The 57671-nt window shown below is 40.9% G+C and carries 49 protein-coding genes, 2 pseudogenes and 1 other annotated feature (1 of these 52 running past the window's edge); of the genes and pseudogenes, 37 read left to right on the top strand and 14 right to left on the bottom strand.

Annotated features, from left to right (window positions below; translation table 11 throughout):
* The 6 genes from ACFX4X_RS14820 to ACFX4X_RS14795 form a co-directional block, all read left to right on the top strand.
* On the top strand, positions 1 to 752 hold the 3' portion of the coding sequence (locus ACFX4X_RS14820; RefSeq protein ID WP_377384496.1) for an ABC transporter permease. It extends 205 nt beyond the left edge of the window; the window shows 752 of its 957 coding nt (coding positions 206-957); its start codon lies off the left edge, out of view; it ends in the stop codon at positions 750 to 752.
* Between the two features lie 295 nt (positions 753 to 1047).
* Positions 1048 to 1200 (top strand): hypothetical protein, encoded by a 153-nt coding sequence (locus ACFX4X_RS14815; RefSeq protein WP_185148005.1) that lies wholly within the window; start codon positions 1048 to 1050, stop codon positions 1198 to 1200.
* Between the two features lie 158 nt (positions 1201 to 1358).
* A complete protein-coding gene (locus tag ACFX4X_RS14810; protein ID WP_377384494.1) occupies positions 1359 to 1901 on the top strand; it encodes a hypothetical protein in 543 nt (180 codons plus the stop codon).
* A gap of 425 nt (positions 1902 to 2326) precedes the next feature.
* Entirely contained in the window at positions 2327 to 2557 is a 231-nt protein-coding gene (locus tag ACFX4X_RS14805) for a DUF2500 domain-containing protein (RefSeq protein ID WP_377384492.1), read from the top strand.
* A gap of 97 nt (positions 2558 to 2654) precedes the next feature.
* Positions 2655 to 2858 (top strand): zinc ribbon domain-containing protein, encoded by a 204-nt coding sequence (locus tag ACFX4X_RS14800; RefSeq protein WP_377384490.1) that lies wholly within the window; start codon positions 2655 to 2657, stop codon positions 2856 to 2858.
* A 153-nt stretch (positions 2859 to 3011) separates the two neighbouring features.
* The gene (locus ACFX4X_RS14795; RefSeq protein WP_318685601.1) at positions 3012 to 3908 is read left to right on the top strand and encodes a DMT family transporter; all 897 of its coding nucleotides are present in this window, start codon (positions 3012 to 3014) and stop codon (positions 3906 to 3908) included.
* Between the two features lie 31 nt (positions 3909 to 3939).
* On the opposite strand, the gene ACFX4X_RS14790 is transcribed toward ACFX4X_RS14795, so the two are convergent.
* A complete protein-coding gene (locus tag ACFX4X_RS14790) occupies positions 3940 to 5349 on the bottom strand; it encodes a LysM peptidoglycan-binding domain-containing protein (protein ID WP_377384488.1) in 1410 nt (469 codons plus the stop codon).
* Between the two features lie 504 nt (positions 5350 to 5853).
* The gene (locus ACFX4X_RS14785) at positions 5854 to 6270 is read right to left on the bottom strand and encodes a hypothetical protein (RefSeq protein ID WP_377384486.1); all 417 of its coding nucleotides are present in this window, start codon (positions 6268 to 6270) and stop codon (positions 5854 to 5856) included.
* A 371-nt stretch (positions 6271 to 6641) separates the two neighbouring features.
* Between ACFX4X_RS14785 and desA the strand changes: the two genes are divergently transcribed.
* From desA to argS, 3 genes are all read left to right on the top strand, one after another.
* Positions 6642 to 7673, top strand: coding sequence for a Delta(5) desaturase DesA (gene desA / locus ACFX4X_RS14780; protein ID WP_377384484.1), 1032 nt, complete (start codon positions 6642 to 6644; stop codon positions 7671 to 7673).
* 92 nt (positions 7674 to 7765) lie between these two features.
* Positions 7766 to 8311 carry a response regulator gene (locus ACFX4X_RS14775; protein WP_377384482.1) on the top strand — a complete coding sequence of 182 codons (546 nt, stop codon included), beginning with the start codon at positions 7766 to 7768 and terminating at the stop codon, positions 8309 to 8311.
* 97 nt (positions 8312 to 8408) lie between these two features.
* Positions 8409 to 8627 (top strand) — a binding site (T-box leader).
* 35 nt (positions 8628 to 8662) lie between these two features.
* Positions 8663 to 10342, top strand: coding sequence for an arginine--tRNA ligase (gene argS, locus ACFX4X_RS14770; protein ID WP_377384480.1), 1680 nt, complete (start codon positions 8663 to 8665; stop codon positions 10340 to 10342).
* A gap of 110 nt (positions 10343 to 10452) precedes the next feature.
* Here the strand turns inward: argS and ACFX4X_RS14765 are convergent, their stop codons facing one another.
* The 3 genes and pseudogenes from ACFX4X_RS14765 to ACFX4X_RS14755 form a co-directional block, all read right to left on the bottom strand.
* Positions 10453 to 10830 carry an SET domain-containing protein gene (locus tag ACFX4X_RS14765; protein ID WP_309487235.1) on the bottom strand — a complete coding sequence of 126 codons (378 nt, stop codon included), beginning with the start codon at positions 10828 to 10830 and terminating at the stop codon, positions 10453 to 10455.
* Positions 10831 to 10902: 72 nt separating this feature from the next.
* Positions 10903 to 11973, bottom strand: a pseudogene (locus tag ACFX4X_RS14760) (CotH kinase family protein); the annotation flags it as partial.
* A 257-nt stretch (positions 11974 to 12230) separates the two neighbouring features.
* Positions 12231 to 12362: a hypothetical protein gene (locus ACFX4X_RS14755; RefSeq protein WP_377384478.1), complete on the bottom strand. Its 132-nt coding sequence runs from the start codon at positions 12360 to 12362 to the stop codon at positions 12231 to 12233.
* 134 nt (positions 12363 to 12496) lie between these two features.
* On the opposite strand from ACFX4X_RS14755, the gene ACFX4X_RS14750 reads away from it, so the two are divergent.
* Positions 12497 to 12709 (top strand): hypothetical protein, encoded by a 213-nt coding sequence (locus ACFX4X_RS14750; protein ID WP_377384476.1) that lies wholly within the window; start codon positions 12497 to 12499, stop codon positions 12707 to 12709.
* A 283-nt stretch (positions 12710 to 12992) separates the two neighbouring features.
* Here ACFX4X_RS14750 and ACFX4X_RS14745 read toward each other — a convergent pair whose 3' ends face one another.
* Positions 12993 to 14174: an NAD(P)/FAD-dependent oxidoreductase gene (locus ACFX4X_RS14745; protein WP_061462493.1), complete on the bottom strand. Its 1182-nt coding sequence runs from the start codon at positions 14172 to 14174 to the stop codon at positions 12993 to 12995.
* 39 nt (positions 14175 to 14213) lie between these two features.
* The gene (locus ACFX4X_RS14740; protein ID WP_125160534.1) at positions 14214 to 14645 is read right to left on the bottom strand and encodes a helical membrane plugin domain-containing protein; all 432 of its coding nucleotides are present in this window, start codon (positions 14643 to 14645) and stop codon (positions 14214 to 14216) included.
* 334 nt (positions 14646 to 14979) lie between these two features.
* Between ACFX4X_RS14740 and ACFX4X_RS14735 the strand changes: the two genes are divergently transcribed.
* The 3 genes from ACFX4X_RS14735 to ACFX4X_RS14725 all read left to right on the top strand — a co-directional run bounded on the left by ACFX4X_RS14735 (position 14980) and on the right by ACFX4X_RS14725 (position 19676).
* The gene (locus ACFX4X_RS14735) at positions 14980 to 15150 is read left to right on the top strand and encodes a hypothetical protein (protein ID WP_377384473.1); all 171 of its coding nucleotides are present in this window, start codon (positions 14980 to 14982) and stop codon (positions 15148 to 15150) included.
* Positions 15151 to 15638: 488 nt separating this feature from the next.
* A complete protein-coding gene (locus ACFX4X_RS14730) occupies positions 15639 to 17678 on the top strand; it encodes a hydantoinase/oxoprolinase family protein (protein ID WP_377384472.1) in 2040 nt (679 codons plus the stop codon).
* Between the two features lie 15 nt (positions 17679 to 17693).
* On the top strand, positions 17694 to 19676 hold the full coding sequence (locus ACFX4X_RS14725) for a hydantoinase B/oxoprolinase family protein (protein WP_377384470.1): 1983 nt from the start codon (positions 17694 to 17696) through the stop codon (positions 19674 to 19676).
* Between the two features lie 263 nt (positions 19677 to 19939).
* Here the strand turns inward: ACFX4X_RS14725 and ACFX4X_RS14720 are convergent, their stop codons facing one another.
* Positions 19940 to 20524, bottom strand: a complete 585-nt coding sequence (locus tag ACFX4X_RS14720; protein WP_377384468.1) for a DJ-1/PfpI family protein — start codon at positions 20522 to 20524, stop codon at positions 19940 to 19942.
* Positions 20525 to 20673: 149 nt separating this feature from the next.
* Between ACFX4X_RS14720 and ACFX4X_RS14715 the strand changes: the two genes are divergently transcribed.
* The 7 genes from ACFX4X_RS14715 to ACFX4X_RS14685 all read left to right on the top strand — a co-directional run bounded on the left by ACFX4X_RS14715 (position 20674) and on the right by ACFX4X_RS14685 (position 30064).
* Positions 20674 to 21105, top strand: a complete 432-nt coding sequence (locus ACFX4X_RS14715) for an Lrp/AsnC family transcriptional regulator (RefSeq protein ID WP_377384466.1) — start codon at positions 20674 to 20676, stop codon at positions 21103 to 21105.
* Positions 21106 to 21236: 131 nt separating this feature from the next.
* Positions 21237 to 22067: an STAS domain-containing protein gene (locus tag ACFX4X_RS14710; RefSeq protein WP_317777563.1), complete on the top strand. Its 831-nt coding sequence runs from the start codon at positions 21237 to 21239 to the stop codon at positions 22065 to 22067.
* 805 nt (positions 22068 to 22872) lie between these two features.
* On the top strand, positions 22873 to 23562 hold the full coding sequence (locus tag ACFX4X_RS14705) for a WxL domain-containing protein (protein ID WP_377384464.1): 690 nt from the start codon (positions 22873 to 22875) through the stop codon (positions 23560 to 23562).
* A 25-nt stretch (positions 23563 to 23587) separates the two neighbouring features.
* On the top strand, positions 23588 to 24283 hold the full coding sequence (locus ACFX4X_RS14700; RefSeq protein WP_284469688.1) for a WxL domain-containing protein: 696 nt from the start codon (positions 23588 to 23590) through the stop codon (positions 24281 to 24283).
* A gap of 92 nt (positions 24284 to 24375) precedes the next feature.
* Complete coding sequence (locus ACFX4X_RS14695) at positions 24376 to 25401, top strand: WxLIP family cell surface protein (protein WP_377384462.1); 1026 nt, start codon at positions 24376 to 24378, stop codon at positions 25399 to 25401.
* Positions 25388 to 27730 (top strand): L-type lectin-domain containing protein, encoded by a 2343-nt coding sequence (locus ACFX4X_RS14690; RefSeq protein WP_377384460.1) that lies wholly within the window; start codon positions 25388 to 25390, stop codon positions 27728 to 27730. The genes ACFX4X_RS14695 and ACFX4X_RS14690 overlap by 14 nt, the downstream gene beginning before the upstream one ends.
* 831 nt (positions 27731 to 28561) lie before the next feature.
* The gene (locus ACFX4X_RS14685; protein ID WP_377384458.1) at positions 28562 to 30064 is read left to right on the top strand and encodes a BglG family transcription antiterminator; all 1503 of its coding nucleotides are present in this window, start codon (positions 28562 to 28564) and stop codon (positions 30062 to 30064) included.
* A 116-nt stretch (positions 30065 to 30180) separates the two neighbouring features.
* Here the strand turns inward: ACFX4X_RS14685 and ACFX4X_RS14680 are convergent, their stop codons facing one another.
* A complete protein-coding gene (locus ACFX4X_RS14680) occupies positions 30181 to 30390 on the bottom strand; it encodes a hypothetical protein (protein WP_377384456.1) in 210 nt (69 codons plus the stop codon).
* Positions 30391 to 30791: 401 nt separating this feature from the next.
* Between ACFX4X_RS14680 and ACFX4X_RS14675 the strand changes: the two genes are divergently transcribed.
* Positions 30792 to 30938: a hypothetical protein gene (locus ACFX4X_RS14675; RefSeq protein WP_100298038.1), complete on the top strand. Its 147-nt coding sequence runs from the start codon at positions 30792 to 30794 to the stop codon at positions 30936 to 30938.
* A 115-nt stretch (positions 30939 to 31053) separates the two neighbouring features.
* Positions 31054 to 32019: a quinone oxidoreductase family protein gene (locus ACFX4X_RS14670; protein ID WP_377384454.1), complete on the top strand. Its 966-nt coding sequence runs from the start codon at positions 31054 to 31056 to the stop codon at positions 32017 to 32019.
* Positions 32020 to 32628: 609 nt separating this feature from the next.
* Here ACFX4X_RS14670 and ACFX4X_RS14665 read toward each other — a convergent pair.
* Entirely contained in the window at positions 32629 to 34020 is a 1392-nt protein-coding gene (locus tag ACFX4X_RS14665; protein WP_377384452.1) for a hypothetical protein, read from the bottom strand.
* Between the two features lie 239 nt (positions 34021 to 34259).
* On the opposite strand from ACFX4X_RS14665, the gene ACFX4X_RS14660 reads away from it, so the two are divergent.
* Positions 34260 to 36020: a hypothetical protein gene (locus ACFX4X_RS14660; protein ID WP_377384450.1), complete on the top strand. Its 1761-nt coding sequence runs from the start codon at positions 34260 to 34262 to the stop codon at positions 36018 to 36020.
* Between the two features lie 85 nt (positions 36021 to 36105).
* Here the strand turns inward: ACFX4X_RS14660 and ACFX4X_RS14655 are convergent, their stop codons facing one another.
* A complete protein-coding gene (locus ACFX4X_RS14655) occupies positions 36106 to 36798 on the bottom strand; it encodes an FHA domain-containing protein (RefSeq protein WP_377384448.1) in 693 nt (230 codons plus the stop codon).
* A gap of 472 nt (positions 36799 to 37270) precedes the next feature.
* Positions 37271 to 37474, bottom strand: coding sequence for a hypothetical protein (locus ACFX4X_RS14650; RefSeq protein WP_284469710.1), 204 nt, complete (start codon positions 37472 to 37474; stop codon positions 37271 to 37273).
* Positions 37475 to 37643: 169 nt separating this feature from the next.
* On the opposite strand from ACFX4X_RS14650, the gene ACFX4X_RS14645 reads away from it, so the two are divergent.
* Positions 37644 to 39101: a protein adenylyltransferase SelO gene (locus tag ACFX4X_RS14645; RefSeq protein ID WP_377384447.1), complete on the top strand. Its 1458-nt coding sequence runs from the start codon at positions 37644 to 37646 to the stop codon at positions 39099 to 39101.
* 81 nt (positions 39102 to 39182) lie between these two features.
* Here ACFX4X_RS14645 and ACFX4X_RS14640 read toward each other — a convergent pair whose 3' ends face one another.
* A complete protein-coding gene (locus tag ACFX4X_RS14640; RefSeq protein WP_089364216.1) occupies positions 39183 to 39611 on the bottom strand; it encodes a MarR family winged helix-turn-helix transcriptional regulator in 429 nt (142 codons plus the stop codon).
* Positions 39612 to 39733: 122 nt separating this feature from the next.
* Here ACFX4X_RS14640 and ACFX4X_RS14635 point away from each other — a divergent pair, with 122 nt between their 5' ends.
* The 10 genes from ACFX4X_RS14635 (at position 39734) to ACFX4X_RS14590 (ending at position 52253) form a co-directional block, all read left to right on the top strand.
* Complete coding sequence (locus ACFX4X_RS14635; RefSeq protein ID WP_061464905.1) at positions 39734 to 40321, top strand: NAD(P)H-dependent oxidoreductase; 588 nt, start codon at positions 39734 to 39736, stop codon at positions 40319 to 40321.
* A gap of 49 nt (positions 40322 to 40370) precedes the next feature.
* Entirely contained in the window at positions 40371 to 40568 is a 198-nt protein-coding gene (locus tag ACFX4X_RS14630; RefSeq protein ID WP_377384445.1) for a hypothetical protein, read from the top strand.
* 634 nt (positions 40569 to 41202) lie between these two features.
* Complete coding sequence (locus ACFX4X_RS14625) at positions 41203 to 42498, top strand: uracil/xanthine transporter (RefSeq protein ID WP_377384443.1); 1296 nt, start codon at positions 41203 to 41205, stop codon at positions 42496 to 42498.
* Between the two features lie 371 nt (positions 42499 to 42869).
* A complete protein-coding gene (locus ACFX4X_RS14620) occupies positions 42870 to 43133 on the top strand; it encodes a hypothetical protein (protein ID WP_377384508.1) in 264 nt (87 codons plus the stop codon).
* Between the two features lie 148 nt (positions 43134 to 43281).
* Positions 43282 to 45231: a putative thiazole-containing bacteriocin maturation protein gene (locus ACFX4X_RS14615; protein ID WP_377384441.1), complete on the top strand. Its 1950-nt coding sequence runs from the start codon at positions 43282 to 43284 to the stop codon at positions 45229 to 45231.
* Positions 45228 to 47171 (top strand): TOMM precursor leader peptide-binding protein, encoded by a 1944-nt coding sequence (locus tag ACFX4X_RS14610; RefSeq protein WP_377384439.1) that lies wholly within the window; start codon positions 45228 to 45230, stop codon positions 47169 to 47171. Before ACFX4X_RS14615 ends, ACFX4X_RS14610 begins: the two co-directional genes overlap by 4 nt.
* 23 nt (positions 47172 to 47194) lie before the next feature.
* On the top strand, positions 47195 to 48766 hold the full coding sequence (locus tag ACFX4X_RS14605) for a SagB family peptide dehydrogenase (RefSeq protein WP_377384437.1): 1572 nt from the start codon (positions 47195 to 47197) through the stop codon (positions 48764 to 48766).
* A 246-nt stretch (positions 48767 to 49012) separates the two neighbouring features.
* Positions 49013 to 50443, top strand: coding sequence for a MocR-like pyridoxine biosynthesis transcription factor PdxR (pdxR, locus tag ACFX4X_RS14600; RefSeq protein ID WP_377384435.1), 1431 nt, complete (start codon positions 49013 to 49015; stop codon positions 50441 to 50443).
* 638 nt (positions 50444 to 51081) lie between these two features.
* Positions 51082 to 51276: a hypothetical protein gene (locus tag ACFX4X_RS14595; protein WP_061464872.1), complete on the top strand. Its 195-nt coding sequence runs from the start codon at positions 51082 to 51084 to the stop codon at positions 51274 to 51276.
* A 527-nt stretch (positions 51277 to 51803) separates the two neighbouring features.
* Positions 51804 to 52253, top strand: coding sequence for a YfmQ family protein (locus tag ACFX4X_RS14590; RefSeq protein ID WP_377384433.1), 450 nt, complete (start codon positions 51804 to 51806; stop codon positions 52251 to 52253).
* Positions 52254 to 52527: 274 nt separating this feature from the next.
* On the opposite strand, the gene ACFX4X_RS14585 is transcribed toward ACFX4X_RS14590, so the two are convergent.
* Entirely contained in the window at positions 52528 to 53136 is a 609-nt protein-coding gene (locus ACFX4X_RS14585; protein WP_377384431.1) for a MurR/RpiR family transcriptional regulator, read from the bottom strand.
* 55 nt (positions 53137 to 53191) lie between these two features.
* Here ACFX4X_RS14585 and ACFX4X_RS14580 point away from each other — a divergent pair.
* The 3 genes and pseudogenes from ACFX4X_RS14580 to ACFX4X_RS14570 form a co-directional block, all read left to right on the top strand.
* Positions 53192 to 53583, top strand: a pseudogene (locus ACFX4X_RS14580) (ABC transporter permease); the annotation flags it as partial.
* 15 nt (positions 53584 to 53598) lie between these two features.
* Positions 53599 to 54663 carry an ABC transporter ATP-binding protein gene (locus ACFX4X_RS14575; RefSeq protein ID WP_377384429.1) on the top strand — a complete coding sequence of 355 codons (1065 nt, stop codon included), beginning with the start codon at positions 53599 to 53601 and terminating at the stop codon, positions 54661 to 54663.
* Between the two features lie 970 nt (positions 54664 to 55633).
* Positions 55634 to 57538, top strand: a complete 1905-nt coding sequence (locus ACFX4X_RS14570) for an endonuclease MutS2 (protein WP_377384427.1) — start codon at positions 55634 to 55636, stop codon at positions 57536 to 57538.
* The last annotated feature ends 133 nt before the right edge of the window (positions 57539 to 57671 follow it).

Genomic DNA, 57671 nt, shown 5'->3' with positions numbered 1-57671 from the left:
ACGATGAAAAAGCCGAAATCATGGCTGACATTGATCTAAATAAGCAACTTTTAGCTGATAATATAAACCCTGACTTAAACACGAATTGGACATATATGGCGGAATGGACTACAGCATTAACGTCATTTGTCACTTTATTCGTCGTTATTGTTTGCAGCTCGCTAGTTTCCTCGGAGTTTTCGGATGGTACCATTAAACAACTGTTGATCAGGCCTTATAAACGTTGGAAGATTCTACTTTCCAAATATATTACTTCCCTGTTATTTGCAGCGTTATTACTTGCGAGCCTGCTTATATTCAGTTATCTAATCGGAATCATATTCTTTGGCAATGGTTCGTATTCAGACAAAATAATGGATCCTGGATCTTTCGGTGAATTCAGTACGGTGGTAGTCGGAGAATATTTCGTGGACATGATCGTTTACTGGATACCAGGATTCTTGGTCATCACGACCATCGCTTTCATGTTAAGCACATTATTTAAAAACCAAGCACTTGCAGTAGGTATATCCATTTTCATCCTATTTGCCTCTTCGACATTAAATATGGTCATTCAATCATTCATCGGTAAATACGAGTGGTTAAAATTCGTCTTATTCCCCCACCTTGATTTAAGGGGCTATATTTCCGGAACCATGGAAATGTTTGATGGAGCTACACTTGGATTTTCAATGAGTGTACTTGGCATCTATTATCTTATCTTTTTAGCGCTAACTTTCTTCTTCTTCCAGAAAAAAGATATCACTAATTAAATAGAGGGAACGACCGAAATCAGTGGCTGATTTCGGTTTTTCTTATTGAAGCCGCCGAGAGAAAAATACAATAAATTAAATTTTTTATTTGGTAATAATGATAAAATCCCCTTCAAGATAGAGGTTGCTGCGGCAGCCTTTTTATCATGGGCAAAAAAACGCAGGTATTCGAATCTACTTTATTTACTCGACTTTCTTTCAATGAATCATCAATTTAGTAATAGAATGAAACTTTTATCCAATTTTATCCGTATAAGATAGTATAAGGATATTTTAATTGACCAAGGGGTGCAAAATGAATAAAAAAAAGGTTCTGTTAATTGGACTTATAGGATTCATTTTATTTCTAATAGGTATTTACATATCACAATGGACGGTTTTTGGCGTAGCGATCGGGATAGGCGGAGGATACATAATGGGAATCAGTTCCGTCCTGTTTGCTAGTTAGTAGCTCCATTTGAGTATTACGGCAGGGACGATCATTAAAAATGAACAATTCGTCCTGCGCGCCAACAATTCGTCCTATTCAGGTCAGGTTAAAGTTTAATAAGGAAATCGGTATAGCCAATATTTTCATTTCCGATATGGATGGAGTAGATTTTAGAGATGGGAAAAATGCAGTATAAACGTAATTTAGTAATTGTACTTATTATTATTGGAACAACATTAGGTTTCTATGTGTACTCGGCATTCTCTGAGAAATTGACAAAATCAACGGACTTGTCTGATGAGTCTATCGGGGGATATAAAGTCTGGGATAACATATCGAGTCCAGAATTTATTAGAGAATATGGAGAACCCATCGATCAAGACAATAACAATGCATATGATTATTATTATTGGAAAGGCGGGTTAAAAACGGCCACTATCAATTCGGACGAGGATAAAGGGAAAATAATGCGGTTAATCATTTCAAGTGCGGATGACGATCTATTTGAAAGTTCCCTTCAAACAGGCAAAGGTATTAAATTAGGAAGTAAGAAAGCGGACGTTCTTTTGAAGTATGGGGATCATTATTATAAAAGTTATGAACAGGGAGCTGATATTATCGGCTACATTGACCATAAACGGAATATTACTTTAGAATTTTGGTGTGTTCAAGGTGGAAGGGTTGCAGAAATACGATTAGATGATTCAGATGTTATTTAATGCTTTTTTTACCGGGAAGGAATGATTAGAATCTTATCGTTATCTAATCTATTATTTTCAAATACTTTTCCTACTTTAAAATCTATTGAAAATAAAAAAGGGAGCCAATCCAAAAGAGAGAGTTATAAAAAGGTCCCATTTTATTGAACTGCACCTCCAATTTTTTAGATGGTGGAAATATAGATTGATCAGAGGGGAGTAAAGGGGAAGAAAATTTAAATTAATTCACCATTTTTTTGAATGTGAACTGAAACTTATTTCCATTTTATCCGTATATTATGTCATCGGGGCGGAGAGGAATATCAAAGGTACGATGTTGGTGGAAGCGGGGTTTGGATTTTCACAGGTGCTCCGGTATTTATAGGAATTATTTTTGTTATCATTTTTATAATGATCATAGTTAATATATTCTCTGGTCTTAGTCAATGGAGAAGAACGAGAAATCTCCTCGTTTATCTGTTCCTGCAATGGTGAAAGACAAACGAACAAATACTATTAGGAATGGTCATTCATACGGTCACAATAACAATCTCCACTCGCAAAGCTCCTCTACGACTTATTATGTTACATTTGAATTTGAGAGTGGCGATCGATCAGAATTCCATATTTCAGGAAAGAATTTGGTATTCTTGCAGAAGGGGATGTCGGCACTTTAACCTTTCAAGGAACAAGATATATTGATTTTACTGGGAAGAATTGTTAATAAATTAGTTACTTAAAATGAATCTAGGATAGATTAGGGGATGAAGGATCATGAATGAAAAGGGATGTATGAAATGCGGAAGCAATGATGCTGCCAAGAAGGACGTAGCAATGACTGGAACAGGATTGTCAAAAATGTTAGATGTCCAGAATAATCAATTTACGGTTGTGTATTGCAAGAATTGCGGTTATTCGGAGTTTTATAATAAGCAATCATCTGTAGGCAGTAATCTGCTGGATCTATTCCTGGGGTGATAAGCTGCACAAAAGAATCCCCTTTTTCATGAAAAGGGGATTCTTGTTTTTTCTTCATTTATGCATGAAGTTCTTTCAGCCCATTACCGGTTGGATTACTTTTTAGTATAAGCTATATGTAAAATAATGTGTGATTTCATAAGGAGAAATTAAATGAATAAAATAGCACTTCTTCAACTGTCTTTAGCCATGACGATCTTTGGATCTGTCGGTTTCTTTTCAGGACTATCAGGACTTCCTGCATTGGAACTGGTTTTTGTTCGCTGCATTTGTGCTGCCATATTCTTATGTGCAGCATGGATGATTACAGGACATTTCAAGAACGAAATATGGAATGGTAGAGAGATAATGCTCATCATTTTCTGCGCGGTGGCCAACTTGTTAAACTGGATATTCCTCTTTAAATCTTTCGAACTGATATCGGTGACAATTGCCATTTCGCTTTATCATTTAGCGCCGATCATTGTACTCATTATCGGGAGCTTCATCTTCAGGGAGAAAATGAGTTTATTTTCCATCCTGGCCATTTCACTTTGCTTCATTGGCACATTATTCATTATGGGAACAGATGGATTTCGATCATCAACCCCTGAATGGGAAGGGATTATTTATGGGGTCATTGCTGCATTTTTCTATGCGGCAACCATGCTTTTAGGAAAGAGCATTTCAAAGACAAGTGTATACGCGACCACTTTTCTGCAAATGTTCATTGGATTTCTATTACTGATTCCTTTTGTCGATTTTTCAGTCTACACAACGCTAAAATCTTCCGAATGGTTTTATACTGTACTTACCGGCATCATCCATACAGGCGTCGTGTATCTTCTGTTTTTTAATAGTATCCGCCATTTGCCTACAAATGTAGTATCTTTCATGATTTTTGTCGATCCGGCAGTGGCCATCCTTTTGGATATTCTGTTTTCAGGATTTCAACCGGACAGGATTCAAATCTTGGGTATTTCATTGATATTTATTGGGGTGCTCTATTCACTTAAGACGACAAGACCGACTGAAAAGGATGTCATGCAGAAAAGGCCGCACACAATGTGAGGCCTTTTTCCTTTATGGTTTTTCTATCAATCTATTGATTAAAATGATATACATCCCAAATGTCAGGGGTTTCTGATCCAAGGTACCAAGCAGATACACCGCCTAGGTGATTTTGTTTTACCAGGTCAATACGGAGCTTCATCGATTTTTTATCTTCTATCCATATTTGATGCTTTTCCCCTTTGGAAGTATACTCCACGTAATTTTGTTGAGTCTTTTTATCCCATACCTTTTTAAGTTTATGAGATGAAATGATTTTGTTGACTTCAGCCATGGTAAGGTCATGGCTTTTCACTTTTTTGGTCGATAAATCGGTTACCCATTCTCTCGTATAAAATGGTACAGCCAATATGATCTTATGGGCAGGTACTTCTTTCATTAAAAGCTTAGTTCCTTCTTTTATCCAAGGTAACGAGGAAACGGACCCGGCTACTGGGCTCCCTCCCCAATGCTCGTCATAACCCATTATGATTATGTAGTCTGCTATTTTGCCAAGAGCTTTCCTATCCAGACTTTTTGACCAAAAAGGGTCTTCATTTTCTCGGGTGACATCCACAGATACTTTAATTCCATGCGGTTTTAGTACCTTTTTCAGTTCGCCTATGAAAAGTACAAAGTCCTTCTTGTTTTTTGGATCGATGTTTTCAAAATCTACATTTATTCCATCACTTTTAGTTTTAACAAGTGAATCACATAAAGCTGAAACCAATTTCTGGCGTTTTTTTGTATTGCCTAGTACAGAACCGGTTAAAACAGGGTCAAATTGATTTCCGATAAGCTGCCAAACTTGCTTTCCTTGCTTATGGGCGTTTTGGACGAACTTTGCATCCGCAGAAACGGAAACGAAATTACCGGAATTCGTCAGCGTATAGGAACGAGGAGAAACTACATTTAAATTAGGTTGTTTAATTTGTTGGGTGTAGTTTTCTTTCGATTCATTATGCGTCCAGCCCATGACGACAGGTTTTTGCGCCTTTTTTTGAAGCTGGGATGTCTTTATCCATCCCTTTTTACCATCAAGCAATTGAACCTGGTAGTAATAATCAGGAATCTTCAATTTTTGGCCAACATTAATTGTATCTGCATGTAAGTTATTTAATTTCGTCAAATCACTGGTGGTTACCTTATATTTAGAAGAAATCTTCCACAATGTATCTCCTGATACTACCTTATGGATCTTATATTTCTGGGGAATCTTCAGGCTTTGGCCAACAGTAATTTCGGAAGAAGTTAATTTGTTTTCTTTTTGTAGCTCACTTACTGAAACTCCATATTGATTTGCTACTTTCCATAATGTGTTTCCAGTCTTTACTTTATGAATAATAGGGCCCGCGGAATCCCCAACGGCAGAGGAAATGACGGGAAACTCCTCGCCCTTTTTTAAGGTCTTTAATAGAGTAGAACCTAATTTAGGAGAACTAAAAACTTTTGTATTGTCCACTTTAACAGAACCTATGTATTGGGTTTTACTTGATGAACTACCACTGGTAGGAAAGAGACACATACAAAGAAGGTTTAACATAATAAAACATCCAAAGAATTTTTTCACGATTATTTTATTCCCCTTTGTAAAATTTAACTTTACTAGTTTACTATGGAGAATAGCAATAAAATAGAGGTACATTGTGGAAAAGTCTAGAAAATAGGGAATCATCTAAACAGGAATACGATTCTGCTGTTGTGGCCCCACACTATGGTAGGTCGAATTATTCTGTTGTAGGACGAATAATTTTGATGAAGGTCGGAATATTTGCATGTTGAATGACTTATTTGCGTGTGGGACGGAATATTCCTCCATTTCGACAAATTATGATCTTTATTTATTTTTAAAGGGAGAGTAACTGGAATTAATCTCCACTGCGCAATCTGCTACGACTAATGGTTAGGTTTAATGCTGATAGTTCATCTAGAAATAGGACTATAAAATTGGTAGTCCTATTTGTGTTCATTGTTTTCTTTTTAGTAAAAATCTTGGAGATGGAAGGGCTTCTTGTTCAGCTTCAAAATAAGCGAGTTTATTTGGTATGCAGGATATGATTGAGGGCATCCCCATTCCAACAGCTTTTTCTAAGGCGGTTAATAAGGGGAGCTCCTTACCATCAATATCTTCAGCCCAGGATATTACATAACAAGAATCTTCAGCACCATTCTGTTTTAGTAACTTAGCTATATCTACTGGATCTGAATTCGGTTTCGGAATCTCAATGATGTATTCTTCACGAAGAGTTGTTCTGTAAGAATGACAAAGGCGACTTAAGGCATCCTTGCGTTTCTTGGCTGAAGACAATTCGAACAGAATTCTATCTTGGAGCCTTTTGGTGAAAAATGATTTTACAATTGTTTTCTCCATTTCCTTATCCAAACTAATTCCCCTTTACAGTTTTTCAACTGGTAGTCTAAGCCTATCATAAGTGGCTTTGATAATTAACATCTCTCTAAAATCCCTCGAGATTTACGACAGTTTATTATACGTTTGTCGTTTTTAAGCTTTCTATGATAAGAAAAAAATTCTTCCAAATGGAGATTAATTTGTTGGAACTATACCATCCTATTCGTATGAACAGGGTTAGCCGGTTTTGCCTTTCTCCATTTTTTTTGGTAGGGTTTTCCTTCGAAAATATCTTGTACATGACATTTGTCATCTTCTAGTCATGACACCTGGTACTAATAAAATCAGGTTGATTTCTTTATAATAAGAAATAACGAAAAAATAAAGGGAAGTGCAATTGATTAATGACCATACAAAATACTAAAAACTTGAGAAAACAAATTGCTCCTTTTGAACAATCAACGACAAAAGAAAGTATATGGCAGATCATCAATACGTTAGGGCCGTTCATTATTTTATGGTACCTGGCATATATAAGTCTTTCGGTTTCTTACTGGTTAACGTTAATTCCAGCTGTGTTGGCTGCTGGCTTCTTGACAAGAATTTTCATAATTTTTCATGATTGTACGCATCATTCATTTTTTAAAAGCCGCCGTGCGAATAGAATAGTCGGGACAGTCATGGGTGTTTTGACTGTATTCCCTTTTGATCAATGGGGGCATGAGCATTCTGTGCATCACGCAACAAGTGGCAATTTAGATAAGCGGGGTACAGGGGATATTTGGACCCTTACGGTGGATGAATATTTGGCTGCGCCGCTTAGACTTCGTTTTGCCTATCGTTTTTATCGTAATCCATTGGTAATGTTTGGGATAGGTCCGATTTATGTTTTCCTTCTTAAAAATAGATTTAACCGGAAAGGTGCTAGAAAGAAGGAAAAAATGAACACCTATTTGACGAATGTATTAATCGTTGGTTTAGTGGCATTGCTTTGCCTTGCAGTAGGCTGGCAGTCATTTCTTTTAGTACAAGGTTCCATTTTCTTAATATCAGGTTCAGTGGGCATTTGGCTGTTTTACGTCCAGCACACATTTGAGGACTCTTATTTTGAAGAAAATGAGGAGTGGGAATATGTATTGGCAGCAGTGGAAGGAAGTTCTTTTTATAAGCTACCAAAACTGATGCAGTTCCTTACTGGTAATATCGGTTACCATCATGTTCACCATTTAAGTCCTAGGGTACCTAACTATAAACTGGAAAATGCACATAATAATACAGAGCCTTTAAAGAACGTACCAACGATTACTCTTGCTACAAGCTTACAGTCGCTCCGTTTCCGCTTGTGGGATGAGAAAAACAAGAATTTTGTTGGCTTTAAAGACATAAAACATTTAACGAAAAAAAGTGTTTCCGCTCAAGTGAAATCTGAATTGTAACGTTCATGAATCATTCCAGACTCCCTTAATAATCCTTGGATTTTGGGGAGTCTTTTCTTCATATAACGACTCAATAAAGGAGAGAACTTAAAATGATCCGAATTGTCATTGCAGAGAATCAGCAAATGCTGTTAGAGGCAATTAGTTCTCTACTCAATCTTGAAGAAGATATAGAAATTGCCGGGCAAGCCAGTAATGGAGAAGAAGCGATTACTCTTGTGCACCAATTAAAGCCGGATGTTTGTATCATGGATATGGAGATGCCTGTAAAGAGCGGGCTTGAGGCAGCTGAAGCTTTAAAGTCATTTGAATGCAAAGTGATTATTTTAACGACATTTCGAAGGACTGGTTATTTTCAACTTGCTTTAAAAGCTAATGTAAGTGGTTATTTATTGAAGGATAACCCGAGTGAAGAGTTAGCCTCCTCGATTCGCAGCGTAATGGATGGCAAGCGAATATACTCCCCTGAACTTATGGATGAGTCTTCCAATAATAATGACCAGGAAATGGGTGTGTTAGGCCTGTTAGCCGATGGTCAAACCACACTTGACCCCTCAAATCAGCAAAGCAACACAATTGGGACCGTAAGGAAATACTTTTCGACTATCAAGGATAAAATGAAGTTACCGGCTGGCTAGATGGATTTGGGATAGAGACTTTATGACAGGGTTAGATCAGAAATCCTGTGTTGACACGTTTTTTAAAATTGTGTACGATGGATTAAATCATAATATTGAAAATTCTGTGATAAAGAGAGTAGTTCATTTTGAAATGGAAAGCGAGTTAGGGATGGTGTGAGCCTAATGCAGGACGGATGAATGAAACGCACTTTGGAGAAATTTCTTGAAACGTCCAGTAGAGAACATCGGGGAGTCACCTCGTTAACAATGGAAAGTGGTCACAAATTGTGGCAACTAGAGTGGTACCACGGGAAACTATGCTCTCGTCTCTTATTTAGAGACGGGGGCTTTTTTGTTTAGGAGGGAAAAATGACGATGAATAAACCAATTGCAGCCTTAATTTCAACTGCTTTGAACAATGAAATGCCAACAAGTGAAATAGAAAAATTAATGGAAAAGCCTAAATTGATGGAGTTAGGTGATGTCGCCTTTCCATGCTTTACTCTTGCAAAAAAGTTGAAAAAGTCACCTCAAGTGATTGCGTCTGAAATAGCTGAACAATTAAACAGTAAGTTGATCCAAGAAGTGAACGTAGTGGGTGGTTATCTGAACATCTTCGTCAATCAACAGATTGTGACGGAAACTGTGTTGCAAACCATATTAAGTGAAAAGGATAAGTATGGCGGAAAGCAGCCTGTACAGGGAAATGTCGTGATTGATTATTCATCCCCGAATATTGCCAAGCCTTTTTCCATGGGGCACTTACGCTCAACGGTCATAGGAAATGCACTGGCTAACATTGCTGAAAAAAATGGCTACAATGCCGTGCGTATTAATCATCTAGGGGATTGGGGCACGCAATTCGGCAAATTGATTGTCGCGTATAAGCTGTGGGGAGACAAGGAGGCAATCGAAGCTTCCCCGATTCAGGAATTATTGAAAATCTATGTGAAGTTCCATGAAATGGCTGAAACGGATGAATCGTTGAATGAACAAGCACGCGCTAGCTTCAAGTCGCTTGAAGATGGGGACGAGGAGGCACTGGCACTATGGAAATGGTTCAGGGATGCCTCTCTAAAAGAATTCGATACGATTTATGATTTATTGGGCATCCGTTTTGATTCCTATGCTGGCGAAGCGTTTTACAATGACAAAATGGATGTTGTTGTCGAGGAACTAAAAGAAAAAGGCCTGCTTACCCTATCCGAAGGTGCCTATGTCGTGCAATTGGAAGATATGCCGCCTTGTTTGATTACGAAAACGGATGGTGCGACACTTTATGCCACGCGTGATTTAGCCGCGGCATTGTATCGTAAAGAAAAGTATGAGGCGAAGAAAACATTTTATGTTGTAGGAAATGAACAATCCCTGCACTTTAAACAACTCTTTAACGTCATTGGAAAAATGGGGTACGATTGGTCAAATGACTTACAGCACGTAGCATTTGGCATGATGTTAAAAGACGGTAAGAAAATGTCGACACGTAAAGGGAAAGTCGTGCTGCTTGCGGATGTTTTGGCAGAGGCAATCGAAACGGCGAAGCGCAATATTGAAGAAAAAAATCAAGCGCTTGAACAGAAAGAACTGGTTGCAAGACAGGTCGGTGTCGGAGCGGTAATCTTTAATGATTTAAAAAATAATCGGATGAATGATATTGACTTTTCATTAGAGCAAATGATGAATTTTGAGGGAGAAACGGGTCCATATGTACAGTACACATTTGCGCGTATTTCATCATTGCTGGAAAAAGGTGAATTTAAAGAACAGGTTATCCATTTTGACGCTTTAGGAGAATATGCTTGGTCAGTCATCCAACTGCTTGAGCAGTACCCGATCATTGTCCAAAAATCATTTGAACAAGCCGATCCATCACAAATCGCGAGATTCAGCTTGCATTTATCGCGTGCATTCAATAAGTATTATGCACATACGAAAATCTTAGTTGAAGATGAATGGAAACAAATGAAGCTCTCATTCGCTTTTTCCGTGGCAGTTGCATTAAAGGATGCGCTAAGTTTATTGGGAATTTCAGCGCCGAATAAAATGTAAAGTTAAAGAGTCCTTGCATTAGCGAAGAAAACTGAATAAAAAAAGAATCCATTTTGATCAATTTTCCTTCAAAATGGATTCTTTCAAAATAAAATGGAAGCAAAAAACGCCTACTCGATGACATCGAACCATAACGGGGATTTATCATCAGGTTCACCATTGTAATTGATCGTGATTTCCTCGCCAGCCTTTATATCTTTATGTGCATAAAAGTCTATCGTTAAATCTTCTAAATTATTATCGAATGTCGCATTTGGAGTGTATGAATGATTGAATAGTGAACCATTTCCTAAGGCAATGACAGTTTCATCATCATCTCCCCAATAGAAACAGTGATGAAAGAGTGCGGTTTTCTTTAGATATTTCCATTCATGTTTGGGTGAAATGATGACAGGTGATACCTCAATGAGTTCATCTTTTTTAATATCCCTTGTAGCATATACTCCCCTGCCATACTTCCCCGTATTTTTAATGCAGATTGGTGACACGGAAGCAACTCCCCTTTTTCGGTCCTGTTTGGCTATCAGTTGTGTCGTGGCATTTTTTTCATCTAGGCCACCAAGGTGCTTATTTAAGTAATCACTGCGTTTGCGAATGAATTCGAAGATGAATTCCGGTTCCTTGTCGAATAGATCAATCTTATTCTTTTTATATGGATCAAGAAGGATATGGGGGCGTATGCCCTGGTGTAGTGGTAATACTTTATTTTCCATATACTTCACAGTAAATGTGGTTTCTAATGTTTCAACCAAGAGGTCTTTGTAGAACTTACTGTATTCCGGAACCTGCAAGAGCAGATGAATAAGGTGGTTTGCCTTTTTCCCTTCGATAGGGACATATGTGTGCTCCATGATCCCTCCACTGACTTTGCGTCCCCAAGTGGCATCGTAATCCCAAGGAATGATTTCAAATAACTTCGTTTTACTATTGCGGTATAGTGCATAGTTATGAGTGAAACCGTCGTTATTCATGGTGCAAACTGCTCCAACCAGCCAGCGTAAGTATTTATGGATATCAAGATGTTGAGAGACTACTTCAGGAAACTTTGCAAGTGGGGTGGTGTTGATTTTTTTGATGAATTCGATGAGATATTCATCATCGGCGGGTTTGCCAAACGCTTGTTTATAGCCTGACGTAAGGGAGTCTTTCTCTTTCCCATCCCTTTTCAATGAAAAGTTGGCATTATTGTTGACAGCATAATAAATCGGGCCGGCAGGAAGTCCTCTTTTTTCTAAAAAAACCCCATCGACGGAATCCAATTGTAAATACACACCTTTAAACGTGCCATTTCGGAATAGGTTGATGTGTTGGCTATGAGGGGAAAGGACACCAAGGTCTTGAAAGAAATCGAGTGAGAGTTTATTGCGAATGAGGGAAGGATCTCTGTATTCGGCATTGAGATGGATTTTGTGGGCGCCAAAGAATCGTTCTGGCTCGATGAAATCAATCCAATAGGATCTTTTCCGGAATTTGCGGGTATAAGAGCCCCGATAGCCAATATCGATAACATAAGTGTCGTTTTCCACTTTCAAATTGGCGGGAATAGGGTCATCGCTCCAAATATCCGCACGTAAATCTTCTAGATCTTTTTCTTCTATCATTAAGAAATAAGATGGAATATGATAAGACATACACTCACCTTCCTTCCTTGTATAAGATGTTTTATGGACAGTCTTGACCTTAATGAAGCCGTAATATCATAAAATACTTCCACTTGATCAATCAGGGATTAATCAAGCTGAAGCATTTTATATTTAACTATCTATCTTCTTCTTTTTTTGCCACGTTCAGAGGACGAGCTTGAGCTTGAACTTTATGAAGTAGATGTTGTTGTTGTTGTAGATGTGATACCAGTAGTTATGATACCAGTAGCTGTGTTGCCAGTAGATTATTTTCCAGTAGATTTATTGCCAGTGGACTTGTTACCAGTGGACTTGTTGCCAGTAGAAGTGCCACCAGTAGAAGTGCTACCGGTAGATGAACTGCCAGATGAAGCTGCTTTTCCTTTTTTCCCTTTCATACAGACGCCTCCTTAATAAGGTTAATTTTATGATATGCGAAATGGTACATACTTGAGCGTTAGTTAACGACAAACGGGCTAATAAAAATTATGGAGAGGATTTAGGAGAGTTGCCTAATCAGGAGAATTATAGAATGGATAAGCAACGAAATGGAGTACCGTCCATTGTTAACATCTTTCGTCAATCAGTAGTTGTGTTGCCAGTAGTTGTGCTGCCAGTAGACTTGCTTCCAGTGGACTTGCTGCCAGTAGAAGTGCTACCGGTAGATGAACTGCCAGATGAAGCTGCTTTTCCTTTTTTCCCTTTCGGCATACAGACCCCTCCTTTAATAAGGTTAATTTTATAATATGCGCAATGGTACATACTTGAGCGTTAGTTAACGATAAACGGGCTAATAAAAATTAACGGAGAGGATTTAGGAGAGTTGCCTAATCCCAGGAGATTTATAGATGGATAAGCAACAAAATGGAGTACCGTCCATTGTTAACATCTTTCGTCAATCATTGCATCATGATCAGGCAGTATAATACATTCATGAAAAAAATGCCCTTTAATCCCGATGACCGGGAAGAAAGGGCATTTACCGCGGACATACAATGAACTGGATGTCACGTCACGGCTATAATAAATTAATAAGCGAGGCTGAATAGGGCTTTGATGTGTGATAGATAGCGAATATTACTTGCTTCTTTCATCAATGTAGCCGGCAGACCTTTAAGGGAAGTGTTATTGGCCCCAACGGTTGCCACTGCATCCTTACGGCCAAGGCTCGCAAGTGTACCTGAGTTGACAGGTGAAAATTCTTCAAGTTTCTTGCCTTCAAAGGCTGCATATAGGTTGTATCCAACAAGCTCACCCATTTGCCAAGCATTTTGTGCAGTAGGAGCGTATGGACGGCCGCCTTCTGGAGGGAAAGCAACGGCACTGTCTCCGACAACGAATACGTCATTATGGGATTTGGATTGCAAATATTCATTAACGGTTGCTTTGCCGCGATCCACTTCAAGACCTGATTCGCCTACGATAGGAAGTGCTGCGACTCCGCCTGTCCAAACAAGCGTATTGGCTTCGATCGTTTGTCCATCTTTCAATTCGATTTGATTTCCTTTAACACCCGTTACAGGCAGACCTGTCAAGAATTCAACGCCGCGTGCTTCCAAGCTGGACATGGCACGTTCAATTAAGTGGTCAGGCAGGACAGGAAGGATTTTTGGACCAGCTTCCACAAGCTTGATTTTCAAGTCCTTGAAGTCCACTCCGAACTTTTTGGCGATTTTAGGGAAATGATCCACGATTTCACCGATTAACTCGACGCCAGTCAATCCGCCGCCGCCGATTACGATTGTAGCGTCCGCTTCGTTATTCGTTTGTGCATATTCACGGATGCGATCTTCGATATGTTTGTAAATTTTGTTAGCATCATTTACGGATTTCAAGACCATGCTGTTTTCCTCAAGTCCCGGAATGCCGAAGAATCCTGTTTGGCTTCCCAAAGCAACAACTAGGGCATCATAAGATAAAGTGGAACCATTCGCAAGTTTCACTTCTTTTTTATCGACTGAGAAAGACTCCACTTTTGAAATGGTAAGGTCGATATCTTTTCCTTTGAAAAGTTTTTCCAAAGGAATCGAAACGGCTTGTTCAGAAATGGATCCGCCTGCAAGACGGTGCAATTCGGTGATGATTTGGTGCGTTGGAAATTGATTCACCACTGTAACCTGCACTTCATCCTTATTGTAATATTCACGTACGGATAAGGCTGATAGTAATCCCGCATAACCCGCACCTAAGATGACGATTTGTTTTGACATAGTTAATCCCCCGTCCTTACTGATTGAAAGTTTATCAAATTATTTTTGGTTTTTACGTTCTGAAGAGACTTCAAGAAAAGCTTGGGCGAAACGGAAAAGTTTTTGTGCTTGCGGATCTTTCATCATCCTTAACAGTCCAAAAAGACCGATCACATCATTATTCACTTCAGCACGATCCTTAGCTTCGATGGCATTAGCCGCTAGCCCTTTCACTGAATGGACTACAGGAGTCGCGATCTCCGAAATGGCACTGACCGTATCACTTTTCAAAACATCATCAGTCGCAACAGATTGAGCGAAATCATAAGACTTTGTTAAAATATTCACTAATTCAGTCAGTTTTGGTAACTGCTCAACTAAAGTGTTCAAGGATTCCTGAACCTCGGGCTTTAATAATTGGTCCAGTACATCTAATTGTTTTTGGCGGGCATTAATTTGTTCAGTCTGTGATTGGGTAATCGTTTCTGACATATCCAATTCTCCTTTGCAATAAGCATTTTGTTGATGTAAATAGAAAAACTTGTAAAAAATTACACAAAGTATGACACAAAAAATACTTTTAAAAATGTAGTGAAAGCTATCCTATAGTATATCCCTTTAGCTTCATGAAAACAGCTGATTTTTTAAAAATATTCAAAAAATGCGCTTTTCCTGTTATATGATAGAACAATTTTAATGAATGGTCTATGTTTGATCTGAAAGCTTTTACTAAAACGGTTATTTTATCCTAGAGCAAGGTGTCTATCATTATCATCATACATATTTCAATCTTTATACGCCATCCTAAATGATGGAGGTGAAAAATGTGGCGGATTCAGAATCAAAATTTTTAGAAGAGAATAATGATAAGAGGCAAAATAAACTGGTTGGCAGTATGGACTATACTAAAGAACAACTATTGGAAGGCATGAATGGAATTTCTGAAGTTTACCTCAAAAACAGTGAGGAGGGCACATTGGAAACACCTGATAAATAACATGCTGTAAGCATAGCGAAATTGTTATGCTTACTTAATTTTCCTCCTTTTTGGTAAAAAGTCCTCTATAGATCCTTAAAAATAGTTATTTAAATATTCTAAAAACTAACTTGACTTTATTGTGAATTCACGTAAGATAAATACATAGCCGTATAAGGGTAGTTTAAGAAAATTTCCTACTCTGCCATGCATCGCCTGATTTGAAAGATGAATCTATAAATAACTGTCGAATCTAATAGACTTCGCCATCCAGCGGAGCTAAACCTAGATCAAAACCAGTTATATCAATTATTTTTTATTGATATGACTGGTTTTTTTTATTTCATCATTCATCTTATTTCGTTTTTGGCAAAGAATCCGACGGCTGGCTGACCTTCATTCACACATCGTTCTTTTCAGCGGTATCATTAAGGCACTTAAGGATTAGCGGAAAGTAATGTTCACAAAGGTATAAGCAGTTTAAATCTTGTAGCAGGGGTGGGAATTATATGATAGGTACGAAGCAAACTAGGCTCGCAATTGATGTAGGCGGAACATTTACGGATGTTTTTGTTTTTGATGAAAGCACGAAGGAAATTTCAATAACCAAAACATCGTCTACTCCATTAAATCCTGAGATTGGTATATTAGATGGAATCGCAAAAGCGGAAATAGATTGTGAAAATATTAAAGTGTTTTCCCATGGTACGACAGTTGGTACCAATGCCTTGATTGAAAGAAAATTGCCAAAGACAGCATTGATCACCTCTAAAGGGTTCCGAGATGTTTCAGAAATTCGCCGTGGAACCAAACTCGAGTTATGGGATACATATGATGATGTAGCCAAACCGTATATTCAAAGAAGAGACCGTTTTGAAGTGGAAGAACGCATCGATTTTGCAGGGAATGTCCTGAAGGAAATCAATGAAGAGGAAGTACGGTCACTGGCAAGGAAATTAAAAAGACGCGGTACCGAATCCATTGCGGTTTGCTTCATGAACTCGTATGTAAACGGAAGCAATGAGGCGAAAGTGAAACGTATCATCCAGGAGGAACTCCCGGATGTCTATATATGCATTTCAAGTGAAGTCCTTCCTGAAATTTTTGAGCATGAGCGCATGAGTACGACGATCGTCAATGCGGTTTTAGGACCGACTGTCAGCAACTACATTAAAACCCTTGAAAGGGAAATGAATAAACGGGGATATGAAGATGACATATTAGTGCTTCATTCCGGCGGAGGGGTCATGACATCCCAAACCGTTCCCCGTTATGCGGCAAGGCTTGCAAGCTCCGGCATCGCTGCAGGTGCGATTGCCAGTAAACATATCGCCCAGCTTTGCGGCTTTAATAATGCTATTGGGCTGGATATGGGAGGGACGAGCACCGATATTTCCTTGTTGCATGAAGGTGATTTGCGGATTACGAAAGATTGGTATATCGAGTATGGATATCCGATAGGGTTCCCAAGTATCGAAATCTTGACGATAGGAGCAGGAGGCGGAAGCTTAGCTTGGGTGGATGAAGGCGGTTCTTTACGCAATGGCCCTCAAAGTGCAGGGGCGGTTCCTGGACCTGCCTGCTATAGCAGGGGTGGAGCGGAACCGACCAATTCCGATGCCAATATTGTATTGGGACGGCTTGGCACAAAACTATTGGATGGACAAATGGAACTGGATAAACAAAAAGCGATTGAAGTCGTGGATAAGATCGCCAAGAAATTCAAATATACGATTGAAGAAGCCGCGAATGCCATTACAAGGGTGGCCAATGCCAACATGTGTGATGCGCTAAGGCTGATTTCAGTCAGACGGGGATACGATCCCCGCGACTTTGCCCTTGTGGCTTTCGGAGGGGCTGGGCCTTTGCATGGCGCGTACTTGGCCAAGGAAATGGAAATACCGACTGTCATCATCCCGCCGCATCCGGGTGTTGCCGCGGCAATGGGATGCCTGCTGGTCGATGTTCGTCATGATATATCCAAAACCTATGTCAAGAATGTCAAGGATGTCTCGTTAGAGGATTTAGAGAAAGAATTCATCGGGATGGAAAAAGAGGCCGAGGAATTATTGCAAGAAGAGGGGGTAGCTAAAGAAGCTTCCACATTGATGCGTTATATTGACATGAGGTATATGGGACAGTGGCGTTCATTGGCGATAGAAGTCGATTGTCCAATTTCTTCATTGGAAGAGACCCTTAACCGTTTCCATCAAGAGCACGAACGGGAGTTTTCTTTCTCTGATAAAGAACAGACCGTGGAAATTTACGGGCTGCTCGTTACGGCTATCGGAACTGTGCCAAAACCTGAATTTCCGACCTATGAACCTGGGGGCACACTTGCTGATGCCTTGAAGGAAACGCGGGATGTTTATTTCGAAGAGGAAGGTTATGTGAATACGAACGTGTATAACCGGGAACTCATTCCGGCATTCTCTGAAATTACGGGACCTGCCATAGTGGATCAGCTTGATACAACGACTGTCATTCCACCAAATTTCACGGCAAAAGTTGATAAATACAGGAACTTGATTCTTTCCCAAAATAAATAAAAGAGGTGGATTCCATTGTCTAATAAACAGTTAATTGACCAATCTGGAGTTGGAACAGGTTTAGATCCGGTGACATTTGAAGTGATAAAAAATGGCTTCGTTAACCTTGTAGATCAAATGGCTGAACAAATCCTTCGGACATGCTATTCCTTCGTCATTTATAATCGGGATTTCAGCTGTGCGCTATGTGATGCAGAAGGAAATACAGTCATGCAAGGAACACAGGATATTTCCGTACATGTAGGTACACTGCATCTAACGGCAAAGGCTGTACTGGAAGACTTCGAAGGTGACATCCATCCTGGGGACATATTCTTAGTCAATGACCCGTATCGGGGCGGTACTCATTTCAATGACACACGGGTCCTGCTGCCTGTCTTTCATGAAAACAAGCTCATTGCGTTCATGCAAACAAATGGCCACTGGGCCGACATGGGGGGATCGACACCTGGATCCTTTGATATCAATGCCAAGGAACATTTCGGCGAGGGGGTAAGGATTCCTCCCCTTAGGATATATAGTAAAGGAACGTTTTTAAAAGATGTGGTCAATGTGCTCGTTACGAATATGCGCGTGCCTGAAGAACGTGTAGGCGATCTGCGTGCTCAAGTGGAAGCGGCCAAGGTAGGCGAGCGTCAGTTGTTTGCCATTATAGGGAAGTATGGAATCGATACGACTTTATCTGCCTTTGCGGAAGTGCAGAATTATGTGGAGCGTTTGGCAAGAGCCAAGGTTGCGGCTTTACCGAATGGCACCTGGGAGACCGTTGATTATATTGATATGGATCCGGAAGTCGGAGACGGTCTAATCCCGATCCGGGTTAAGATGACCATCACGGATGACGAGATCCTTTATGATCTTTCTGGTTCGCATTCTTATATCGGCTGCTTTTTGAATGCCGGTTTTGGGGCTTCTTTATCAGCAGCATACTCAGGAACCAAGACATTCTTCCCCGAAATTCCACTGAACTCCGGTTTTTACAGAGTGGTGAAGATTGAGCTGCCGGAAAACTCCGTCGTCAATGCTCCAGCACCGATAGCCGTAACGGGTTTTTGTTCAGGTGCCTATGAAAAGATCATGAGTGCTTGTTTCGAACTCTGGTCCAACATCATGCCGGAAAGAGCGATCGCATGCTCTTTTAACCTGGAGTATTTACTTATCGGCGGGTGGGATCAACGCCAGGAGCAAGATAAATACTTCATGTGGTATGACTGGATGGCCGGCGGTCATGGAGGCCGCTCAGATCGGGATGGTGTGAACGCCACTTCTCCGACATTCGGTTTGGGACTCAGCGTACAGCCTTGTGAAGGACAAGAAAGATTGTCACCTGTCGTGACGATGAAGCATGAAATCATTATGGACTCTGCTGGTCCGGGTAAATACCGCGGCGGGTGCGGTGTAGAAAAGGGTGGTACACTCACGAACGTCAAAAACACGGTCATGTCATATTGCTGTGATCGTTCCCGTTCAATAACATGGGGGATTTTTGGAGGACTGCCTTCTTCCCCGCATGGAGCATGGCTGAATCCAGGCAAGGAAGACGAACGATATTTAGGTGCGATTTTCTCAAATGTAAAAGTGAAGCAAGGGGATTCCTTTGTTCGGCCATCCGCTGGGGGCGGGGGTCTGGGAGATCCGCTTGAAAGAAGTCCCGAAGATGTTTTGGAAGATGTTATCGATGAGTATGTTTCAATTAAGAGAGCTAAAAAGGATTATGGCGTGGTTATCAAGGAAATCGATAAAGATCTCGATTTATTCGAGATAGATGATGAAGCAACGGAACAAGCAAGGTCTTATATCAGAAAAAACCGTAAACAATGGCTTGAGGAAAACGTTCAAATCGTTGAAAATAAATTCGCCAATGGGGAGCTGGATAGTTTGGATGTCATTCGCCAGCATGGTGTCATCATCGATTATGCAACGAATAAAGTCTTGCCAGAATCAACAAAACAGTTCCGTGAATCCATGAAAACCCGTTCATTGGCTTATTGGAAGTAACCTGAAAAAGGTTCCGAATTCATTCGGAACCCCTGACTGTAGATGAACTCGAAAAAAACGAGTTTGCCTGCAGTTTTTTTCTTTGAAAAAAGTTTCAGTTGATTGGAGCGGGTGTTCGAGACTCCTGCTTAGAACAGCGCGTCTAGGGGAGACCACGCAGGCGCAAGCCGAGGAGGCTCCCCGACCGCCCGCGGAAAGCGAGTTTCTTGAGCGGAAATCAACATCCAAATAATATCCAAATTATGTAGGTTTCGAAGGCATACTTAATGGAAACCCATCAATTCCTTCACATGTTTACAATTTTCTTTGGAAGTGAGCATTTCCAAGAGCGTAAAGGCAACATCGAATGCTGTGGAAGGATTGTAGGATGTAATGATATTGTCCGTGACGACAATCGGTTCATTAACGACTATCGCACCAAATTCTTTTAGCTGACCCTGTCTTTTACTGGTTGGATGATTGTATGTAGTGGCTTTTTTTCCATTCAATATTCCGCTTTTTCCTAGTGGGAGAGAACCGACACAAATGGTTGCTATGATCTTGTTCTTATTATGAAAATACTTAATAACATCAAGAAACCTCTGATCATATGCATCATCATAGAAACCGGCTTCTTCAAAACCTCCTGGAATGGCCAAAGCATCGAAGTCATCAAGGTTCACTTGATCGAGGGTCAATTCCGGCTGCACGATGAAATTCCATGTGCATTTCAATTGTTCATGAAGCCCTACTGTAACCAGGTCAGTCGTACCATCACCCTCTAATTTATTCCAGCCTAATACATCTGTAAACACACTTGCTTCAACCGCTTCGAATCCATTGGATAGCAGCATCAATACTTTTTTCATAGTGTATCCCCCTTATTTATATTTGTATTTATTATATAAAAAGCTAATTCCTTAATACATACGATAAATTATGTAATCATTTCATTTCTATTTATTTTATAATGTATTTAGGTGAATTTTATTAATAAAAAAAAGTGAGGGTGATTGAATTGGATCAAACGGATAAAAAGATACTTTCCTTACTGGAGAATAATGGGCGCATGTCCATGAAAGAACTGGCACATGAAGTTTCCTTAACAGCCCCAGCAACTAAAGAACGTGTTAATAAATTAGAGGAAAGCGGAGTGATAAAAGGATATAAAACGGAAATATCCCTAGAAAAACTTGATAGGAGAATAACAGCATTCATTTTATTCGAAACGGATAGATGTAAAGACTTTTATCAATTTAGCTTGAACCATCCTGAAGTACTGGAATGCCACCGGTTAGCCGGTCAATACAGTTATTTAATTAAAATAAGTACATTTTCCATGGAAACGCTGGAAGACTTCGTCGATGAAGCCATTAAATATGGGAAATCGTCCACCCATCTGATATTTTCTTCCGCATCGAAAAATGTTTTTTCAGGCGAGGAAATGTAACCGGCTTTAATCATTTGCTTGCCATCTCTTTAATATATGAGCAGCAATTAGCAGGAAAAAACTCCACCCATATAGAAAGTAATTAGTAACAAAAATCACAGTTGAAAGTTACAAAAAGGGAGTGGAGAAGAGTGAGTTTTGTTTATGAGGAAGATAAAATAATGGAATTCCTTTTGCAGAATAAAAGTGAATTTGAAGAATATCTTTTATCAGAAGCGGTCAATGTCAGGGGGAAAATCGAAGAAATCCTGCTGATTGGAAATGTCGACCTTTTGAATAATGCACATAAGCTCATCCGTTATATAGTGGAGCAGAATGAAACGGATATGATTGCATTTGCCGAACAAGAGGGAGTTACGTGGGCAACCCACTCTTTGACGCTTTCATTCAAGTTGGAATGGATTCAGGCCATCCGCAGGACGCTTTGGATCTTTCTTTATAAGTTCGAAGATGCAAAAGATTTGTTCAGTGAGGATTCCAAGATCTTTTTTGATTTAGAGAAAAAAGTGAATGAAAAGGTTGATGTATTTCTTAAATCCTTTTTCGTCAGTTACTCCGATTACAAAGACAAATTGATTCTGGCCCAGCAAAACTTGGTTGAAAATCTATCCGTCCCGATCATTCCAATAACATCCACTACTTGTGTCCTTCCGTTAATTGGGACAATCGATGATACACGTATACGGATAATCGAGGAAAAAGTATTGATGGAGATTGGTAAACTAAGGATACAGACCTTGATCTTGGATTTATCCGGTATCATCGAGATGGAAATTGAAATGATTAATGATTTAATGAATATCCTCGATGGAACGGCAATGATGGGTTGTAAAGCCGTGGTGACTGGATTACGCCCTGAAGTTGTTATCAAGATGATCCGTTCAGGGGTTCAGTTCGATGGTAAAGCAGAAACAAAGGGTACACTGCAGCAGGCCTTGATGGACTATCTTGTAGTCACCTAAATCGTGAAGTGGAAGTCGCCATGTTGTGGCGGCTTTTTTTTGTGGGTAATTTGGGGTATAAAGGGAATTTATGTGCTGTTTTTTTGACTCGGATAAGTAGATATGTATAGAAATTGACGTACAACGATACATTTATTCATTACGTGAACAACTTTTATTGATTCTCGAAATGAAGGGTGTAGAAAACTAGGGAGATCACGGTAGATCAAGATGCAACGGATCGTTTGCAGATATAAGTGAATTTCCAATGAAGGTTAGCCTGAAGCAGGTTAACTTTTTTTATTAATTCGTTAAGTAGCGGCAGCCTATCCGCAAACATCCTTCTATAATTATAGCGACCTTTCTTTCGCACTTGATGCATAAAAAAACAACTTGTAAGTCACTTAGAAAGCAAAATCATGAGTTTCTTAAATGGAGTTTCTTAAATGGAAACGCAAAAATCATTATTGAAACAATGTTTGAACTATTTACTTATATAATGATTTTCATGAAGTTGAACCAAATACATGCAACCTTTCGTGTTCCTTTCCCTATCTCGATAACTTGATAACTTAGGAAACTCATTTTTAGTGAAAGTCGCAAATATTCTAGTGATTGGCATTTTGTATGTATTAAAGGTATTGGGTAGTCTCAGATATTGATGCGGCAGCCTATCAACCTACAACAGGAGGAATGGAGATGGTGAAAATATAAGAGGCATGTTCATCGTTTTAAGGGGTTTCTAGAGGGATTCAAGAAAGGGATTGTTGCAACTTCATTTAGTAGGCATTTAAATCTTCATAAAAATTAAGGAGGAATTGAAAAAATGAATGTAAAAAAGGTTCTATTTAAAGGACTGGCAGCGACAGCCTTGCTGGTATTCGTGACGCCTGCATTTGCAAGCGCGTTTGATCCAACTGAAGTATTAGGAAGTGAAAACGGTAAAGGAGCCACTTCTCATGGCCATATCACAATAATGCCAGCAGATGAAACAACAGGTCCAACTGACCCGATCGTTCCTAGTGAACCGGATGGGGAAACAGGAAATACAGGGGCACTGACAATTGATAATGTCTCGCCTTTAGAATTTAATACCCACCAATTATCCGGTGGAGCTGTGGAATATTCAACAACTACAAAAAAACCAAACGTTCAAATAACGGATATTCGTGGTACTGGTGCTGGCTGGACATTACAAGTCTCAACTTCACCATTCAAGGATCTAACTGATGAAACGATGATTCTAAAAGGTGCCACTGTTACACTTCCAATCGGGACTGCAGTTACAACTCCAGGAAATGTTTCACCTGCACCAGAATTAAGGGAAGTACAATTAGGTACTGATTCTGAAGTAACTGCACCGCAAATCCTTATGTCTGCTCAAAATTCAAAAGGAATGGGAACGTGGGTAGATCAATTTGATCCTAGCAACTTGAAAATAAATGTTCCTGCAGGAAACTTAGCTGGAGAGTATGTCTCAACATTAACTTGGAGTCTATTGGATGCACCACAATAATATAAAAAACCATGAGGTGAGGAAGATGAAAGCAATCACCCTGTCAATGGCAGGAAGTATGATTCTGGCAGGATTGATCTTTTCGACAAATTCAGCCGAAGCAGCTGTCGTAAATAGCGCTATTTCCAAAAATTATATTGATTTTATTCCGGATGAGGGTATTACCAAGCCGGTAGATCCGGTTAATCCAGATGAACCGGCTCCACCGAGTCCGATTGATCCTATAGATCCAGACAATGGCGGAACGGGAAATAGTGGATCTTTAACTTTGGACTATGTCTCCAACATCCAATTTGGAACCCAGAAAATTATGAGTGGGAACACTACATATAATGCAAATAATAAAGATCCATATGTACAAGTTTCAGATAAACGCGGAACGGGCGAAGGATGGGTTTTGACAGCAAAGGCTTCTGAATTAAAAAATAGCACTGGGGAGTCTTTACAGGGGGCTGAGTTAACATTCAAAAATGGACAAGTAAAATCACAATCATCAAATGTTTCTGAACCGCCAACGGCTTATGACGTTACATTTGATAACAGTGATTCAAAAAAATTCATGGAGGCACCTTTAGAAACTGGCCGCGGAACATGGCTGGACGTATTTTCAGGTTCTGACGGCGATAATAGTAATGTGCAACTAAAAGTTTTGGCTGGCTCAGCTGAAGCCGAAAGTTACAGTGGTACTGTAACATGGGAATTAACCAACGCACCTAGCTAAATACTCAAATAGAGCTTGGCTTTATAAGAAATTATGTAAGCCAAGTTCCATTAATATATATCACATCATGTTGAAACTAGAGGGGGATATAGATGAAAAAAGGGCTACTTATTTTGATGGTGTCCTTATTGATTGGGTTAGGAATCATTTCCCAAAATGAAACAGCCTTTGCTGGGACCATGGAATATTCAATCAAAGCCAATATTCCAAAAAATCAAATTAATAAGAAGTTGACTTACTTTGACTTGTATATGAAACCGGGGGCCGAACAAACGATATCTTTAACAGTGAAGAATAACTCGAGTGAAAAAATCGACTTAATGATTGAACCGAATACAGCCGTAACCAATCAAAATGGAGTGATTGATTACAGTAAAAATAATCAAAAAAAAGATCGTTCATTAAAGTATGCATTTTCTGATCTCATTTCCCCAAAACAAAAAGTAACGTTAAAAGGAAATCAAACGAAAAAAGTGCCTTTTACAATTCAAATGCCAGATGAACCATTTGATGGAGTGATTTTGGGTGGTTTCTATGTATATGAAATAAATCAAGGCGACAAAAAACAAGAAGATGATAATGTTCAAATCAACAATGAATTTTCGTATGTGATTGGCGTCAAATTGACCGAAACGGATAAAAGAGTAAAACCCAATCTAAAGTTAAATAAAGTTCAAGCAGGATTGATGAACTATCGCACAGTGGTAACTGCGAATCTACAAAACACGGAAGCTGTGATTGTCAATAACTTGGATGTGAATGCCCGAATCACGAAAGAAGGAAACAAGGAGATGCTTCACTCCTCAGAGAAGAATGACGTTTCCATGGCACCGAATTCTAATTTCGATTTCCCTATTAGCTGGGATAATCAAGCGTTAGAGCCTGGCAAATATCATATATATATAACGGCAAAAGACGGAGATCAAACCTGGAAATTTGACAAAATGTTTGAGATTAAAGGTGATGATTCAAAGAAATTAAATAAAGAAGCAGTTGAATTGGATAAAGACTATACACTTATTTTTGCAGGAATCGGCGTGCTAATTGCGGTATTAATCATACTGGTCATTATTCTACTAAGAAGGAAAAAAAGCGGGGAAAAGCATGAAGAAGAGTAAAATATTCACTAGAATCACTTTCTCATTTCTCATTATTATGGGCTTGTTTTTCTCAAGTCTTCAATGGCTGGGGCCAGTGGAATCCATTAAAGTGGAGGCAGCCGGTCCAGTAGAAGATAATCCTCCATCCAGTATTATATTGGATGGCCTGTTTACCACTCCATCAACAGGATCAAATAGCTCCATCATTAACAGTCATCTGGTTTCAGTAACCCCTGGAACCACAAACCAAAAGGGGGCAATTTGGTCGATCGACGATCTTAAAATGGATTTAACCAAAGATTTTACAGCCTCTATGTATTTGTATTTTGGGAATAATGGGGCTAATGCGGCAGATGGTATGGCATTTGTGATGCATAATGATTCAAGAGGTGTAAATGCTATAGCAAAATCTGGGGCAAGCTTGGGGGTTTGGGCAGACGAAGGCTATAATGGATCGAAAACATCTGGCATTCAAAAAAGTTTTGCTGTTGAGTTTGATACCTATAAAAATGATGGTGAAAGCAGCTATTTTGATACTAATGTTAACGATGACCATGTTGCATGGGGATATCCAGGGAAAGCCGATACTTATATAGATTATTCCATTGGTGTTTGGCCGGTACAAAGTAATAGGAGAACCATGAAACATAATAACGTAGATGGTAATACTGGCGTTCAGTATCCCGGTCTGTTATCAAATGGTACATGGCGTAAATTCGAAGTGAGATGGGATGCTGCAAGCCAAGCACTTACGTATCAATTAGAAGGAGTAAATGCGGTTACTGTTGCTGTAAATGCACAAGATGTTTTTGGCTCTACAAAAGTTTATTGGGGATTCACTGGTTCAACAGGCCCTACTTACAAGCAAACCAATCGTGTCGCTTTTGATAAAATACCGGATTTAGTAAATGCAGAAGTTGAGCAAACGATAACGAGACAGGATGATTCTGTTGTTGGGGAGGGCTCTTCAGTTTTTAAAGGTGATGTATTAACCTATACGCTTTATGCGAAATATATCGATGGTTTTCAAAGTTGGAAAAATATCATATTGAACACGGTCTTGAATGATCATGTTACGTTTATCCCAGGCTCCATGACATTGACAACCCCTGGTGAGACTGCTGCATCATTAGATGATAATTCGTGGTCAGGGCAATCGCTGGCACTTAGTATTCCAAATATGAATTCCACTCAAAATGCAGCGACGGTCTCTTTTCAAGTCAAAGTCAATGCAACAACGGAAGCTGCCTCAGTTACTGAAACAGCTAGGTTTAATGGAGATAACATGGTGATTGATACCAATTCAATTGATTATGTCATCCAGCCTAATCAAGCACCAGAAGTAGCAATAAATGATGCTGGCCCTGTTTACGTATCCGAAGGTGAAGATTATGAAGTGACAGGAACTTGGAATGACAGTGATAATTCTAAAGGCACTTTTTACTATGAATTGAATTCAGAGGAAATCCAATCTGAAGAAAAAGAGAAAGATGTGTCTTCCGATAGTGCCGACTGGAGTTTTCTCCTTTCAAAAGACCAATTAAATATGGGGGAAAACACTTTTGAAGTGTATGTAACGGATGAAAATGGAGCAAAGTCCAATGTAGCAACTCTACAAATCATTGTTGTAGAACCGCCATCTCTTACACTTGTTGATGCTGATACGGAATTACCTATTGATTTAGGAAGTGGCTACACAATAAAAGGGACATGGAGTGATGCAGATAGTGACAAAGTGGACCTATACTATGTGTTGGATAAAGGTGAGCCAATTAAATTTGCATCTGGTGCAGCAAATGTTGCTGATAAAGGGGAAGAAGTCAGCTACGAGTATACCATTCCAGCAGATCAATTATCAGTAGGGACACATACTGTATATGTTTATAGTGTGGATGATACTGGTAGACAATCAAATGTGGAAAAACTCACCTTGAACGTCATTGGACAAGTTAGTTTCACCAATGTCGCTACGGATGTTAGTTTTGTAGACATGGAAATTCCAAATCAACCGACATTTGCAAAACGAAATGCCGATTGGGATATTCGCGTGAAGGATACTCGTGGTACCGGCAGTTCGTGGCGGCTGACGGCTACTTTAAGTGAAGATTTTTCTGATGGAGCCAGACATTATTTATTAGATGCCTTAACTTTTGTTGATGAATTTGGAAAAGAAGAAAAAATGGTACTAGGAGTTGCCATGAATGTTTTTGAACATACAACCAAAAGTATAGATGAGATATCCATACATTGGCGAGAAAATCAGGGAATATTATTAAAAATGGAACCTTTTGTCTATATAGGTGATTATCAGGGGAAGATTAAATGGGATTTAGTGGATGCGCCATGAAAAAAAGCCTATGGCTAATAATTTTTTTAGATGATCGAATAAAACCCGATCAATCCCTGTTCTTCTGGATGACTTTACAAGGCTCAAGGGTGTCCTAATGGGCATGTTTTTGTGTCAGGCATGCCTATTACGTAGCTAGCAAAACAGCCTATCCATTAACCCATCCGTGCATATGATTGGTGTCCTAGTTAAAATCGGGCAAGTGTACCTGAATTATTTAAAACAAAAAATGTAAAAGGCTCGGTTTCGCTTTTTCTTGTACACTGGCTCTTAATAGACACCTCATTTTCGTTTTAACAAGTTGGTAAGCCATTCGATGTATACTGGCTTCCTCTAAACGTGAATGAGGCCTTTTTTTGTATATTCCTTTTCTAACGAAGTGAGTACAGGCAAACTGTATAGCCCTTATGATCGTTGTGGAAGCCGTAGACCCTTCAAAATAGGTCAATATTGGTTCCTTTTTCTTACATATAGATCATTACTGGCGCTTCTCTAAAACGTTCATAGCACTTAGTTCCGGAGAAAGGTTTTAAAAGTCTCTTTCTTTATGATCTTTAAACATTTAATCCAATTATTTAGATTTGGGTTTGGAATAGAGGATTCTTTTTCTTCGCACTACAAATTTAACAGCAGAAAATCATAATAATGACCTTATCGGGGAGAGTTCAAAAGCGGTATATACCAATTCATATTTGAACTAGTGTTCCAAAAAAGAAAAGGTTTAGATAAAAATGGGACTATTTAGGGGGTTTACTAAAGTATTTAATGGGTAAAGGGTAAATGCATTTAGGGCTAATGTCTTATTAAGTGGACAGGTAAAGAGGTGATAGTATGAATCGATTTTATAAACGTTATTCAGACGTGATTTTTCATTTATTTAAAGATAATAAGTGGAGTAACTTGGCTGAATTATCCGATAAAACAGGGTATTCAAAAAGTACAATCCGGCGTGATTTAAAATTCCTGGAGACTTTAATTCCCGAGGGATGGGGTTTTGAGAAAAGTGAAAGTCTTGGAATATGTCTTATTAAACCTGAAAATGGTACTTTAGAAAATTTATTGGTGCAAATAAGAGAAAAGAATTCCTATTTTCACATATTAAAGTTAATTCTTTTGAATGATGGTGTCGATATTTCACAGATTTCTCAAGAGGTGCATATTAGTCGTTCCACCGCATATCGTCACCTTGAAAAATTACAGGAGGTAGTACGGGAAGCAGGTGTAAACTTAACTGCTAGCCCATTCAAATTAGTAGGGGAAGAAAAGAAAATCCGGCGCTTTATCATGCAAAATTTGGATTTTGCGACATTGGAAACCTATACAGATAAAGATTCTCTCGATGAAAAGGAATTTCAAACAACGTTACTTCATTTGTTTTCGAAATATTCGATGTCATTTCGGACTGGTGCTTTACACCGACTTACAATGATTTTATATATATCTAATCTTCGTGTTACTATGGGGTATTTCGTTTCCTATCCAAAATCAGTCTTAATGAATTACGAAGGCAGTAAGTATTTTGATTTCTCTAAAGAACTAGGACATTATATGGAAAGATGCCCCTCACGAGATATCCAACTTCAGGAAATATTTTACTTATCGATTTATCTCATGAGTGAGGAAAAACCAGTTAATAGATCACAACATCTTCGATACCTTCGAAACAGAATGAAAAGTAAACGAGGGTTTCCGTTGACTCAATTTTTGGATTCCCTTTCTGAATATGTTTGTTTTAATCTATCACAAGATGATATCTTCTTGTTCCATTTATACCAAACATTAAAGAGAATATCACTTGAAACAGAATTTGAAATGGAGACTGTAAGGAATTCTATGTTACAATATCTTCCCTATTATGAATATAATCCAATTTTTCAGACCATAGAGAAGCTGGCTACCAAATCTTTCTTGACAGTGCCGCTTAAATTTAAGAAACTGGATGTTTTGGAAGTATTCTCACTCCTTCAGGCAGCCATTCTGCGAAATAAGAATCAACACACAATAATAGTTGCATTAGTTTGTCGTACATATACCGAAAAAGATTATATAAGGGAAGTGTTAAAGTATCACTACGGAAATCAGGTGAGGATTTCAACATTCGATCCCTCCAGCAAAGAATTGATTTACAAGTATGAAGAGATTGATTTAATCATTTCGACGGAAGAAGACATTATCGGATTTCAGAAAATTCCAGTAATTATGGTATCCTCTTTTCCTACTCCATCGGAATTAATGCAAATTAAACAATTTTTTGAAGATCATTTTTTTGACCAATTCAGTATGGACCCGGGAATGATTTATCCATATGAAAAAATGAATGCCGTTGTTAAATGATTTACTGTGCAAAAAAAAACAATTTTACTTTAACTACCAACGGCAGGAAACTGTTGGTAAAGGTGAAGAACCTAAGTATATCCGTTTCTGGGGTACTCTCTCTTTACCTAGTGGTTTCACTTCAGCAAGGAATGGACATATGTATCATGAGGGAGCCTTTTTGATACATATAACTTCTTAATATTCCTTCCTGGATGAAGCCAAAGCTTACCCAAAAGATCACTTGATGGCTGGTTTACAACCGCGCCAATGCGGGTTAAATCAATGTCGTTGAAACCGTAAGCGATCCGCATATCCTTTGCGCCAAAGTGCTGGACCGACTTCATACCCTATTTCCGCCCGTCTGTATTTGGGACTGTGGGCATGAAAACCGAACGGACTATCGAATCACCCGTTTTTCAAGATAGTTTTTCGCAAAAGAAGCTACAATATCCTTCAGCTGTCCGATATTTTTCAATGAATCCTGACCCTAAAAGCGGGTGACTTCATCATTTGATTAACATTGGAACATAGTTTCCGCATCACTTTCACGAATTTCCCGTAAACGTAATCTTTTCGTGTACAATACAGGAAACATTTATTCCCTCCTCATATATCAGTTTTAACTATTCTGTTTCTGTGATGGTTTTTCCTTTATTATGAAGTGCCTATTTTGCCGGTATTTTCGGTAATAATCGGACAAGCTAACATTAGCACTAAATAGCATTGGATGAAGGGGAGATAGATCATGGGAAAAAAACATCGCAACCGTATCGCTTCACCGAAAAAGAATAACCATATTCCGAAAGCGGACATCATTGCAGAACATGAAGCACATGGTAAGGAATATTCTGCGAATAAACGAAAGAACGGCCCTGGTTCCAATACAGATTGAGTAAACTTATTGACCGCTCTAGCCTTTAAGGGAGAGCGGTTATTTGTGTTTCTTGCCATCAAACGGTTCATCCTATATCTTAAAGAATGAAGAACCATTGAAGGGAGTTAGGATGATGAAAGCACTTGTCTTTGATGATTTCGGCGGGCCAGAAGTTCTGTCTGTAAGGGAAATTGCAGAACCTGAACATTCAAGATCAGCCGTGATCGTTCGAATGAAAGCGATCGGCTTGAATTTTGCTGATGTATATAGAAGGAAAGGGAATTATCATTTGGTGGGTGATCCCCCATTTATTTTGGGTTATGAAGGGGCGGGGGTCATCGAATATGTCGGGGAAGATGTCCATCATGTGAAAGCGGGTGATCGTGTTGGGTTTGCTGATGTTCCCCATGCCAATGCGGAGCTGGTTTCGGTTCCAGCAGATAAACTGCTGCCGTTGCCTGAGGGCATTTCCTTTGAAACGGCCGCTTCCGTTTTACTGCAAGGATTGACTGCCCAATATCTAACTCATGACAGCTATCCAGTTAAAGACGGAGAAACCATTCTGGTCCACGCCGCTGCAGGCGGAGTCGGCCAATTACTGACACAGATGATCAGGATGAAGGGCGGTCAGGTCATTGGCTTGACATCAACAAAGGAAAAAGCGGCTGTTGCCAAACAAACGGGTGCCGATCATGTTTTCCTTTACGGATCGGACTGGATGAATTCCATTAAGGAAGTAACCGGAGGTAAGGGCGTTGATGTCGTTTACGAATCAGTAGGCCAAACCTTGCTGAATAGTTTCGAGGCGACAAGGACTGGAGGGACTGTCGTTTTCTTTGGTATGGCAGGCGGCGATCCGGAGAAAATCGATCCAAGGATGTTAATGGATACATCCAAAGCATTAATAGGTGGAGACCTCTGGAACGTCTTGACTTCCCATGAAGAAAGGAAAAGAAGAACAGCAGAGTTGTTTGAATGGATCATGGCAGGAAAAATCTTCGTTGAAGAACCGACTCTTTTTTCGCTGGAAAATGGGGATGATGCACATAGACTTCTTGAAAGCAGGAAAAGTACGGGGAAAATATTATTAATACCATAAAAAGGTATAAGGGCTTTCCATTCTAAATGGTGGGGCCTTTTTATTTTAGCCTGTTTTCACATACTATGTTGCTATTTACCAGGTAGTGAGTTGTGGTTGATTACCCCTCCAGATGCTCGCTTTCCGCGGGGCGGGCGGTGAGCATCCTCGGCGTAAACGCCTGTGGGGTCTCACCTGTACCGCTGCTCCCGCAGGAGTCTCGCACTTCCGCTCCAATCAACCTTAAATAGTTTCGTTTTAAAAACAACAATCTTTACGAAAAGAGCCTTATTTTAAAATGGCCTGCTGCACTCAACACCTTATTCATACTGATGATCAGAAACTTTTTCAGTTCCTTTATATAGGCCCATTCTTAGACCCTTTGATAACTTATATATTTAAGCCCTTGCCATTAGAGGGGCTAAGGCCTGTTGTCAAAACAATCTGCTGACCAAGTTCCCTTATCCACAAGACCATTATGCAACACACGAATTCAGAGGAGAAATCCACAGAGGGCCATCCCAAAACCACAATCGTCTTTCTGCAATTCACAGTCGGCCTTCGTCCCCAAAGAAGGCAAAAAAAAGAGAACGGATCCGTTCTCTTGGAAAACATATGACATATGTGATTTTAAGAGGAAATGGAGAGAACATCCAGACGCTTCTTTTGGATCGCGAAATAGGATTGGAGGGTTTCCTTTTTCTTTGTAAGAGAAAAGTTCCGGATAGCCGGGGCCACTGCATGATTGCCGAATTTAAGGGTCAAGGTCAACAGCCTGTCCAACTGGCCATATGTATCGTTTCTAATGCGCGCCATATACTCGGCAGCGACCTGCTTATCATCATCGGTACTTTTCTTTTTTCCTTCTGCCCGAAATTCTTCGGTCACAGTCTTTACACGGGAAATGAGCCATGTTTCGCACCAGTCGTTCAGCACATGGCGGATGAATTCTGCTTGATGGTGCTTATGGAGAATGGGCTCGATATGTTCAGCCATTTCCAAATCATTCACTTCCCGGCAGAGAGCCTTCTCGGAAATATTTCTATGAAAATGAGCGCGTTCAAGCAGGCTTTTGATGGATTCTGCCTGGTGGGCATACTTGACCATCTGTTCCAATGTCTCGTTGTACATGATCTTGCTTAAATAAGCAGAGGCTTGTTTTGGGGCAAGAAGTAACTGCTTATTGGCAGGAAGCGCCTGGCCAAACTTCTTAAGAGAATGAGAATAGACGAAACGGGCTAACTTCTGCAGTTCCTTTTGGATATCATTGGAGATGGTTGTCGCTTCTTGTAGAAATGAACGGAAAATATATTTGCCGACCCTTTCCAATTCCCTGCATACAGAATCATTGATATGCCCAAGGTAGCCAGCGTTAAAAATCGTTCTCCGCAACAATGTCCGTTCCGCCCTATTTTCTTTATACTGCTCCAAGACACCCTCGGTAAAGGTGAACACGAGAACTTCTTTCTTTGAAAAAGCCCTGCTTGCAAAAGAAATCGTCACTAAATGGCCTAAAGCGTCATGGATTGCATCGATTGCATCCAATAAGCGCTGCCTTGTGAATAGCGAGCTGGAATCAGGGACGATTTCACTATAATCAAATAGTACTGACTCAGACTTCAAAACAGACATTCGGAAAGCACCCATAAGCAGCAGCCGTTTTCCATGAATCGTTAAGGATTTGAAAGCATCGCTATAAAAGAAACGGTATTTCTTGCAATAACGGTCAGTCTTCCTGTTATAGCCAAGATTACTTGCGGGACCAAGGTTAAACTTATAAAAGATATCTTCACCTTGAGGAACAGGCACAAACACTTTCTTTAGAGATCCTTGTGGTGCGGTGAATTTATTGATAATCTGCCTTAAGTACTTTTCTGTCGTTCCGACTCCTCGGGCCATCATATGAAGCGGGCTCTGGATGACCCCGTCCCAATCACTGTGGAGCAAGGCGTACAAACACGTATCGAATTCAGTGGAAGATACATTTCTTAATAGGTATTGGTAAGTTTCTTCATATATCATAAGGCATCCATCCTTTTCTAGAATCTATATAAACATTGAATCGATAAAAGTAGCATCGTTGGAGTAAATAGTTTTGGAAGTTTTATGATATGGATGAAATATTATTTCGATATATTTTGAAAATAGTAAATTAGTTGCACAAAAGTGATAAAATGGTTAAATGGGAACATACATGACAAGGAGAGATATTTAAAACCATGATACTTTCACTACTCGTTTTCATCTTAAAAGGGATTTTTATGAAAATACCATTTGCCATATTGGGACTTTCCTTGATTCCGCAGAGATGGACAAACGCAATCACCAAAAAGGATATATCCTTTTTCATTGAACAGGTGCTGAGACTTTTAGTTTCTGCTGCCATATTGTTTTTCGTTATCGATATTATGCTATTGGATCTTACTGCCACTGCATTCTTTTCGAGTTTTGCCATCATTCTTGGGCTCATTCTCATCATTGATTCCAGAATGTATGTGTACAGTGCCAGGGAATCTTCAATAACCCGACGAAATCGGAGGGGAAATGAAGCTGAGAAGCAACCAAAAACACCTTGGAATGTATATTTCAACAGTTTGATAGGATTCGTTTTGATATTAGCATGGGTCATCATGCTGTTTTACCCCATCACTTTTGCCGCAGATCTGCATGGCTGGACAAAGGTCGATAAGAAAAATGAGCTGGAAGAAGTTCAAGATATAAAAACCATGCCGCTTGTTACAGTGAAAATGGCAGATGCAAAAGGTGATGCAGCGATTAATAAAATAGAAAATGCATCATATTTCACTGAAGGCGAATACCGCCTAACCAATATTAATGATGAATTGACTTATACTTCACCAATTGAAATGGACGGATTTTTGAAAGCTGGGAAAGCGGTATACACGCCAGGTTATAATTTGATTTCTGCCGTATCGACGGATAAAGGGGCAAGTACGGTAAAAGGGAAGATGCTGTATGCTCCCTCACAGTACCTCGATCATGATTTGGAAAGGACCATCCGCAAAGCATACCCGAATAAAATCATCCATGATTCATATTTGGAACCGAACGAAGACGGAAAGCCCTTCTTTGTAGCTTCAGTGGGACATTATTTGAAATACCGCAGCGGGCCCGCAGTGGACGGGGTGGTAGTAGTGAATCCGGAAACGGGGGACATGAAATACTATCCGTTAGGAAAAGAACCTGAATGGGTTGATCGAACATTCACATTGGAAACGGCCCTGGAATATTGGACCTACTGGGGGAAATACGTTCACGGGTGGAAAAACCAGTCCTTATTTGGGCCGAAGAAAGATGTCTTGATTCCTAATGAGGAAAATATGCAAGTCACGTTCAACGAAAAAGGCGAATTGATTTATGTAGTGGACTTCACCAGGGCTAAATCGAAAGGAAACTCAAAAACCCTGGTTGGTTACGGTGTTTTCAATGCCAAAACTGGTGAAATGACGTACTACAAAGGCGTCACGTCCGTTCTAACTGGAAAGGAAGCAAAATCCAACGCCAATGCGAGTGAGTTTTTGTCTAAATATCCAGGCTGGAAAGCCACTAATGGAATTTTCTATACGATATACGGTGCGCCCACTTATGTCATTCCGGTTACAAAGGGCAGCAAGTTTCAAGGTGTGGCGATCGTGTATGCCAATAGCGATAACCCCCAAGTGGTCTTTGGGAAAACGAAAGACGAAGCTTTCCGGAATTATAAAAAGCTGATTGCATCTTTAGGGAAAGTCAGCGGTGTAACGCCTCAAAAAGGATTTGAGATGAAAGAAATAAAGGGGAAAGTTACAAGGATCAACGATGCCAATCTTTCCAATGGATACGTATTCTATTTAATCGTAGAAGGTAATGCCAAGAGATTCTCAGTGGACCCTGGAGTCAATGAGCTATCTGATGTTGTATTGACGAATGTAGGAGACCGGGTTGTGCTGAAGGTGATGGATATGGAAGAAGACGTCGTTCCAGTCGATCAATTCACTAATCTGGACTTACCTAAGAAATAAAAGCATGATTGAAGCATGAAAAAAAGCATTGGGTATCAAGCAATGCTTTTTTTCATGCCTGCATTTAGAGTTCGATTGATTAACATTACAGGTCCGATAGTTTGAATGAAAGGATGGATTTCATATAATATCCCTTTTGAATGACGGCTTTTATTACGAAGTGCCCATTTATCCGTTTCCGCACCCGGTACAGCAGTGAAGCGATTTCTTCTGCCGTCACAATTTGCTCGGGATCACCGATTCTCTCGGGCCATACATGCTGGACAATCTCTTCTTTTGAGATTAGGTTGTCCAAATTCTCATAAAGCAACTTAAAGCAATCGAATTCCTTAGTAGGCATTTTAATGGGTGCTTCATCATTGATGATTACGGTCTGAAGGTGCTCATTGATAGCCACGATTTGCTGTATCTCCGGGTTCACCGGAGTGAAATCCCGTGTTAAATCGTTGTCGATGGAAATCATGAATTCAATCAATCCATTAATCAAAGTAATGGAATCCCCCGGTTCGATGGGGCAGGGATGGCCCGGAACGAGCGGCATCTGGTTCACCGAGGTACCGTGTTTGCTTGCCAAATCCTCAATGAGAAGCTGTCCTTCCTCCATATAAATCCGGCAATGTTCCCTGGAAACGAAGTCATTGTAAAGCATGAAATCAGCTTTGGAGTGCTGGCTTGCACGGCCAATCAGCAGGCTTTTCCCTTCAAAAACATAGGCGAATTCCTCGGTTTGGCCTTTGTGCAAGGTTCTCGATACAACCTTGAAAGTTTTATAGATCATTCACTTCATATCCCCTTAAGAGTCTGAATATTTAGATTATTTTTATAGATTTATCATTTTGGCTACATGGCTGTTTAGTGGGTTCAATTTTATAATTATAAATTATCATACGCTTACTTACTAACGAAAAATGAAAAAAATACAAATTAGGCACACAGCCATTATAACTTAAAGTAATGACGGATGAAGAAAGTAACTCTATTTTTGCTTGCCTTGACTGTCAGAGGGGTGCTTTTAAGGCGTTTCCTCAAAGCCGGCCAGGCAGCACCGGAAGAAGTATGCGATGAAAATGTACCTTACGCTTGTGGAAAAGGAGTTGACCAAAGGTGAGTATGTGGAGAGATAGGATAAATGCCTTCAGCATCCTGCTGATGATCATTAGTATGATAGTATATATTATTTTTCCCCAGCCCTTTACCCTCAGTCTGTACTGTATATTTGGCATTGCCTTTATTAGCCTGACTTTACTGAATTAAGCATATCCTGGATTGGGGAGGGATGTGGGAGACGAAACGGGAAGGAAGAAGACAGAAAAAGGTGGAGGAGGCATGACTGAATACATGACTCTTCCAGTGAAGTTAATATAAAAATTCAGTGCCTGCCGGATCAACGGCAGGCTTTTTTCAAGCTCTAAAATACTAGCAAGAGGTACGCTATCCAAAGATTTAATGATCATTATCATTCACCCATACTTAAAAAGAGCCATTTTTAATTGGAAACGGTATAATAAATTGGCAGAAGTAGACATTAATATGGATTGCCACTGAGTTTTATCGCGTGTATTAACTGAATCTCGAGAGAAAGAACCTTTATACAATAAAGTCAAAACAAGAAAAGGAGAAACCATGACAAATGAAACTGGATGGAATTTAGACAATAGTTATGCCCGTCTTCCGGAAAAATTTCACACGGGCACGAACCCGACTCCTGTACGTTCACCGGAGTTGATCATTCTCAATGAACGGGTGGCTGAATTCCTTGGTTTGGACGTTCAAAAGCTTCAAAGTGATGATGGCGTGGCGGTGTTTGCCGGAAACGAGCTTCCAGAGGGTGCTTCGCCTCTTGCCCAAGCTTACGCGGGGCATCAATTCGGGCATTTTAATATGTTAGGTGACGGCCGGGCGATATTGCTTGGCGAGCAGGTCTTGCCTCAAGGCGAGAGGGTTGATATCCAGCTGAAGGGTCCGGGAAGAACGCCATATTCCCGCGGGGGCGATGGCCGGGCTGCACTTGGGCCGATGCTGCGCGAATACATCATCAGCGAAGCGATGCACGGGCTCGGCATTCCTACCACCCGAAGTCTGGCCGTGGTGACGACCGGTGAAACGGTAATCCGTGAAACCGGGCTGCCTGGTGCCATCATGACCCGTGTGGCTTCGAGTCATCTTCGTGTCGGAACCTTTCAATTCGCTGCAAAATGGGGCACGGTCGAGGAACTCCGGACCCTTGCCGACTATGCAATAAAGCGTCATTTTCCAGACATTGAAGCCGATGAAAGTCGTTATCTCTCGCTGCTACAGGAAGTGGTCAAGCGTCAGGCTGAGCTCATTGCCCAATGGCAGCTGGTTGGCTTCATTCATGGGGTGATGAACACCGACAACATGACGATTAGCGGAGAAACCATCGATTATGGACCTTGCGCCTTCATGGATGCCTATGACCCTGCAACAGTATTCAGTTCAATTGATACTCAAGGCCGCTATGCCTATGGTAACCAGCCGATAATTGGGGGGTGGAATCTTGCGCGATTCGCTGAATCCCTATTGCCGCTGTTACATGATGACCAGGATCAGGCCGTTACACTTGCCCAAGATAAGATTTCTGTTTTTAATGATCTGTATCACACTAATTGGTTAGCGGGAATGAGAGCAAAACTGGGGTTATTCAACGAAGAGACACAGGATGAAGCCCTTATTAATGGCATCCTCAGTATGATGAAAAAGCATGGTGCCGACTATACCAATACCTTCCGTGCTTTGACCTTAGATAAGATGGCGGATACGGTCCTTTTCGGGACACCTGAATTCGCCCAGTGGCAAGAGCTCTGGTTGGCTAGACTAGGCAGGCAGAAGGAATCGAAGGAATCTTCGAATCAGTTGATGGAGAAAAGCAATCCTGCAGTGATTCCACGGAATCACCGGGTTGAAGAGGCATTGGAAGCGGCAGTGGAACAAGGGGACTACAGCGTGATGGAACGGCTTTTGGATGTTCTCTCAAACCCTTATGCACACTCTGATGAACAAGCCGAATACTCCACACTGCCTGCGTCAACAACACCTTACCGAACCTTTTGCGGTACCTGATTATAATGGAGATTATGAAGGAGCTCCCGAGACTGAAGTTGATTCTTTGTCAACTTCAGTCTCGGGAGCCTTTTTGTTTATTTAGTAAAAAAGTTTAGTTTGAAGAATATCCATTGCGCGCTCAATATCCGCTAAATCTTCCTTCGAAGCATGCTGCAGCCGGCTTTGGAAACGGGATTCCACAATTGCAAAAGCCTCGTTCATCATCGTTTCCCCCTCTTTGGAGAGGCGGATGTATTGTTTCCGTCTATCTTCCGGATCACTTATTTTTTCAATTAAATTCTTTTCGCTTAATTTTTTCAGTTCACGGCTCGTGTTAGGCATGGAGATGTGCTGACAGTCACTGATTTCACTTGGAGTGACAGGCTGACTGACTGTTATATATTCAAGAATGTGATATTGTACCGGCGTGATGGAATCGGATTTGGCGTTTTGGGTCAATTCGTGTGTCACTTGATGTACGGAAGTTGTAAATGTGACCATTTTTTCAAAAAGAGCTTTTTTGTCCATAGCTTTCACCTCTTACTGAGAAGATATCAAAAGTGTTATCAAAATACAATTATCATTTGACAACAAAAAAAGGTGTTGTTATATTATTGTTATCAAATGATAAGTAAATAGGGGGGTACGTCATGAACATGCTGGTCATTTACACATATCCAAATCATGAAAGTTTAAGCTATGCCTTTTTACAAAAAGTCATCAAGGGAAGTAAGGAGAACACCCACATAAAGGGGCTGCAGGTCTTGGATTTATATGAAGAGGGCTTTAATCCGCTCTTGGAGTTCAATGAGCATAAACGAAGGCGTGATATGCATCGTGATCCTCAGCTTGAAAAATATAGAAATCAAATTACTTGGGCCGATAAGATTGTCTTTGTTTATCCAATCTGGTGGGGGAGGCCTCCCGCAATGCTGATGGGATACATTGATCAATTATTTTCTTCGAATTTCGCCTACAGGGATAAAAAGGGATTGTTCCCAGAAGGCCTTCTTAAAGGAAAGTCGGTCGTATGTGTATCAACGATGAAGGGACCTGCAAAGTATCCGCTTCTCTGGTTGAATGATGCGCATAAAATATTGATGAAAAGAGCGTTATTCAATTTTGTCGGAATCAAAAAAGTGAAGTTTTTCGAATTCGGTAATATGGAAAGCCCAAAGGGGAAACAAACCCAAAAGCTAGAAAAGGTTTATCGGTATTTCAGAAAGGTGGCAAGCTAAGAATACCGTTTTCGCTATTTCGGGATTAGTAGAGGAGCCCCATTCATGTATGGATCCTCATACTGAATGGGGCTATGGTATTCACTTGGTTATTGCACCTGTTCCAATGATCCGCCTTCTTAATCAGTGCAGTTTTGCTTTTGCGAATCTCCATTTGTTCTTGATGAAGGTAAGGATCATACAAATCACTATGATCGTCAATGAAGCTAATCCACTTAACCAGATGCTTTGGAATTCACTTACATAAGGCTTGATGATGTATGAGGCAACGATGGCCAGGACCGCGCTTATCGGTATGAAATCAGCGACTTTCCCTTTGCTGAATACGATAACAAGGGGAATTTAGTTTCCGGTTCACTGTATAAACAAAAGCAGTCAATAGAGTTGTAAGACTAACCTAAGGATCTCTGGATACTTCCGGATTTCCTTTTTCTTTGGGTTTTGAAAGTCTAGCAAAACAGGCTGTCTGCCGTGTCTGCTCCCGTGTGCTTTTACTTACTGGCGTTATTTGCTGAGGAAGTAATTTTTTGCTATCCTTTGTTAAGGATTTCCATCCCATGTCATTATCGTTATTGCCCAATATACTAAATGGACAATTCGATTCAAAAAAGGACTGGTTAACAATGCTCCTTTTATAAAGGGTTTGGCTTCCGCTTGTCCGTAATCGAGTCCAGCCAACAAATTAGCAGGGAGCTACAGCGTTTGTTATATTAATGGTAAGCTCTGTTATTTTGCGTGGGATCTGCACCTATATTCCGGCATGATGGACGGCAGTCATTAACATGGGTGTTGTCCTTTCGCCTTTGTTCAAGGGAAAGGCAATCGAACCAAGTATTCACCATGATCTTTAAAAAGTATCATGTTCAAAGGAGATGGAATCTATGAAAAGGTGGAGATCTTCTGTGACTCTATTTTCTTCTTTTCAATGGTTGTTTTTTATTTTTGCAAATACGGTAGTAGTGCCAATATCGATTGGCGCAGCTTTTGATCTTCCTCCAAATGTTACAGAAATGACCATGAGAAGCTCGCTCATTTTCACCGGGATCGCTTGCGTGATTCAGGGGTGGAAGGGACATAAGTATCCAATTATGGAAGGGCACTCCGGACTACTGTGGGGAGTGATGTTGAATTTAGGGTTATCTGCACCATCCATAGGGCTCGGTTATGCTGAAATAGGAGGGGGAATAGCGACTGGCCTCATTGCAGCTGGTGTAGTGACCATCATTATTTCTGCCTTCAACCTGATTTCTTATGTCCAGAAGATTTTCACTCCCATGGTCATGACCGTTTACTTATTCCTTCTGACGTTCCAGCTCATTTTTGTCTTTTTTAAGGGGATGCTCGGGATCACGGAGGATGGGGAAATTAACATCCCGGTCAGTATCCTGTCATTGGGGATTGTCTTTTTAGTAAGTATATTAAAGATAAAAGGACCAAGGACCATTAGCAATTTCTCCATTTTGATCGGGATAATAGTGGGTTGGATTTTTTACTCGCTGCTATTTCCAGAGACTGGGGGAGAAATGGGGTCGGCGAGTGCCTCTTTTTCATTTTTCCCATTAGGTGTTCCAAACCTGGAATTCGGGATAATAGCGATTTCTTTTTTTGCAGGATTACTGAATTTGTGTAATACGTTCGCTTCCATTCAAGCTGCATCCGAGTTAATGGGGGATGAAGCTGACCACAAGCAGTATCGAAATTCTTTATTCATGACTGGCGGTTTTACCATTTTCGCCCCTGTGCTTGGCCTTGTTCCGTATACACCTTTTACTTCATCCATTGGATTTTTGCAAAGTACTCAAATCTATGAGAGGAGGCCGTTCTTATTTGGAGGCATGCTGTTGACCATAATCGGACTCATTCCTCCTTTTATCTCTTTCCTGGCCACCATGCCCATAACAGTCGGGAATGCTGTATTGTTCGTCGCTTACCTTCAACTGTTTGGCACGGCTTTCAACAGCGTCAAGGGTCAGCATTTTACTTCAGACACGATATTCAGGCTTGCCGTACCAGTATTGATCGGAGTGAGTTTGATGAATATCTTGCCTAATGCATTTTCGGGCGTTCCCACGCTTTTACAGCCCTTTTTGACTAATGGGCTCATAATGGGTGTATTGATATCTATCGTGCTGGAGAAATCAGTAAACTGGAAGCGTTATGAACAACTGCAGAATTAAGGTGACTTTCCATTTAAGCATATCCTGACGACCGATCGATATGGCTATACATAAATGATCCTCCATTGAAATAACGAAAAGGAAAAGGCAAGTGACTTGTAAGAACCTTAATTTAAAGAGGTGTGCATGAAAGCCAGAAGGATGTAACCTTCTGGTTTTCTGTTTTTTTTTATTTGTATTTTAATGGTAATCAGGTATTCGTCGTGAATGGGTATTTGGTGAAAATAGGCTTTTTCTTCAGTAGCAATACCCACTCCCCTTACATATTTTGTTGGAGGAAGTATTTGACGTGGTATCAATTCCCTGACCATTTCGTTCAGATTTCCTGTTCTAAGCACTACCTTATAAATAATAAACGGAGGTTATATAATATGTATGAATTTCAAAATCAATTGCAAAACCTGTATGTCGATGATTTCCAGGTGACTCAGCCAGTTCCTTGGGATCAAAGCCAGTTCCAGCAAGGGTATTCTGACGATTCCCGACTCATAGGTTTCGGTTTTGGTTGTTTTGGTTGCCTTGGTTGCTTTATTGGGGGCTGTGGGTTCGGTCGTTGCGGAGGTTGCGGAGGTTGTGGGTTCCGTTGCGGAGGTTGCGGAGGTTGCGGCGGTCGTTGCGGACGTTGCGGCGGTTAAATATCCAGGTTTCTAAAGGAAGTCCCTGCATGTGCAGGGACTTTTCTTTATAGCATTAGACATAAGGGACAAATTGTTGTACATAGGATTAAAGTGAAGTGCTGTGCTAATAGCAGCACTTAAAATGCATCGGGTTAGGAGGAGCGGAATGGTGAATTTGACCCCTTCTATGCGTTTGAAAGTGAAGAGAGATACGTTTTTTCTTCCGGAACCGAATAGAGGTGTGTATTTCAGGAATAACATAAGTTCGTTCCGTATGGAGGGCGGCTCGATCGTCCAGTGGATTGAAAAGCTATTACCGATGTTCAACGGAAACCATACATTGAGCGAGTTGACGGATGGATTGCCTGGCCCATACCGGAACAGGGTGATGGAAATTGCCGAGGTTTTGTACGGCAATGGGTTTGTACGGGATGTAAGTCAGGACAGTCCCTATCAATTGAGGAATCAAGTACTTGAAAGGTATGCTTCACAAATCGAGTTCCTGGAAAGCTGCGGCGATTCCGGGGCTTACCGTTTTGAAACTTATCGAAAGAAAAAGGCGTTGACCATAGGCTCTGGCCCATTGTTCCTTTCATTGGTGTCCTCGCTGTTGGAATCCGGATTGCCCGCATTCCAAATCTTCATTACGGACACAGTACCGACCAATAGAAAAAGATTGAATGAAATCGTGGCGCATGCGCGTAAGACGGACGACGAGGTTTCCATAGGGGAGGTCGTGCTTGAAAAGGGAGAAGAGATTGAATGGCAGGAAATCGTGCAGCCTTTTGACACGATTTTATATGTGTCACAAGAGGGTGATATAGAGGAGTTAAGAGAACTTCATTCGGTTTGCAGGCAAGGGAAAAAGATCCTGTTTCCTGCATTGATCATCAATCGAGTAGGCATGGCTGGTCCGCTTGTCCATCCGGATTCCAAGGGGTGTTGGGAGTCTGCTTGGCATCGTTTACATCAAGCTGTGCTGGAAAAGAATCAGGCACCATCTTCCTTTTCCGCGACAGCCGGAGCGATGTTGGCCAATATAATGGTATTCGAATGGTTTAAAGAGGCTACAGGCGTTACGACAGCAGAACAAGCCAATCATTTTTATCTGTTGGATATGGATACAATGGAGGGAAAGTGGCATCCATTCATTCCCCACCCGGGAGTGACGGGAAAGGGGACTGCTGCATGGATTGAAGATTTTGATCAGCGGCTCGAACAGAAATCGGAACCGAGTAAGCCGGGGAAGGTGTTTATGTATTTCAGCCGATTGACATCCTCGGAATCCGGGATCTTTCATCGTTGGGATGAGGGAGATTTAAAACAGCTGCCGTTGGCCCAATGCCGAGTTCAGGTTGTTGATCCGCTGTCGTCCGGTCCGGCCGAACTGCTGCCCGAAATCATCCGTTCAGATCTGACGCATGAGGAAGCGAGAAGGGAATCCGGTCTTTCAGGAGTTGAAGCATATGTATCCCGAACACTCAGCCAGCTCGTACCGACTCTTACACCGCTTCAGGGGGCAGAAGATATAAAGGAGTCGGTCGTCGGTATCGGAGCAGGGGAAACATTTGCTGAATGTGTATGCCGTGGGTTGCAAAGCAGTTTGGATACAGAGTTTGGAAATAAGGAGCTCAACCAGGAGAATCTTGTGGCAGTGCAGTTGGCAGAGGTGGATGATGAACGCTGCCGGTATTATTTACAAGCGCTGACCCGGCTGCAAGGAGATCCGATCATCGCGTTGGGTGAGGAAGTGTCTGGTTTCCCGGTAGTTTGGGCAGGAACGAGCGACGGCTGGTCCGGAGCTGTCGGTTTGAATGTAACGATCGCATTACGGAACGCGTTGCAAAAGGCGGTTATGAAAGTCCAAAATCAGACCGTTTGCCTCACAGCTCCAGATTTAGTGGCATCGCCTGTTCTTAAGGAAGAAATACCCTTGAATCTTGTGATTCCTTCGTGCGGGGTGACGGGGGATTCCGAGATATTAAAGTCCGCCATTCAAGTCTTGAAGAAGAATAAGAAGCGAATCTTCGTTTTCGAATTAGAACTGGAAACTTTCTTGAAGGAAGAAATGGCAGGAGTGTTTGGGGTGCTTTTGCGAGAGGAGGAATCAGGGTGAAAACTGACGTATTGGTTGTCGGGGAAGGAGTGCTGGCCGACCATGTTCATGGGGACCTGTCCGGCCAATATCAGGTGAATCGCCAAACCGATTTCGAGGCAGGAATACCGCAAACGACGGCTATGGTCCTTCTGCTGCAAGATGCCTGGAATCCAGCTGTCCATTTAAAGGCGGAAGAGGTGATAAGGCAAGCGGGCATTCCATGGCTGCGGGGGTTCGTTTCATTTGGAGAGGGAGTGATAGGTCCGTTGGTGCACCCGGATGTTCCTGGCTGCTCACAATGTGCGGACCAAAGGCATCTCATGGCTGGGCGTGATCGAAAAGAAATGTGGGAAATCCGCAAACAGCTGGAGAAAAATGGGGGGATGGATCGTGATGCGGCTGCATCACGCACAGGCCTTTTACAGATGGCCCACTTGATTTGTGCAGAGGTAAGGAAGGCGATGAAAGGAGAACGCGCCTGTTCGGAAGGGCGTGTATCAATCATCAACTTGAAAACGCTGAATGGCTCGTGGCACTCATTTTTACCAGACCCATTGTGTCTGGTTTGCTCAACATTACCTGATGACTCGAAGGAGCGTGCCAGGATTACGTTACAGCCAAGCCCGAAAATCAGTCCCGACAGTTACCGTACCCGTTCAATGGAAGAACTGAATGAAGTTCTGGCCAAGGATTACTTGGACCATCGCACAGGTTTCTTGAATAATAAAATGATCGACCTTGTGCCACCATTTGCCGATGTAAGTGTTAATTTGCCTTTATTCATAGGAGATGAGGGGGCGGCAGGCCGTACTCTCTCATATGCGGCCAGTGAGATGACGGCGATATTGGAGGGATTGGAAAGGTATTGCGGTATGGAGCCCCGCGGCAAACGGACAGTCATACATGACAGTTACAACAACCTTAAGGAATTTGCGCTCGATCCGATCAGGATAGGGGTACACTCGAAGGAAAATTATGCACAGCGGGATTTCCCGTTTCAACCGTTTAATCCTGACCGCTCGATAGATTGGGTATGGGGCCACTCATTTTTGCAAGAGCGGCCGATCTTGGTCCCGGAATTGCTTTCCTATTACAGCTTGGGCTGCGGTCATGGGTTTGTCTATGAAACTTCCAATGGCTGTGCTTTAGGGGGGAGTTTGGAGGAGGCCATTTTCTACGGCATCATGGAAGTGGTCGAACGTGATTCGTTTCTTCTGACCTGGTATGCGCAGCTGCCGCTCACACGTCTTGACCCTTATTCTGCAAATGATAAAGAACTGGAATTGATGATTGACAGGGCGAGGGCGGCAGCAGGGTATGATATCCATTTGTTTAATTCGACCATGGAACATGGTATCCCGAGCGTATGGGCGTTGGCTAAAAACAGGAAACAAAAAGGATTGAATATCATATGTGCGGCAGGGGCCCATCTGGACCCGATCCGGGCCGTGAAAAGCGCGGTCTTTGAGTTGGCTGGCATGATGCTGACACTTGACGTTAATTTGGAAGAGAATCTGGATGAGGTTGAGAAAATGCTGCATGATTCTTCACTGGTACGGAAAATGGATGATCATGGCATGCTGTACGGTTTGCCGGAAGCGGAAGAGCGACTGCAGTTTCTGCTGGATGATGACCGTCCAATGCGGACGTTTGATGAAGAATTCAAGCAAATGCCAAAGCATGCGGACTTGACCGATGATCTGCAGGACATTCTTCAGGAGTTTCGCCGATTGCAACTCGAGGTTATTGTGGTGGATCAGACGACACCTGAAATTGCACGAAATGGATTACATTGCGTGAAAGTGCTGATACCGGGGATGCTGCCGATGACATTCGGCCATCATCTTACCCGCATAACGGGGCTTGAGAGAATACTGAGGGTTCCGATGGAACTTGGATATGCTGAACGGCGGCTTGAATTCGAACAGCTCAATCCGCATCCGCATCCTTTTCCATAAGCGGTGATTTAGGAGGTTGGAGGATGAGTCTAGAAGCATTTTTGCACAATTTGCATTTTGATATCGAAAAGGCAAGTCCGCCGGATTGGGAAGTGGATTGGGATGATGCACCGCTGACGTATAAGCTTTACCGTGACTTGCCTGTTTTTCCGCTATCACTGGAGGTGCCGCTGACGCTGGAGGGTTGCAGCGGGCCTTCAAAACAGGACCTTAAAGGAATCGGTCATTTCCTCTGGTATGCATATGGCCTGACCCAAGTTAGTCAGGTATCGAGCTCCTCGGAATCTGAGGACCTCATGCAGTCATTCCGGCGTTTTCCGCCATCAGGGGGAGCTTTGTATCCAAGCGAATTGTACGTGTACTTGAAGATGGAGGGATTACCTGCTGGTGTATACCATTATGATGCGGCACACCACCGGCTGGTATTGCTGCGGGAAGGGAATTTTGATTCATATATAACAAAAGCTCTTGGTGAAAACTTTGATATGTCCGCATGCTTTGGCACGGTTTTTGTATCGACGATGTTTTGGAAAAACTTCTACAAATATAATAACTTTTCATATCGTCTGCAAGGGCTGGATGCAGGCGTGCTTCTTGGACAGTTGCTCGAAGTGGCGAAACGGTTTGGAATCGCCGCTGGGGTGTGCTTCCAATTCCTTGATCGGGCTATCAATCACCTTCTTGGGCTTTCGGATGAGGAAGAGAGCACATATGCGGTGATCCCCTTATCGGCAGACACCAAATTTTGGTGTGCTGATGAAAGTAATGGTAACGGACCTGTCACTTCGACAGAATTATTGCCGGAATTGACGGGCATTCAGCCTGAACACTATGTTCGGTCGCAAAGAATCAGGGAATTTCCGATGCTGACTAAACTGAATGCAGCATCCATGATCGAATCCACCCAATCATTCCGGCGGATCAGTCCGAAGAATGGGACTAAATCCGAAGGACATATTGTAGCCCTTCCTATCGTGAAGCGGCTGTCCTATGACTTGGCATCAGTTTGCCGGAAGCGGTTTTCACCTGAAATGGACTTCGCACTCGGGAAAGTCAGTCAATGGCAGCTGGCTTCTCTCCTGCAGGAGGCAACCGCCTCGTTCTCCTATCGAAATGACTTGGATGGAAAAAACGGGAACGATGAACATCGCGTTTCATTATATGCTTGTTTGTATAATGTGGAAGACATACAAGATGGTGCATACCATTACGACAGCACGACACATACATTGCAACAGATACAATCGGGAGATCAGCGGCTCCGATTGCAATACGGAATGTCCCTCGATATCATGAATTTTCAGCAAGTGCCAATCTGCATACATGTAGTTGGCGAGCGGGACCATTCCAAAACGCAACTTGGATATAGAGGATACCGCATCCAGCAAATGGAGGCGGGGATGCTCGTTCAGAAATTACTGCTAGCTTCGTCAGCCCTCGGAATGAACGGGCACCCGCTGCTCGGCTTTGATGTGAAAATGTGTGATGATCTTTACAATTTCGGTGGTGGTCCTCAAGGAAAAACGAGCCTGATCCAAATCCCTATCGGCCATTATCGGAATCGTCCCTGGCTGAAGGGAAGTTTGCATAGTTAAAAATGTAACGATAGCCTTCATTCCTTTTAAAGAATGAAGGCCGTTTTTATTTAATGAGGAAAAAATAATTATTAACAAAAAACTGGAACTTTAAAAACGTTACAGCTTCCATCCTAAGTGTGCAATAATCCCGGCCGAGGATTATACTGATATAAAAGGTTTTACCATTTAAGGGAATGAATAAATAGATAATAAAGTTAATAATTTGGAACGCTTTTAACAAAACCAATTTAAAGGATGTAGCTTATGGAATGGAGAACGGATAGAAAATCCAAGGAGCCTTTATATAAACAAATTGCTGGTTATATTGAGAGTGGTATTGCTGATGGAACATTTTTACTAGATAAGCCGTTACCTTCTGAGCGCTTCTTGGCACATGAACTGGGGGTTAACAGAAGTACAGTTGTAGCAGCTTATGATGAATTGGAAGCAAATGGGTTAGTTGAACGAAAAAAAGGAAGCGGAACGATGATCAGCAAGGATATATGGGGAATCAACAGGAAACGTATGCCTAGTTGGAATAGATATATCGAAGCTGGTTCATTTTTACCCAATTTGCCGGTAACCCAAAGAATACGTAAAGAAACGGAAGGAAATAATCTTATAAACTTAGCAAGCGGGGAGTTATCGGAAGACTTATTTCCGGTCCAATCCTTACGTGAAATCACTTCGAATAGGTCCTTTATTGGTAGTTTAGGTTATGATCACCCCCAGGGCAATGCAGTTTTAAGGGGCACAATTACTAATCATGTTAAACAATATAGAAAAATTGATACCCATCCATCATCCATACTAATTACCTCTGGTGCACAACAAGCCATACATCTCGTTGTCCAATGCTTGTTAAAGCCGGGCGATGCCGTTGTATTGGAAGATCCATCATACAGTTACAACCTTCCCATTTTTCAATCAGCAGGACTAAGGACTTTTCTTTTACCGGTCGATAAGGATGGCATCAACCCAGAGGAGTTACTAGCACTACATAAAAAACATCGAATCAGGATGATATTCTTGAACCCTGTTTTTCAAAACCCAACAGGAACTGTACTTCATATCAACCGTCGTAAAAGGATACTAGAGCTTTCATCCGAATATGGAATACCGATTGTAGAAGACGATCCTTATAGTTTAACTTCCTTTTCTGGGGAAAAAATCTCTACTCTTAAATCGATGGACAACAACGGAAATGTGTTATATATAAGCTCTTTGTCAAAAATAGTTGCTTCTGGCTTAAGAATTGGCTGGATAATCGGACCGAAACCAGTTATAGAGCGACTGTCTGATGCAAAGCAACAGGTTGACTTCGGTCATGGCTCATTCACTCAATGGATAGCAAACGATTTTCTTGAATCAGAGCATTTCCCTACCCATATTACCTATTTAAGAGGGCAGCTAGAAAAAAGAAGGGATGCAATGGTATCAAGTCTTCAACACTTTCTGAATAACAAAGTTGAGTACTATTCGCCAAATGGTGGTATTCATTTGTGGTGTAAGCTGAAGGTGCCATTGAACGAAATAAAGTTATTGGAGGAATCTATCAAAAGAGGAGTCATATACGTTCCTGGTTCAACATTAGGTACTAATAAGGAATATGTACGCTTTACTTTTGCAAGGGAAAATGAGGAGTCCATTCACGAAGGCATCAAAAGGTTTGCAGAGGCTGTAAAAAGTTTATAATCATATGCTTTGATATTCAGGAAAGAGAATCATGATGTATCCCTGCTTCCAGACTATAGATGTTGATTTCCGCTCCAGGAACTCGCTTTCCGTGGACGGTCCGCCTGCGGGGTCTCCCCTAGACGCGCTTTCCCTGCGGGAGTCTCGTACACCCGCTCCAATCAACCATTTATAAACTTTAGATAGAAACCATACCCGAGGTGGTTCAGGAACATTCTTTGATGAAAGTACGTTTTCCGAACTCCTTTTGGCTACAAACTGGAATCATGACCAAAGTCATGATTCTTTTTTGTCTGCAAGTTAGGTCGGAGTTCCACAAGACGTGGTATCTTAGCCCTTCCTTCAGAGGCGTTCAGCACTTTTCTTTCTATATTAACGAAAGAATTCAACAAGTGGATGGTGGAAATTTCCCTTGATTGGATGGTCCTAAAATTGGTTGTTCTTTTATTATAGAGAAGTAGGCTTTTTCTAATATATTTACTCAGTAAACAAGAAGAGCGATCTACCTGACCATTTAATTTTGATATGTTTAAATTAGGAACGGTTTTTTATGCAGTTACACTACGATATACGATAAGAATCGGAATAATTTGAAATGGTTCAAGGAAATAGATAATAATATTGGGAGGCGTTGAATCATGACGATAAGTGTAATATTAGTAGTAGCCATTAGTTTAGTTGCTCTGGTTGGTACCCTTTCGTTAACGGGGAAGAGTGATAGTGATTATTCTGCAGCAACGAGAGGGAATTTGTTGAACCTTAGTTATATTTATATTGGTCTTGCCCTAGTATTAACTGTAGGCATCATCTACTTCGTAATAAAATTAGCCTAAGATACCACGTGAATGATTATTATAATAGTATATCAAAATGCATGGAAATATTGGCTTAATTGTATAAAGGTCATGTTGTGTACGAGTGATTTACTAAACATATCTCTATTTGTGGGAAATTGTGAATTTGTTCACATATGTGGCGGAAATGTGAACGAAAGAATCTGATTAATACGTGAAAAAATCACCTTTGCAAGCTGGGTGAACAAGAAACACGGTAATAGAACGGTCACTTCAAAGAAAAACTGACCGCCTCTTTCAATTAAACTTTAAATTAGGCTCTTTTCGTTCAGATTGTTGTTTTTAAACCGAGACTATTTAAGGTTGATTGGAGTGGAAGTGCGAGACTCCTGCGGGAGCAGCGGGACAGGTGAGATCCCACAGGCGTTTACGCCGAGGAGGCTCACCGCCCGCCCCGCGGAAAGCGAGCATCTGAAGGGGAAATCAACCACACCACATTACTTGGTAAATAGCAGCAAAGTATGCGAAAACAGCCTTAAATTATAACGTAGCGGAGATGATGAAATATGACATTGCCTGTTTTGATTTTGACAATTATCTTAGGCTTGCTAAAACTATTAGTTACCTGTCTTCCAACCGATACAGTGAATTGGATTATCAGCAAATTTAAACTTCATTCAGAACTTAGTGACGCGAATGCCATCATAACCATTGGCGGAAAACGCTTGGAAGGTGAAGACAAAATTCAAGTTATTAATTATTTCAACAAAGCGATATTTTTGAAAAAGAATCATATATTCCCAGGGAACGAGCATTTGTTTTTAAATCCAGAAAACAGTGGGACTCCATTAGTCATTGATACTAAAAGAGGCAAAAAGGATGTTAGGTTATTTGTGTACATTTACAACGACCACGTAGATGTAGTCAAACAGTACAAAAAGAAAATAGTTTCGTATAGTCTGCTTTCCGAGAGCCTCCAAGAACGTTCCATGCCGGTAATAAGGAAATTAGTTTAAAAGGAACATAAAAAAAGACTGTTTCTAAATGAACTGCACCCCAATTGTTAGACACGGTCTAACAATTGGAGGTGCAGTTTTTTTATATGATGAATAACGAAAATGACTTTCGGTCAGGCTGTGGTTGTACGGGCGCTGTGGGGGAGTCGCTTTTATAAGAATATAATAAGGGTTAATCCATATTTTAGGTAATTATAATTGTATGTAGTCGAAAAATGGATTTTGTATAATTAGTGTATTGGTAAGTCAATGTACTTTTTAACGCGGCCAAAAGTCAGTCCCTCTCGGTTAATACCTTTAAAGTTTTTTCCCTGATGCTTATCCTGTTTTTATAATCTTTAGCAACCAACTCTGTGTATATTAAATCAAAAAGTAATAGCAGCGGTAGCAATGGAGAGATGTTTTGTCCCATATGCATGCTTTTCTTGCTTGTGACCAATAGCGATATATCGCCAAGCTGTGAGAGCTCGGAATTCTTATCCCCAGTAAAGACCAAGATGCGTGAACCTTGCTTCTTTGCGATTTTAACTGCAGAAATCACTTCTTTCGTTGTTCCGGAAATGGAAATGCCGATGACAACACTATTCTCGTTACTTAAAGCTGCATCCATCATTGACTGATGGGGATCTGAAATAGCTTCAACAGTTAAGCCGATTCGGAAAAACTTTGACTTGAACTCCTGGGCCGCTATACCTGAACTCCCTATTCCATATACATGGATCTTATTTGCCTGTGTAAGGAAAGAAACAGCTTTTTGGATGTTGTCATATGTGGTTATGTGAAAGGTATTATCAATGATGCCTAAGTGATCTTGATACAGTTTAGCGAAATAATCCACCTGCTTGATGTTCTTCATATTTTTCGGTGTATTTCGGAGATCCACGAACCTTTTTAACTCATGCCTGAACTCATTGAACCCAGAAAAGGCTAATTTCTGGGTACCGGGAATTGTGCTGGGCTTTGCGTTTTCACGTTATATTGTGGGGGCTTATCAGCTTCCGATTTATGGGCTCTGTTTGTAGGACATACTATTATCATGCCGCTGTTCATCATCCGTGTGATTCCAAGCGGATCAAATTTTGACTTTTTCATTGAAGAAGCAGCTGAAAGCCTTGGAGCGCACTTTCTTTAAAGTCGTCCTACCGAATATAAAATCAGGAATTCTGGGCAGCAATGACCGCCTTCTTAGAATTCAATAATGTAGACATTTCCGTTTATATGACAGGGGCTGGGGTGAGTACGTTTCCGATTCAGATGCTGATGTATGTAGAAAACAACTTTGATCCTACCAGAACGGCTCATGGGCTTGTCTTATTTCACAAAACGATAAAGGAGGTAATGATGGATGGCTTTGTTCACTTTACAAGATATATCTGTAGCATATAACAAACAGAATATATTAAAGGATTTCAATCTTGAGATTGAAAAAGGGAAATTAGTATCCCTTCTTGGCCCGAGCGGCTGTGGGAAAACGACGACCCTGCGTTTAATTGCGGGGCTTTTAAAAGCGAACGAAGGGAGGTTTTTATTTAAGGAAAAGGACTATACGAAAGTGCCTGTTAACAAGCGGAATTTTGGCTTTGTGTTCCAAAACTATGCATTATTTCCGCATTTGTCGATATTCGAAAATATTGCATTCGGACTTCGCCTGAGAAAGAATTCCATAAGTGAAATTGAAAATAAAGTAATGAATGTGCTCGAAATCGTCAATTTAAAAGGATTTGAAAAGAGATATCCCAAAGAGCTTTCAGGAGGGCAAAAGCAGCGGGTTGCGATTGCCAGGGCGCTGGTGATTGAACCGGACATCCTATTATTTGACGAGCCATTGAGTAATCTTGATGCGAACTTAAGGGTGAAAATGAGAGTCGAGATTCGCCGCATCCAACAAGAGCTGGGGATTACAACGGTATATGTTTCCCATGACCAGGAAGAATGCTTTTCGATATCCGACCAGGTAGCGATCATGAATAATGGGATCATCGAGCAGCTTAGTGATCCTGCGACCATTTACAAATATCCTGAAACCAAATTTGTCGCAGACTTCATCGGCTTCAAGAACTTCATTGAATTCGATAAGCGTACGAATCATATAGATAAAATTGAACTGAACAAGCAAGGCTACTCATTTGTGCTGCACAAGGATGCACAGATGACCAATTCAACTGGAAAAATAGGTGCTATCAGGCCGGACGATCTGATGATCAGGGAAAAAGATAATGCTGGAGCGGTTCTGGAAAATAGTTTAACTGGCCGAGTCAAGGTGAGTACGTATCTGGGAAAAAGCTATCAATATGTCATTGAAACCGTGATAGGGGATTTCACTGTGAACAAGGAAATGACGGAATCCTACCGGACGGGTCAGGAAATCATCCTAGAAATTCCGAAAAACCAGATGGTGCTTATTGACTAGCTTAGGAGGGTAGGTTATGCGAATGTTCAAGTATTCGATCACTTCTTAAGTCATGGACTGATCAACGTGAATGAAAGGAAAATGGTCCCTCTCATAATGAGTGATGACGCTTAATCCCGTATTCTAACGAATGCTATTCAATAGAAATTTGAGCTAATTAAAATGGTCTATTGCAGGAAGCCTTTTCGTCAAATGTCAGCTGCACTTTTAACTAGGGTAGAAGGGGAGAATACGGCCTTTTTTTTATTAGTGTTTTATTTGAACGTAATTACGATTGTTGGAAACATATGATAGGAAAGAGGGGCGACTGAGGATAGAGTGGCAGGTCACAGTTTTGCTTTTCCATCTAATTTTAGACATTTCTTATTGAACTTAATTACAGATATGGGTAAAGAGATATTTGTTGCAGTAGCAACCAGTCTGATCCTGTCTGTGTTCGCCTAGAAACGGAAAAAGAACCACTCATCCTCCCAAGATGGCAATGGTTCTTATTTTGACGATTAATTAAGTTAAAAGGAATTGACTTTTTTTTACTGATGTGGTATGTTAATTCCAATCTAAGAAAAGGTGTGGTGTTTTATGTCGGGAGTAGGTATCAACTAATTTAGTTGAATAAGGTATTTAATCACTGATTGGTCAGTGGATTAAGTATGCCTTTTTCCACAGTGCAATTCTGCATTGTTGGATACCTACCTTAAGACTGCTTCCTTTTCCATAAATCGTGTAACATGTAGGTGTTACGACGAAAAGCATGGTGGGATTTGTCCTATCATGCTTTTTTGTGTACGCGGTTCTATTCGAGCTGCCCAATTTGTTATCGATTGTAGGTCCTTATCTATAGATAAGGCCGATGCCCGCAGGAGCTTTCTACTCAAATGGCTTGTTCATTTGTAAAGGTAGGGGGACTTTTGCGGGCATTTTTTGGATTCTGGGAATTTTAATCACTCACTCATTCAAGGGGGATCATTAGATGAATAAAATGACTTATGAAAAATTACAATATATCCAACTCAAGGAAATGGTGAAAAACCATTGCGTAAGCGGATTGGGAAAAGCGTTATTGGATCAGCTTAAGCCGAGCAGCCATTTGAATGTCGTTAAAAATCGTTTAAACGAGACCACGGAGGCAAGGAATTTACTGAATGCGGAAAGTCATATTCCCTTAAAAGGCATTTCACATGTTGGCTACCATATCGACAAATTGGAAAAGGGAATGATATTGGAGCCATCAGAGTTAGTGGCGATAGCAGACTTCTTAAGAGGCTGCAGGAATATCAAGAAATTCATGACCGATAAAGAGTTCTTTGCACCAACACTTCATTCCTACGCCCGCTCGATGACTGAATTCAGGAGCATTGAAGAAGAAATCCAATTCACCATAAAGGGAAATGCTGTCGTTTCCGAAGCAAGCAAGGACCTGAAACGCATCAGGAACCAAATCATCAAGACAGAAAGTAAAATAGAGGAACGGCTGAATAAGTTCTTGAAGAGCGGAGCCAATAAGGAGTTCATTCAGGAATTCTTCATAAGCAAAAAGGATGACCGCTACACCATCCCGATCAAAGCCTCCTATAAAAATCAGGTGGCAGGAACGATCGTGGAAGTATCTGCAAAAGGGGCTACCGTGTTCATTGAACCTGCCTCTGTGACGAAATTGAATGTAGAATTGGCAAGTTTAAAAGCGGAGGAGTCGATGGAAGAGTATCAACTTTTGGCCACATTATCCGGAACGGTTTTCGAGCAATTGAAACCGATCAAGATAAACATCGAGTTAATCAGTCAATATGACATGATCTTCGCAAAAGCCAAGTTCAGTAAAAGCATGGATGCGATCGAACCGAAAATCAATGATCATGGTTATATTAAGTTAAAAGGCTGTAAACATCCCCTTTTGCCACAAAACAGTGTACCTTTGGATTTTGAAATCGGTAATGATTATCGCAGCTTGATCATTACAGGCCCTAATGCCGGTGGAAAGACTGTCGTCCTGAAAACGATCGGCATCCTAACGTTGGCTGTCATGTCAGGACTGCATGTTGCCGGGAAAGAAGGGACGGAGCTTGCCGTCTTCGATCAAGTATTTGTCGACATCGGTGATAACCAAAGCATTGAAAATGCACTGAGCACGTTTTCATCGCATATGAAAAACATCTCGGAAATCATGGGGGCATTAACCAATAACTCATTGCTGCTGTTCGATGAAATCGGGAGCGGAACGGAACCGAATGAAGGCGCCGCTTTAGCGATTGCCATCCTTGAGGAATTTTATCAAAGGGGCTGCATAACCATTGCGACGACCCATTATGGTGAAATCAAGCGCTATTCGGAAATACACAGTGATTTCATGAATGCGGCCATGCAATTCAACAGTGAAACACTTGAGCCAAAATACAAGCTGTTGATTGGTCAATCCGGGGAAAGCAATGCCCTCTGGATAGCAAAAAAAATGAATGTCCGTGAAAAGGTTTTGCAAAAGGCAAAGCTTTATATCGGCAATAAAGACTATGACTTGGAGCGTGTCCAGGAAGGTAAAATCAAAAAAGCGAAGGTATCGCCGGTTCCAAAGGAAGCATTGTATGAATTTGAAGTCGGCGACAAGGTGAAGGTAAGTGAACTGAATGATTATGCGATCGTTTATAAGAAAAAGGATTCATATAATAATGTCGTCGTACTTTTCGAAGATACCTTCATGGAGGTTCATGCCAATAGGCTCGAGCTTGAAATAAAAGCCGTCGATTTATATCCGGAAGGCTATGATCTGAGTTCTTTATTTGTCAGTTATAAAGAAAGGAAATTGAACAGGGACCTTGAAAGAGGATCAAAAAAGGCTTTAAAGAATGTAGCGGCTGATATCCGGAAGAAACTTGGTGAATAGTACGGTTATGGAGCAGTAAAAATATCGAAGAAAAGTGAAAAAAAAGCCTCTAAAAAGGGGCTGTTGACAAAATGGGGGAGAGCTTTTGCTCATTCCCCATTTTGATTTTTATCGTTAATTGCTTGTTTATTTA

Source organism: Peribacillus sp. YIM B13481, from assembly GCF_042787985.1.
GTDB classification, from domain to species: domain Bacteria; phylum Bacillota; class Bacilli; order Bacillales; family DSM-1321; genus Peribacillus; species Peribacillus simplex_A.
The sequence above is the reverse complement of the archived record's forward strand: the minus strand, read 5'-3'. Positions and strand labels throughout refer to the sequence as shown.

Bases quoted from the DNA above. Each gene is read 5' to 3' on its own strand.
- ACFX4X_RS14815 (WP_185148005.1), top strand. From the start codon at position 1,048: ATGAATAAAAAAAAGGTTCTGTTAATTGGACTTATAGGATTCATTTTA.
- ACFX4X_RS14810 (WP_377384494.1), top strand. From the start codon at position 1,359: ATGGGAAAAATGCAGTATAAACGTAATTTAGTAATTGTACTTATTATT.
- ACFX4X_RS14805 (WP_377384492.1), top strand. From the start codon at position 2,327: ATGGAGAAGAACGAGAAATCTCCTCGTTTATCTGTTCCTGCAATGGTG.
- ACFX4X_RS14800 (WP_377384490.1), top strand. From the start codon at position 2,655: ATGAATGAAAAGGGATGTATGAAATGCGGAAGCAATGATGCTGCCAAG.
- ACFX4X_RS14795 (WP_318685601.1), top strand. From the start codon at position 3,012: ATGAATAAAATAGCACTTCTTCAACTGTCTTTAGCCATGACGATCTTT.
- desA (WP_377384484.1), top strand. From the start codon at position 6,642: ATGACCATACAAAATACTAAAAACTTGAGAAAACAAATTGCTCCTTTT.
- ACFX4X_RS14775 (WP_377384482.1), top strand. From the start codon at position 7,766: ATGATCCGAATTGTCATTGCAGAGAATCAGCAAATGCTGTTAGAGGCA.
- argS (WP_377384480.1), top strand. From the start codon at position 8,663: ATGACGATGAATAAACCAATTGCAGCCTTAATTTCAACTGCTTTGAAC.
- ACFX4X_RS14755 (WP_377384478.1), bottom strand. From the start codon at position 12,362: ATGAAAGGGAAAAAAGGAAAAGCAGCTTCATCTGGCAGTTCATCTACC.
- ACFX4X_RS14750 (WP_377384476.1), top strand. From the start codon at position 12,497: ATGGATAAGCAACGAAATGGAGTACCGTCCATTGTTAACATCTTTCGT.
- ACFX4X_RS14745 (WP_061462493.1), bottom strand. From the start codon at position 14,174: ATGTCAAAACAAATCGTCATCTTAGGTGCGGGTTATGCGGGATTACTA.
- ACFX4X_RS14740 (WP_125160534.1), bottom strand. From the start codon at position 14,645: ATGTCAGAAACGATTACCCAATCACAGACTGAACAAATTAATGCCCGC.
- ACFX4X_RS14730 (WP_377384472.1), top strand. From the start codon at position 15,639: ATGATAGGTACGAAGCAAACTAGGCTCGCAATTGATGTAGGCGGAACA.
- ACFX4X_RS14720 (WP_377384468.1), bottom strand. From the start codon at position 20,524: ATGAAAAAAGTATTGATGCTGCTATCCAATGGATTCGAAGCGGTTGAA.
- ACFX4X_RS14705 (WP_377384464.1), top strand. From the start codon at position 22,873: ATGAATGTAAAAAAGGTTCTATTTAAAGGACTGGCAGCGACAGCCTTG.
- ACFX4X_RS14700 (WP_284469688.1), top strand. From the start codon at position 23,588: ATGAAAGCAATCACCCTGTCAATGGCAGGAAGTATGATTCTGGCAGGA.
- ACFX4X_RS14695 (WP_377384462.1), top strand. From the start codon at position 24,376: ATGAAAAAAGGGCTACTTATTTTGATGGTGTCCTTATTGATTGGGTTA.
- ACFX4X_RS14690 (WP_377384460.1), top strand. From the start codon at position 25,388: ATGAAGAAGAGTAAAATATTCACTAGAATCACTTTCTCATTTCTCATT.
- ACFX4X_RS14685 (WP_377384458.1), top strand. From the start codon at position 28,562: ATGAATCGATTTTATAAACGTTATTCAGACGTGATTTTTCATTTATTT.
- ACFX4X_RS14680 (WP_377384456.1), bottom strand. From the start codon at position 30,390: ATGAAGTCGGTCCAGCACTTTGGCGCAAAGGATATGCGGATCGCTTAC.
- ACFX4X_RS14675 (WP_100298038.1), top strand. From the start codon at position 30,792: ATGGGAAAAAAACATCGCAACCGTATCGCTTCACCGAAAAAGAATAAC.
- ACFX4X_RS14670 (WP_377384454.1), top strand. From the start codon at position 31,054: ATGAAAGCACTTGTCTTTGATGATTTCGGCGGGCCAGAAGTTCTGTCT.
- ACFX4X_RS14665 (WP_377384452.1), bottom strand. From the start codon at position 34,020: ATGATATATGAAGAAACTTACCAATACCTATTAAGAAATGTATCTTCC.
- ACFX4X_RS14660 (WP_377384450.1), top strand. From the start codon at position 34,260: ATGAAAATACCATTTGCCATATTGGGACTTTCCTTGATTCCGCAGAGA.
- ACFX4X_RS14655 (WP_377384448.1), bottom strand. From the start codon at position 36,798: ATGATCTATAAAACTTTCAAGGTTGTATCGAGAACCTTGCACAAAGGC.
- ACFX4X_RS14650 (WP_284469710.1), bottom strand. From the start codon at position 37,474: ATGATCATTAAATCTTTGGATAGCGTACCTCTTGCTAGTATTTTAGAG.
- ACFX4X_RS14645 (WP_377384447.1), top strand. From the start codon at position 37,644: ATGACAAATGAAACTGGATGGAATTTAGACAATAGTTATGCCCGTCTT.
- ACFX4X_RS14640 (WP_089364216.1), bottom strand. From the start codon at position 39,611: ATGGACAAAAAAGCTCTTTTTGAAAAAATGGTCACATTTACAACTTCC.
- ACFX4X_RS14635 (WP_061464905.1), top strand. From the start codon at position 39,734: ATGAACATGCTGGTCATTTACACATATCCAAATCATGAAAGTTTAAGC.
- ACFX4X_RS14630 (WP_377384445.1), top strand. From the start codon at position 40,371: ATGGATCCTCATACTGAATGGGGCTATGGTATTCACTTGGTTATTGCA.
- ACFX4X_RS14625 (WP_377384443.1), top strand. From the start codon at position 41,203: ATGAAAAGGTGGAGATCTTCTGTGACTCTATTTTCTTCTTTTCAATGG.
- ACFX4X_RS14620 (WP_377384508.1), top strand. From the start codon at position 42,870: ATGTATGAATTTCAAAATCAATTGCAAAACCTGTATGTCGATGATTTC.
- ACFX4X_RS14615 (WP_377384441.1), top strand. From the start codon at position 43,282: ATGGTGAATTTGACCCCTTCTATGCGTTTGAAAGTGAAGAGAGATACG.
- ACFX4X_RS14605 (WP_377384437.1), top strand. From the start codon at position 47,195: ATGAGTCTAGAAGCATTTTTGCACAATTTGCATTTTGATATCGAAAAG.
- pdxR (WP_377384435.1), top strand. From the start codon at position 49,013: ATGGAATGGAGAACGGATAGAAAATCCAAGGAGCCTTTATATAAACAA.
- ACFX4X_RS14595 (WP_061464872.1), top strand. From the start codon at position 51,082: ATGACGATAAGTGTAATATTAGTAGTAGCCATTAGTTTAGTTGCTCTG.
- ACFX4X_RS14590 (WP_377384433.1), top strand. From the start codon at position 51,804: ATGACATTGCCTGTTTTGATTTTGACAATTATCTTAGGCTTGCTAAAA.
- ACFX4X_RS14575 (WP_377384429.1), top strand. From the start codon at position 53,599: ATGGCTTTGTTCACTTTACAAGATATATCTGTAGCATATAACAAACAG.
- ACFX4X_RS14570 (WP_377384427.1), top strand. From the start codon at position 55,634: ATGAATAAAATGACTTATGAAAAATTACAATATATCCAACTCAAGGAA.